31 protein-coding genes and 2 pseudogenes (1 of these 33 cut by a window edge) are annotated in these 44,787 nt (G+C 74.1%); 16 read left to right on the plus strand and 17 right to left on the minus strand.

The genetic code is table 11. From position 1 onward, the window contains the following. Both AB0D32_RS07350 and AB0D32_RS07355 read right to left on the minus strand, forming a co-directional pair. A protein-coding gene (locus tag AB0D32_RS07350) for an acyl-CoA dehydrogenase family protein (protein WP_357086058.1) crosses the window boundary here: on the minus strand, positions 1-674 show its 5' portion. It extends 478 nt beyond the left edge of the window; only the first 674 of its 1,152 coding nucleotides appear in the window; it begins with the start codon at positions 672-674; its stop codon lies off the left edge, out of view. A 5-nt stretch (positions 675-679) separates the two neighbouring features. Continuing rightward, complete coding sequence (locus tag AB0D32_RS07355; RefSeq protein ID WP_357086061.1) at positions 680-1,480, minus strand: crotonase/enoyl-CoA hydratase family protein; 801 nt, start codon at positions 1,478-1,480, stop codon at positions 680-682. 272 nt (positions 1,481-1,752) lie between these two features. On the opposite strand from AB0D32_RS07355, the gene AB0D32_RS07360 reads away from it, so the two are divergent. From AB0D32_RS07360 to AB0D32_RS07375, 4 genes are all read left to right on the plus strand, one after another. Beyond that, positions 1,753-3,009 carry an MFS transporter gene (locus AB0D32_RS07360; RefSeq protein WP_357086063.1) on the plus strand — a complete coding sequence of 419 codons (1,257 nt, stop codon included), beginning with the start codon at positions 1,753-1,755 and terminating at the stop codon, positions 3,007-3,009. Beyond that, positions 3,006-12,623, plus strand: a complete 9,618-nt coding sequence (locus tag AB0D32_RS07365; protein ID WP_357086065.1) for an amino acid adenylation domain-containing protein — start codon at positions 3,006-3,008, stop codon at positions 12,621-12,623. The genes AB0D32_RS07360 and AB0D32_RS07365 overlap by 4 nt, the downstream gene beginning before the upstream one ends. 20 nt (positions 12,624-12,643) lie before the next feature. Further along, complete coding sequence (locus AB0D32_RS07370) at positions 12,644-13,675, plus strand: MBL fold metallo-hydrolase (RefSeq protein WP_357086067.1); 1,032 nt, start codon at positions 12,644-12,646, stop codon at positions 13,673-13,675. A 93-nt stretch (positions 13,676-13,768) separates the two neighbouring features. After that, on the plus strand, positions 13,769-14,401 hold the full coding sequence (locus AB0D32_RS07375; RefSeq protein ID WP_357086069.1) for a hypothetical protein: 633 nt from the start codon (positions 13,769-13,771) through the stop codon (positions 14,399-14,401). Between the two features lie 56 nt (positions 14,402-14,457). Here the strand turns inward: AB0D32_RS07375 and AB0D32_RS07380 are convergent, their stop codons facing one another. The 4 genes from AB0D32_RS07380 to AB0D32_RS07395 form a co-directional block, all read right to left on the minus strand. Beyond that, positions 14,458-14,955 (minus strand): DUF2231 domain-containing protein, encoded by a 498-nt coding sequence (locus AB0D32_RS07380; protein WP_357086071.1) that lies wholly within the window; start codon positions 14,953-14,955, stop codon positions 14,458-14,460. Positions 14,956-15,163: 208 nt separating this feature from the next. Beyond that, the gene (locus tag AB0D32_RS07385; RefSeq protein WP_357086073.1) at positions 15,164-16,333 is read right to left on the minus strand and encodes an endonuclease; all 1,170 of its coding nucleotides are present in this window, start codon (positions 16,331-16,333) and stop codon (positions 15,164-15,166) included. Positions 16,334-16,493: 160 nt separating this feature from the next. Next, a complete protein-coding gene (locus tag AB0D32_RS07390) occupies positions 16,494-17,162 on the minus strand; it encodes a response regulator transcription factor (protein WP_357086075.1) in 669 nt (222 codons plus the stop codon). Next, positions 17,150-18,436, minus strand: a complete 1,287-nt coding sequence (locus AB0D32_RS07395) for a histidine kinase (RefSeq protein WP_357086077.1) — start codon at positions 18,434-18,436, stop codon at positions 17,150-17,152. Before AB0D32_RS07395 ends, AB0D32_RS07390 begins: the two co-directional genes overlap by 13 nt. A gap of 171 nt (positions 18,437-18,607) precedes the next feature. Here AB0D32_RS07395 and AB0D32_RS07400 point away from each other — a divergent pair, with 171 nt between their 5' ends. Beyond that, positions 18,608-19,690 carry a PIN domain-containing protein gene (locus AB0D32_RS07400; protein ID WP_357086079.1) on the plus strand — a complete coding sequence of 361 codons (1,083 nt, stop codon included), beginning with the start codon at positions 18,608-18,610 and terminating at the stop codon, positions 19,688-19,690. A gap of 95 nt (positions 19,691-19,785) precedes the next feature. Here AB0D32_RS07400 and AB0D32_RS07405 read toward each other — a convergent pair whose 3' ends face one another. The 4 genes from AB0D32_RS07405 to AB0D32_RS07420 form a co-directional block, all read right to left on the minus strand. Further along, the gene (locus tag AB0D32_RS07405; protein ID WP_357086081.1) at positions 19,786-20,655 is read right to left on the minus strand and encodes a S1 family peptidase; all 870 of its coding nucleotides are present in this window, start codon (positions 20,653-20,655) and stop codon (positions 19,786-19,788) included. 159 nt (positions 20,656-20,814) lie between these two features. Next, complete coding sequence (locus tag AB0D32_RS07410; protein ID WP_357086083.1) at positions 20,815-23,370, minus strand: hypothetical protein; 2,556 nt, start codon at positions 23,368-23,370, stop codon at positions 20,815-20,817. Between the two features lie 47 nt (positions 23,371-23,417). Continuing rightward, positions 23,418-23,933 carry a 2'-5' RNA ligase family protein gene (locus AB0D32_RS07415; protein ID WP_357086085.1) on the minus strand — a complete coding sequence of 172 codons (516 nt, stop codon included), beginning with the start codon at positions 23,931-23,933 and terminating at the stop codon, positions 23,418-23,420. A gap of 24 nt (positions 23,934-23,957) precedes the next feature. Beyond that, positions 23,958-25,004 (minus strand): NAD(P)-dependent alcohol dehydrogenase, encoded by a 1,047-nt coding sequence (locus AB0D32_RS07420; protein ID WP_357086087.1) that lies wholly within the window; start codon positions 25,002-25,004, stop codon positions 23,958-23,960. A 168-nt stretch (positions 25,005-25,172) separates the two neighbouring features. On the opposite strand from AB0D32_RS07420, the gene AB0D32_RS07425 reads away from it, so the two are divergent. Both AB0D32_RS07425 and AB0D32_RS07430 read left to right on the plus strand, forming a co-directional pair. Continuing rightward, positions 25,173-25,538 (plus strand): SCP2 sterol-binding domain-containing protein, encoded by a 366-nt coding sequence (locus AB0D32_RS07425; protein ID WP_357086089.1) that lies wholly within the window; start codon positions 25,173-25,175, stop codon positions 25,536-25,538. Then, positions 25,535-27,601 carry a glycogen debranching N-terminal domain-containing protein gene (locus AB0D32_RS07430; protein WP_357086091.1) on the plus strand — a complete coding sequence of 689 codons (2,067 nt, stop codon included), beginning with the start codon at positions 25,535-25,537 and terminating at the stop codon, positions 27,599-27,601. Before AB0D32_RS07425 ends, AB0D32_RS07430 begins: the two co-directional genes overlap by 4 nt. Before the next feature lie 54 nt (positions 27,602-27,655). Here AB0D32_RS07430 and AB0D32_RS07435 read toward each other — a convergent pair whose 3' ends face one another. Continuing rightward, positions 27,656-28,477, minus strand: coding sequence for a hypothetical protein (locus tag AB0D32_RS07435; protein WP_357086093.1), 822 nt, complete (start codon positions 28,475-28,477; stop codon positions 27,656-27,658). Between the two features lie 189 nt (positions 28,478-28,666). On the opposite strand from AB0D32_RS07435, the gene AB0D32_RS07440 reads away from it, so the two are divergent. Both AB0D32_RS07440 and AB0D32_RS07445 read left to right on the plus strand, forming a co-directional pair. After that, a complete protein-coding gene (locus tag AB0D32_RS07440) occupies positions 28,667-29,587 on the plus strand; it encodes a DUF72 domain-containing protein (protein WP_357086095.1) in 921 nt (306 codons plus the stop codon). 119 nt (positions 29,588-29,706) lie between these two features. Next, complete coding sequence (locus AB0D32_RS07445; protein ID WP_357086097.1) at positions 29,707-30,231, plus strand: DinB family protein; 525 nt, start codon at positions 29,707-29,709, stop codon at positions 30,229-30,231. Between the two features lie 47 nt (positions 30,232-30,278). Here AB0D32_RS07445 and AB0D32_RS07450 read toward each other — a convergent pair whose 3' ends face one another. Beyond that, positions 30,279-30,644, minus strand: coding sequence for a hypothetical protein (locus tag AB0D32_RS07450; RefSeq protein ID WP_357086100.1), 366 nt, complete (start codon positions 30,642-30,644; stop codon positions 30,279-30,281). Positions 30,645-30,829: 185 nt separating this feature from the next. Then, on the minus strand, positions 30,830-31,465 hold the full coding sequence (locus AB0D32_RS07455; protein WP_357086102.1) for a hypothetical protein: 636 nt from the start codon (positions 31,463-31,465) through the stop codon (positions 30,830-30,832). 217 nt (positions 31,466-31,682) lie between these two features. Here AB0D32_RS07455 and AB0D32_RS07460 point away from each other — a divergent pair, with 217 nt between their 5' ends. Continuing rightward, positions 31,683-31,853 carry a hypothetical protein gene (locus AB0D32_RS07460; protein WP_357086104.1) on the plus strand — a complete coding sequence of 57 codons (171 nt, stop codon included), beginning with the start codon at positions 31,683-31,685 and terminating at the stop codon, positions 31,851-31,853. A 46-nt stretch (positions 31,854-31,899) separates the two neighbouring features. Here AB0D32_RS07460 and AB0D32_RS07465 read toward each other — a convergent pair whose 3' ends face one another. The 3 genes from AB0D32_RS07465 to AB0D32_RS07475 form a co-directional block, all read right to left on the minus strand. Continuing rightward, positions 31,900-32,763 carry an alpha/beta fold hydrolase gene (locus AB0D32_RS07465; RefSeq protein ID WP_357086106.1) on the minus strand — a complete coding sequence of 288 codons (864 nt, stop codon included), beginning with the start codon at positions 32,761-32,763 and terminating at the stop codon, positions 31,900-31,902. 88 nt (positions 32,764-32,851) lie between these two features. Next, positions 32,852-34,069, minus strand: coding sequence for a glycosyltransferase (locus tag AB0D32_RS07470; RefSeq protein ID WP_357086108.1), 1,218 nt, complete (start codon positions 34,067-34,069; stop codon positions 32,852-32,854). Between the two features lie 218 nt (positions 34,070-34,287). Beyond that, positions 34,288-35,556: a globin domain-containing protein gene (locus AB0D32_RS07475; protein ID WP_357086535.1), complete on the minus strand. Its 1,269-nt coding sequence runs from the start codon at positions 35,554-35,556 to the stop codon at positions 34,288-34,290. A gap of 113 nt (positions 35,557-35,669) precedes the next feature. Between AB0D32_RS07475 and AB0D32_RS07480 the strand changes: the two genes are divergently transcribed. Together AB0D32_RS07480 and AB0D32_RS07485 are read left to right on the plus strand one after the other, a co-directional pair. Further along, positions 35,670-36,152, plus strand: coding sequence for an Rrf2 family transcriptional regulator (locus tag AB0D32_RS07480; protein ID WP_357086110.1), 483 nt, complete (start codon positions 35,670-35,672; stop codon positions 36,150-36,152). Between the two features lie 9 nt (positions 36,153-36,161). Continuing rightward, complete coding sequence (locus AB0D32_RS07485) at positions 36,162-36,803, plus strand: class I SAM-dependent methyltransferase (protein ID WP_357086112.1); 642 nt, start codon at positions 36,162-36,164, stop codon at positions 36,801-36,803. Between the two features lie 163 nt (positions 36,804-36,966). Here AB0D32_RS07485 and AB0D32_RS07490 read toward each other — a convergent pair whose 3' ends face one another. Further along, a complete protein-coding gene (locus AB0D32_RS07490; RefSeq protein ID WP_357086114.1) occupies positions 36,967-38,226 on the minus strand; it encodes a hypothetical protein in 1,260 nt (419 codons plus the stop codon). Positions 38,227-38,813: 587 nt separating this feature from the next. Here AB0D32_RS07490 and AB0D32_RS07495 point away from each other — a divergent pair. From AB0D32_RS07495 to AB0D32_RS07510, 4 genes and pseudogenes are all read left to right on the plus strand, one after another. Continuing rightward, positions 38,814-40,871, plus strand: coding sequence for a DNA topoisomerase IV subunit B (locus AB0D32_RS07495; protein WP_357086116.1), 2,058 nt, complete (start codon positions 38,814-38,816; stop codon positions 40,869-40,871). Between the two features lie 38 nt (positions 40,872-40,909). Next, positions 40,910-41,170, plus strand: a pseudogene (locus tag AB0D32_RS07500) (DNA gyrase subunit A); the annotation flags it as partial. Between the two features lie 171 nt (positions 41,171-41,341). Then, positions 41,342-41,944, plus strand: a pseudogene (locus AB0D32_RS07505) (LAGLIDADG family homing endonuclease); the annotation flags it as partial. Between the two features lie 174 nt (positions 41,945-42,118). After that, complete coding sequence (locus tag AB0D32_RS07510) at positions 42,119-44,698, plus strand: DNA topoisomerase (ATP-hydrolyzing) (protein ID WP_357086537.1); 2,580 nt, start codon at positions 42,119-42,121, stop codon at positions 44,696-44,698. Positions 44,699-44,787: the final 89 nt, after the last annotated feature.

Genomic DNA, 44,787 nt, shown 5'->3' on the forward strand with positions numbered 1-44,787 from the left:
TCCAGGAAGACCTCGTTGAAGTGGTGGGCGCCGTTCATCGAGGTGATCGGGCGGATGGTGACCCCGGGGCCGCGCAGGTCGACGATGAACTGGCTCAGCCCGGCGTGCCGGTCGGCGGTGTCCAGCGGCGCGGACCGGGCCAGCGCGAAGAACGCGTGCGCCCGGTGCGCGCCGGAGGTCCACACCTTCGTCCCGGTGAGCCGCCAGCCGCCGTCCACCCGTACCGCCCGGGTGCGGACGCTGGCCAGGTCGGAGCCGGAGTCCGGCTCGCTCATGCCGATCCCGAAGTAGCACTCGCCCCGGGCGATCGCCGGCAGGAACCGCCGCTTCTGCGCCTCGGTGCCGAACCTGAGCAGCGTGGGCGCGATCTGCCGGTCGGCGATCCAGTGCGCGGCGACGGGGGCGCCGACCGCGAGCAGTTCCTCGGTGACGACGAACCGGTGCAGGAAGGTCCGGCCGTGCCCGCCGTATTCGGTGGGGATCGTCATGCCCACCCAGCCCCGGGCCGCGAGAGCGCGGGTGAAGTCCTCGTCCCATCGGGTCAGCCAGGCGTCCACGCCCGGTGTGAAGACGCCCTGCGCGATCTGCTCGCGGAGGAAGTCGCGTACCTGCGTCCGGAGGGCGGCCAGCTCCGGCGGCGGGGTCGTCACCGGCGGCACCAGCCGGCTGCCCATTCCGCTCACTCCCCGGTGAAGTGCGGTTCGCGGCGGTCGAGAAAGGCCCGGACAGCCTCGTCGTGGTCGCGGGTCTGGTGCGCCAGCGCCTGCATCGCCGCGGAGAGTTCCAGGATGCTGTCGAGGCTCTGGTGCTGGGCCTCGCGCAGCAGCTTCTTGGCCATCCGTACGGCGTGCGGCGGGTTCGCCGCCACCCGGTCGGCCAGCCGGCGTGCCTCGGTCAGCAGTTCGTCGTGCGGCACGACCCGGGAGACCAGCCCCCACTCCAGTGCGGTCGCCGCGTCGACCCGGTCGCCGGTGAGCGCCATCTCGGCGGCCCGGGCGGCGCCGACGGCGCGGGGCAGCAGCCAGGCGCCGCCGTCGCCGGGGATGATGCCGAGCTTGACGAAGCTCTCGGCGAAGAACGCCCGCTCCGAGGCGATCCGCAGGTCGCACATGAGCGCCAGGTCGCAGCCGGCGCCGACGGCCGCCCCGTTCACCGCCGCGATCAGCGGTACGTCGCACGCGTACATCGCCCGGGGGATCCGCTGGATGCCGCGCCGGTAGCCGTCGCGCAGCTCGTGCGGGGCGCCGCCGAAGAGGCCGACCCGGTCCGCCATGTCCTTGACGTTGCCGCCCGCGGAGAAGGCGCTGCCGGCGCCGGTGAGGATGACCGCCCGGACCGCCCGGTCGGCGTTGACCGCGTCGACCCGGGCGACCAACGCGTCGATCACGTCGTCGCCGGAGATCGGGTTGCGGGCCTCCGGCAGGTTGATCGTCCACGTCTCCACAGGACCGTCCCGCTCGACGAGAACCGGGTCGTCCACGCGCGTCTCCTTGGTGTGTCGCTGATCTGGCCTGCCCCCGAACCAACCACACGCCCGCCCGGCCGGCCAGGCGGGGTGCGCGGCGGCTGGACGCCGCCGGGGCGTACGGATCATAAGGCCGGATCGTCGCGAGGACGGCGGGTGACCGGTGGAGTGGTGCACCGGGACCGGTCCCCGCCCCGGCGCCCTGTTCGAGATATTGAAATACGTAGACGTGTGGTGGCATGATCGGCGGTCCAACGCACGATCAGGACCGGGGCGGATCTCGACAGGTGCGATCAACGGGGGATTCTTCGGTACGTCCGCTCCGGCTCGTCATCGCCGCGCACGCCGTGTCCACGTACGGCAGCTTCCTGAACATGGTGGCGCTGGGGCTGTTCACGCTGGAGATCACGGGCTCCGCCGCGTACACCGGGATCTTCATGGCGGTCCGCCTGTGCGCCGGCTTCGTGATGGGGCCGGTCGCCGGCATGCTGGTCGCCCGGTACGCGCGGGCCAGGCTCATGGTCGGCAGCGACCTGCTGGCGGCCGGCGTGCTGGTGCTGCTGGTCGCGATGCCCTCCGCCGCGCAGCCGACGGTGCTCCCTGTGCTGGCCGTCGTCCTCGGCGGAGGCCAGGCACTGTGGGGAGTCGCGCTGCGCAGCGGGTTGCCCGAGCTGGTCGGCTCGGACGGCCTGGCCCGGGCCAACGCGAACCTGGTGGCAGCCCGCTCGGTGGCCATGCTGCTGGGTTTCGGCAGCGCGGGCGTTCTCGTGACCCTGCTCGGCTACCACACCGTGTTCCTGCTCGACGCGACCTCGTACGCCCTGTCCGCACTGCTGCTGTCCGCGGTTGGCGCCTGGCGCGGGGTGACCCGTCCCGCCGGCCGTCCCGCCGGGGGCTCCCCCCGCGCAGCCGGGCTCCGTCGCCTCCTGCCCGCGGTCGCCCCGGTGGTCCTGGCCATGATCGCGGTGCGGTCCGTCGACGCGTTCGGGTCCGCCTCGCACAACGTGGGGCTCCCGGTGTACGCGAACCTGGCCTGGCCCGACGCCCCCGCCGCGTTCGCCGCCCTGTTCACCACACCCTGGGCGCTCGGCAGTCTCGCCGCCGGCCGGTGGTACGCCCGGCGGGCTGCCGGGACCTCCCGCCCGGGATCGCCGGCGGCCTTCGGCGTCGCCACCTGCGCGATGTCGCTGCTGTTCGTGCTCGCCTTCACCGGGCCCCCGATCTGGCTGGTGGTCGCCCTGGCGCTGGCCGCCGGCACGGCGGACGGCTACGCCGAGATCAGCTACACCACCCGGTTGCAGGCCGTCGAGTCGTCCCGTCTGCCGCAGCTCATCGGCCTGGCCAGCGCGGCGCAGAGTGCCGGCTTCGGCATCGGCATGATCGTCAGCGCCTTCGCGCTCGAACGCCTGGCGCCCCTCGCGGTGGTCGCGGTGGCGCACGGCCTGGCGCTCGCCGCCGCCGTCGCCTTCCTCGTCTCCCACGCCCGATCGTCGGCGCGCCGCCCGTACCGACAGTCCACGCACGAAGCCGAGGTGACACCGTGAAGCCCGGACCGTCCGTCGAACGCCCCGCCGCCGTCAGCTACGGCGGGGACCTGCCCGGCACCGCCGACCATCCCCGCACCCTGGACGAGGCGCTGGTGCGGGCGGCCCGGAACTTTCCGCGCGGGGGCGTCCGGATCGTGGATCCCGACGGGCGCGAGGAGTTCATCGACCACGTGCAACTGCTCGCCAGGGCGCGCGCGGTGCTGCCCGGTCTGCGGGCGTGCGGCCTACGGCGGGGGTCCCACGTCATCCTACGGATCACCTCCGGCGAGCAGTACTGGCCGACGTTCTGGGGCTGCGTGCTCGGCGGGATCGTGCCGCTCACCGTCGGCGCGCCGACGGGGTACGACGCGGACAACCTGACCGTCACCGCCCTTGTGCACGCCTGGCGGGTGCTGGGGGAACCCGTGGTCCTGGCCGGGCCGGAGGACCTCGACGTGCTGGCCCGGCTGGCGCTGCGGGACCAGGTGGTCGCGGTGCCGGATCTGACCACGACGGGCGGTCCCGACCGTCCCGGTCCCGGCGCCGACCCGGGAGCGGTGGACGTCCCGGCGGTCACCGATCCGGAGGCGGTGGCGCTGCTACAGCTCTCCTCGGGCAGCACCGGGCGGCCGAAGGTGATCCCGTTGACGCACCGGGGGCTCTCGGAGTACGCCGTCGGCGCCCGGACGATGCTCGACGTCGGTCCGGCGGACGTCCTGCTCAACTGGCTGCCGCTGGACCACTCCGCCGGCCTGCTCCTCTACCACCTGGGCGGCGTCTTCCTCGGCGCCACGTCCATCCACGTCGCCACCGAGCGGGTGCTCGACGATCCGCTGCGGTGGTTGGAACTGATGCGGCGGCACCGGGTCACGCACAGCTGGGCACCGAACTTCGGCCTGCGGCTCGTGGTCGACGCGGTCGCCCGCGCCCCCGGGCGACCGTGGGACCTCGGTGGGGTACGGCGCGTGCTCACCGGTGGGGAACAGTGCCTGGCGGAGACCATCGAGGCGTTCGTCGCCGCCACCGGCGTGCCGACGGAGGCGATGACGCCGGCCTGGGGCATGTCGGAGACCTGCACCGCGATCACCTTCGTCTCCTTCGCCGAGCCCGGCGCCCGCCTCCGGGTCCGTACGGCGAGCCTCGGCGGCGACCTGGAGTGCGCCGGGGACGACGACCCCGACGACATCACCGAGTTCGTCTCCGTCGGGCTGCCCGCCCCCGGGACCACCCTGCGGATCCTGGACACCGCCGGCGCGGTGCTTCCCGAGGGCCGCGTCGGCCGGCTCCAGGTCTCGTCGGCGCGGGTCACGCCCGGGTACCTCGCCGACCCGGAGGCGACCCGGCTGGCCTTTCCCGACGGCGACGGCTGGCTGGAGACCGGCGACCTCGCCTTCATGCGGGACGGTCGGATCACCATCACCGGCCGGGCGAAGGAAATGATCATCATCAACGGGAACAACCTCCCCTGTCACGAGGTCGAGCAGGTGGCAGGGGAGGTCGACGGGGTGCGGCGCGGCCTGGTGGCCGCCGTGGGCGTACCGGAGCCCCGCACCGGCACCGAGTCGCTGGCGATCTTCTACGTGCCCGACGACGACGCCGACGTGACCCGGGCGGGGGTGGCCGGGGCGGTGGGCGCGGCGGTGGCCCGACGCTGGCAGGTCGTGCCCGGGCAGGTGCTGCCGGTGGCCGCGGAGCAGTTTCCACGTACCTCCGGGGGGAAGATCCGGCGCGCGGAACTGGTCCGGCGGCTCCTGGACGACCGGACGCGCGTCGGGCGGCGGGCGGCCACCACGCCGGCCGGGCCGCGGGCGGCCATCGCGTCGGCGCCACCGGCCGGACCGGGCAGGGCGGAGGTCCGCGCGCTGCTGACGGGCATCCTCAGCGACCTGGCCGGCGGTCCGGTCGACCCGGCGCGTCCGTTCTACGAACTCGGCATCGGCTCGGTCGAGATCGTCCGTCTCCGGACCCGCCTGGAGCGGGCACTGGACCGTCGGGTCCCGCAACCGGTGATCTTCGCCCACCCGACGATCGACGCGCTCAGCGCACACCTCGCCGCCCCGGCGGCCACACCGGCAGCGGAGCCCACCGGCGGACCGGTACGGGACCGGCGGATCGCGGTCATCGGCATGGCGGTCCGGTTTCCCGGGGCGCGCACGGTCGACGAGTACTGGGCGAACCTGACCGCCGGAGTGGAGAGCGTCCGCACCTTCACGCCGGACGAACTCGTCGCGGCGGGAACCCCGCGGGACACCGTCGACGCCCCCGACTTCGTGGCGGCCAGCGGGGTCCTCGACGGCGACATCGCCGGCTTCGACGCGGGCTTCTTCTCGATCAGCCCCCGAGAGGCGGAGCTGCTCGACCCGCAGCACCGGCTGTTCCTGGAGACCTGTCACCACGCGCTGGAGGACGCCGGGCATCCGGGCGACGACCAGGGCCTGCGGACCGGCCTGTACGCGGGCAGCGGCATGAACCTCTACCCGCAGCACACCTACCTTCGCCAGCTCCAGCACCGGGCCGGATCCGCCGATCCGGCCGACTCCATCGGCGTGGCGCTCGGCAACCAACCGGACTTCCTGGCGACCCGGGTGGCGTACCGGCTGGGGCTGACGGGGCCGGCGATAAACGTGCAGAACGCCTGCTCGACCTCGCTCGTGGCGGTGCACCTGGCGGTGCGGGCGCTGCTCGACGGCGAGGCCGACCAGGCTGTCGCCGGTGCCGTTGCCGTGCACGTGCCGCAGGTGACGGGCTACCGGCACGCCCCGGGCTCGATCCTGTCGGCGAGCGGTCGATGCCGCCCCTTCGACGCAGACGCCGACGGAACGGTCGGCGGCAGCGGCGTCGCCGCCGTGGTGCTGAAGCCGCTCGACCGGGCCCTCGCCGACGGGGACCGCGTCCACGCGGTGATCATCGGCTCGGCCGTCAACAACGACGGCGCCGGCAAGGTGGGCTTCACCGCACCGGGGGTGGCCGGCCAGGTCGACGTCGCCCGGCGGGCGCTGGCCACCGCACGGATCCCGGCGGAGTCGGTCGGGTACGTCGAGGCGCACGGCACGGGCACGGCCCTGGGCGACCCGGTGGAGCACCACGCCCTCGCCGAGGCGTACGCCGGCGGTCGAGCGTTCCTCGGTTCGGTGAAGGCGAACATCGGTCACCTGGACAGCTGCGCGGGCATGGCCGGCCTGATCAAGACGATCCTGACCGTGCGTTCCGGTCGGGTCGCCCCACAGATCAACTTCGTCCGGCCGAATCCGGCGATCGACCTCGCCGACGGTCCCTTCACGGTGGCCACCCGCGGCACGGACTGGCCGGCGGATCTGCGGCCACGCCGGGCGGCGGTCAGCGCGCTGGGGGTGGGCGGCACGAACGCCCACGTCATCGTCGAGGAACCGCCCCAGGCGGCCCGACGTCGACCGGACGAGCTGCCGGCCCACCCCGCGCCGGGACTGCTGCCCCTGTCGGCGGCCGACCCGGCGGCGCTGGTGGAGTTGGCTGCCCGCCATCGCGACCTGCTCCGGAAGGATCCCGGGCTGCCGCTGTCCGACCTGGTCACGAGCGCCGGGCGGCGCAGACGTCACCTCCGGCACCGCCTGGTCGCGCTCGGCACCTCCGCCGCCGCACTGGCCGACGGTCTCGACCGGTACGTGGCGACGGGCGCGGCGGCCGAGGTGCTGTCCGGCCGGGCGGAGCCCGAGGGCGTCACCCCGGTCGCGCTGGCGTTCCCCGGGCAGGGCGAACGTCGTTGCGTCATCCTCGATCTCGCCGATCGGTTCCCGGTCGCGCGGGACGTGCTGGACGAGGGGGCCGACGCGTACCGCCGGGCGACCGGTGGCGACCTCGTCGCCCGGCTGCGGGAGCGTCCCGGCGGCACGGGGCACCCGACCGACGTGGCCCAGCCGGCGCTGGTGGTCACCGCGGTGGCGTTCGCCGAGCTGTGGGCGTCGTGGGGGCTCACCCCGGACATCGTCCTCGGGCACAGCGTGGGGGAGTACGCCGCCCTGGTCGTGGCCGGTGCGCTGTCCCTGACCGACGCGGTCGGGCTGGCTGCCCGCCGGGGCATCCTCATGCGGGACGCACTGCCTCCGGGCGCGATGCTCGCGGTGCTGGCCGACGAGGGGACGGTCGGTGACCTGCTGCGTGGCTCGGCGGTGGAGATCGCCGCCCGCAACGGCGCGGAGAACCACGTGCTCTCCGGCTCTCCCGAGGCCGTGGCGGCGGTCGCCCGGGCAGCCGACCGGCGCGGCGTGGCGACCCGCCCGCTCCCGGTCGACCGGGCGTTCCACTCGACGGGGACGGACGCGATCCTCGACCGGCTCGGCCAGGCGATCGGGGAGGTGGAGTTCGTACCCACCCGCCTGCCCCTGATCAGCACCCTGGACGGCCGGGTACGCCCGCCCGGCTGGCTGCCGGACGCCGATCACCTGCGCCGGCAGGCGCGCGAACCGGTCGCCTGGGCCGCCGCCGTGGCCACCCTCGCCGAGCAGGGCGTTCGATCGGTCGTCGAGGCGGGCGCGGACGGGGCGCTGACCGGCATCGCCCACGCCACGGGATCCGAGCTGCGGTGGGTGTCGTCCCAGCGTCGTGACAGCCACCCCGTCGACGGGCTGTGGCGGGCCGTTGCCGAGCTGCACGTGGCGGGGTTCCCGGTCGACTGGGCCGCGCTCACCGCCGACTGCGGCGGACGGTCGATTCCACTACCGGCCTATCCGTTCCAGCGCCGGCGATTCTGGGTCTCCGCGCCCGACGTGGCCGGCACCGACGACACGCCCGCCGCGTCCGGGGCGGTCGGGTCGCCGGTGGCCGCCGGGCCGCAGCCGCCCCGGTCGCCAGGCCGGACCGACACGGGGGCCGACTCCGTGCTGGCGCGCATCCGGGCCCTCACCGCCGAGCGGCTCGGACTGGACGTGGGCGACGTCGAGCCGGATCGGACCTTCCTCGACCTCGGCGCCGATTCGCTGCTCCTGATCGCCATGGCCCGGGAACTCGACCACGCGTTCGGGGTACGGGTGCCGGTCCGGGACCTGTTCGTCACCGTCGACACCCCCCGCCGGCTCGCCGAGGCGGTGACCCGCGGCGCCCCGGCCGGGACGCTCCCGCCGGCTGCCCCGCCCGCCGACCTCGTCGCGATCGTGCACCGCCAGCTGGACCTGATGCGCGAACAGCTCACCCTCCTCGGCGGTGGCGGCACCGGCACCAGTGGCGGCACCGACACCGAGCCGCGGCGGACCACGCCCCGCCGACCGGCCGCCACCACCGCACCGCCGGCCGTCGAGACCGCGCCGCTGACGCCCGGCCAACGGCGGTTGTGGCTGGTCGAGCAGGCGTACCCGGGCACCCCCGCCTACACGGAGGGGGTGGCCGTGCGGCTGCGCGGTGCGCTCGACCCGAGGGCACTACGCGGGGCGTTGCAGGACGTCGTCGACCGGCACGCGCCGCTGCGGACGACCTACCGCGAAATCGACGGGGAACCGTGCCAGGTCGTCCGGCCCACGACAGTCGTGCAGCTTCCGGTACGGGAACACTCCGGTGCCGACGAGGCCGCCGTGGTGCGGGCGGTGATCTCCCGGGAGAGCACGCGGGTGTACGACCTCGTCGAGGGACCGGTCTTCGCCTTCGAGCTGCTGCGCTTCTCCCCGGCACACCACGTGCTGGTGATGTCGTTCCACCACCTGGCCACCGACGGCGGCTCGTACACCGTCCTGACCCGCGAGGTCGGCGCGTGCTACCGGGCCCGGTCGGCCGGTACGAGGGCCGTGCTGCCCCCGCTGCCGGTCTCCTACCCGGAACTGGCCCGGTCACGCGCCCGGGCGGGCCGGGACGGCGTGGACGACGACCTGCGGTACTGGCTCGACCTGCTCGACCCGCTGCCACCGCCCCTCGCCCTGCCCTCGGACCGCCCACGGCCGGCCACCGTGTCGGCGGCCGGCGAGAGCCTCCTCACGGAGCTCCCGGTGGAACTGACCGAACGGATCCGCCAGCTCAGTCGGGCCGCGCAGGTCACCCCGTTCACCACCCTGCTCAGCGCGATCGGGGTGGCGTTGTTCCGGTTCAGCGGCCAACCGGACCTGGTGGTCGGCACCGGCATGAACGGCCGCGACGAGGATTCCGCGGGCCTGATCGGGTTCTTCGTCGACACCGTGCCGCTGCGTATGGACCTCACCGGTGATCCGACCTTCCGGGAGCTGCTCACCCGGATCCAGCAGCGCTCGGCGGACGGGTACGACCACGCGGGTGTGCCCTTCGACGACCTCGTCCGCGCGCTCGCCCCTGACCGGGAGGCCGGCCGGCACCCGCTCTTCGACGTGGTCGTGGAGTACGAGCGTGGCAGTCCGGCGTTCCTGTTCGACCTGCCGGGAGTCACCGCCGAGCTGATCCCGGTGGGCCTGGACAAGGCGCCCGTCGACATGGTCGTCCACCTGTCGCACCACGACGCCGTGCACTGCCATGTCGAGTACCGGACCGACGTGCTCGACCGGGCGACGGTGCGCCGGTTCCTGGACTACGTCGAACGGCTGCTCGACCGGGCGACCCGGGAACCCGACGAGTCGTTGTCCCGCCTGGCGGCGCACCTGGACGACCCCGCCGGTCGCCTGCGCGGGCCGCGGACGCCCGACGGCGACGACCGGCTGCACGAGCTGTTCCTGCGGCAGGCGGCCCGCACCCCGGACGCCGTCGCCGTGGTGTGCGGGACGACCCGGTGGACGTACCGTGAGCTGCGCGAGCGGGCCGACCTGCTCGCCCGCCGGATCAGCGCGGCGGGCGTCGTGCCCGACGACCTCGTCGCGGTGCTCGTGCCACGCCGGCCGGAGCTGATCGCCGCTCAACTCGCCGTACTGATCGCCGGCGCGGGCTTTCTCCCCCTCGATCCAGGGCTGCCCGCCGCCCGGGTGGCCACCCTGTTCGCCGACAGCGGCGCCCGGCTGCTGGTCACCACGAGGGACGTGGAACCACCGACGGACGCGGTCTGCCTGCGGGTCGAGGATCCCGGTGACCCGGACCTGCCGGCGCCGAGTCGGGTACCAGCAGCGGAGCAGGTGGCCTGGTGCGTCCACACGTCCGGCTCGACCGGCCGGCCGAAGGGCGTCCTGGTGCCGCACCGGGCGGCCGTGGACACCGTCAACTGGCACGTGCGGGCCCTCGCCCTCACCGAAGCCGACACCGTCGGCCACGCGCTCGGACTCGGCTTCGACGCGAACCTCGCCGAGATCCATCCGGCGCTCGCCGCCGGCGCCACCGTGCATCTCGTACCGGAGGAGGTGCGGGCCGACCCCGCGGCCCTCGTCGAGGAGTGGTCCCACGGCGGCGTCACGGTGGCCTTCCTGCCGGCGCCGCTCGCCGAACTGGTCTTCGCCCTCCCGATGCCCGCCCGTGCCCCACGTGCCCTCGTCGTGGGCGGCAGCCAGCTCCGGCGTCGCCCGCCCGTAGGGTTCCCGGCAGAGGTGATCAACGCCTACGGTCCGACCGAGTGCAGCATCGTCACCACGGCGGGCCCGGTGCGGGCGGACGTCGCAGGGCCCATCGACATCGGGACCCCCGTCGACAACCGTCGGCTGCACCTGCTGGACGACACCGGCGTGCCGGTGCCACGGGGGGCGGTCGGGGAGCTGTACGTCGGTGGGGCCGGCGTGGCCCGGGGCTATCTCGACCGGCCTGCGGCGACCGCCGCCGCCTTCCTGCCCGATCCCTGTCTGCCCGGGGCACGGGTCTACCGCACGGGAGACCTGGTCCGGGAACGTGGCGACGGGACCCTCGAGTTCGTCGGTCGCGTGGACGACCAGGTCAAGATCGCCGGACAGCGGACGGAGCCCGGCGAGTCCGCCGCGGAGCTGGCGCTGCTGCCCGGGGTACGCCAGGCCACCGTCGTCGCCCGGCACGACCGGGGCCACGAGCCGTACCTCGTCGCGTACGTCGTGGTGCACGACGACGGCGGACCGGCGGCGAGCCACACCGAGCGGCTGGCCACCACGCTGGCCGAGCGCCTTCCCGCACACCTCGTGCCCCGGGCCTGGGTGCTGCTGGACGCGCTGCCCACCACGGACAACGGCAAGGTGGACCGGACCCGGCTGCCGCTGCCCGAGGCGACCGGCGTCGACGACCGGCCCCGCACCGCGATGGAGCGACTCGTCCACGACGCCTGGTGCGCCGAGATCGGGGTCGCCCGGCTGCCCGTGGACGTCCCCTTCTTCGCCGCGGGCGGTCACTCCCTGGCAGCCGTACGGTTGGCCAACCGCCTGGCGGACCTGCTGGACGTGCCGGTCGGCGTGGACCGGGTGCTGCGCAGCCCGGGCATCCGGGCGATGGCACGGGACCTGGCCGTGGACGGCGGGACCGAGGTCCTGGACCGGGCACCGGCGACCCACCAGCAGGAGATGATGTGGCACCGTCAGCGGCAGGCCCCCAACCCGCCGGCCGTGCACATGGCGGTACGGGTGACCCTCGCCGGTCGCCTCGACGTGGCGGCTCTGGAACGGGCGGTCGACGGTCTGGTCGCGCGGCACGAGTCGTTACGCACCCGCCTGGTGGAACGTGACGGCGAGCTGCTCCAGGAGGTGCTTGCGGCCAGGCCGGGGACGCTGCCCGTGCTCGACCTCGCCGCCGGCGAGGTCGAGCAGTGGTGCGTGCGGACCGGCCGCGAGCCCCTCCCGGACGGCCTCGGACGCTGGTTGCGGGCCCGGCTGGCGCGGCTGGGCGACGACTCGTGGGTGCTGATGCTCGTCGTGCACCACCTGTGCGGTGACGGCTGGTCGATGCTCCAACTGCTCGACGAACTGGGCAGGGGCTACGCCGCCGAAATCGGTCAGGGTACGGCCCCCGCCGCGCCCACGGCACGCTACGTCGACCATGCGCGCCGGCAACGGGCGGCTGTCGTCTCGCCGGCCGTCCTGCGGTACTGGCGGGACCAGCTCGCCGGATCACCCCGCGCGGTGTCGCTCCCGACCGACCGGCCCCGGCCGGCCCAGCTGTCCGGTCGGGGCAGCGAGTTCACCTTCGACGTCCCGGGTGAGCTGACCGGCCGCCTGGCCGGCCTCGCCGAGCGCTGCGGCACGACCCTGTTCCCTGTCCTGGCCAGCGGGTACGCGCTGCTCGTCCGCGAACTCACCGGCACCCGAGACATCGTGCTCGCCTGCCCGTACGCCCACCGCGACAACCGCGAGGGCGAGTCGGTCGTGGGCCTGTTCACCAGCCCGCTGCTGCTGCGGCCCCCGCTGGACCGCGCGGCGTCCTTCCCGGAGCTGGTGGCCGGCATGGACCAGGCGTTCCTCGACGCGATCCGGCACCAGCCGGCACCCCTCGCCGAGGTGTACGCGGCCCTCGACCCGGACTGGCGGCTCGGCCAGCCGCCACCGGTGGCCACGACGCTGTTCGGCTGGAATCCCGGCATGCCGGACGTGCGGCTGCCGGGGATCGTGGCGCACGCCACCGACCAGGGGCTGGCCTGCGCGCGTCGTGACCACACCACGGTCGTCACCCCGCACGACGGTGGCCTGCGGGGTGTCGTGGAGTACTCCACGGACCTGTTCGACCGGGCGACGGTGGCGGCCTGGTGCGACCGCTTCGTCGCCATCCTCGCCGCGGCCGCCGACGAGGGCACGCGGGCGAGCCAGGACGGGCCACCGCCGGCGGAGCGAACCTGAACCGGAACTATGGTCGGGCCATGACCACGGAAAACGGCAACCGCGACGACTGGACCAGGCCTGGAACGTACGAGGTCGCCCCCGGCGTCCATCGCGTGCCGCTGCCGCTGCCCAACGACGGCCTGCGCGCGGTGAACGTGTACGTCCTGCGCGACGACGACGGCCTCGTGCTCGTCGACTCCGGCTGGGCGGTCGCCGAGGCGAGGACCGCGCTCGACGCGGCGCTCAAGGAACTGGACTGCTCGCTGGGGGACGTGCGCCGGTTCCTCGTGACGCACGTCCACCGCGACCACTACACGCAGGCCGTGCACCTGCGCCGCGAGTACGGCATGCGGGTGAGCCTCGGCGCCGGCGAACGCGAGAGCCTGGTGATGTCCATGGCACCGCACCAGAATCCGCTCGCCGAGCAGCTCGGCCACCTGCGTCTGCTGGGCGCCGGCGAGCTGGCCGACACGCTGGCGGGGCTGACCGGTGCGCAACTGAGCACCGAGGACTGGGAACTGCCGGACGACTGGTTCCACGACGGTCAGCAGATCAGGCACGGCGACCGCACCCTGCACGTCGTCGAGACGCCGGGCCACACGCGCGGCCACGTCGTCTTCCACGACACCGCCTCGCACCTGCTGTTCGCCGGCGACCACGTGCTGCCCACCATCACGCCCTCGATCGGGTTCGAGGCCGTGCTCTCCGCGAACCCGCTCGCTGCCTTCCTGGGGTCGCTCGCGGTGGTCCGGCAGCGGCCGGACGCGCTGCTGCTCCCCGCGCACGGGCCGGTGACCCCGAGCGTGCACGCGCGGGTCGACGAACTCGTCGCGCACCACGGCGCGCGGCTCGACGAGACGGAGGCCGCCGTCGCCCGTGGGGCCGGGTCGGCGTACGAGGTCGCCGGACAGTTGCGCTGGACCCGGCGAAAGCACCGGCTGGCCGACCTCGACCTGTTCAACGCGATGCTCGCCGTCACCGAGACCGCAGCGCACCTGGATCTCCTGGTCGCGCAGGGCCGCCTCACCTGGGCCGACGTCGACGGGCTGCGCTGCTACGCCACCGCGTGACCCGGGGGCAGCGACGGCCCACCCGGTTGCCGGGCGCGCGTGCCGTGGCGGTCGGTCGACGCGGCGCACGGCCGTGCCCCTACGATGCGGCGTATGGCACTGCTGCACCGGGCGGAGATGCACCCCACGAAGTTCGCTCTCCTGGCGGCGTGGCTGCCCGGCCGACCGTGGTACGAGGGGCCGGCCGACCCCGACGTCGCGCGCGTGGCGGCGTACCGCTTCGACGACCCGGCCGGCGCCGTCGGCGTCGAGACGCTGCTCCTCAGGGCCGGCGACGGGCCGATCCACCAGGTCCCGCTCACGTACCGTGGCGCACCCCTGGACGGCGGCGACGACTTCCTCGTCGGCACCACCGAACACTCCGTGCTCGGTCTCCGCTGGGTCTACGACGCCTGCGGCGACCCCGTCTACGCCGCCACGCTGGCGGCGGCCGTGCTCGCCGACGCCGGGCAGGCGGAGGAGTTCTTCGAGGTCGACGGCCGGCGGGAGCACCGCGATCCGACGATGGCCATCGCCGGCAGCGGCACCCGGGGCGCCGAGGTCCCGGCGCTCGGGGCCGTACGCCGCGTGGTGGAGGGCGATCTCACCCTCATCGTCACGGATTCCGTGGAGCTGGCCGTCGTCCGCCGCCCCGACGGCGGCACCGCGTCGGACGGCGTGGTGCTGACCGGCACGTGGAGCGGCCAGCCGAGCCCGCTGCCGCTGGCGTACGCCCGCCTGCGCTGAGCGCCGCCGCGCCGGCCGCCCGACCGCCGCGCCGGGGCACGCACCAGGTGGACCGGTCAGGCGCGGGCGCGGCCCGTGGAACGACGGGACAGGGAGCTCGGCGCGTTGACGCCGGCACCGTCGCTGACACCGATGCCCAGCCGCTCGACCAGTTCGCCGCCGAGCCAGGCCGTCATCCCGGACAGGACGATGCCCACGAAGCTGCAGGCCAGGGCCAGGGCGTTCGGCTCCCAGTTCGTCGCGGACGCCCGTACCAGCCAGCTCACCGCGAACAGCAGCACGACGACGACGTTGCCGATGCCGTGGATCGCGCCGACCCGCTTGGCGCGGGTGCCGGGCGGGATGGCCCGCCAGTCGGTGAAGCCGAAGACCGCGGCGAGGAGGCCGCCGATGACGCCGGCGCCGATGGTGTACGCGGCGGAGATCTGGAATCCGGCGCGGTCCGTGATCAGGTACAGGATGTCGAAGATCACCGCCGTGGCGAGCAGCCCCAGCGGGAAAACGATCATCATGGGATGGATTCCGTGGCCCAACGCCTTGGCCCGACTCTCCACCGCGAACCTCCCTGCCCGACGGATTCCGACCGCGCGGGATACCCCCTCGGGGCGCCGGTACACCTACCGCCACCGGATGCCTCCGCCGGGCGGTCCCGGCTCTGGAGCGGCGTGTGCGGCGGGGGCCACGGCAGGTGGCAGTGGACCGCCTGCCCGGCCGGCCGGTCCTCCCGACGGAGGACCGGCCGCGACACACCGGTGTGGCGGGTCAGCCCCAGATAGCGGTCGCCCACTCCGGGTGGTCGACGAACGGGTTCCGGTTGCCCTGCCAGCGCTCGTAGATCCGCTGGTTGCGGCGCTTCTCGAACGTGTCCGGCGGGTCGGCCTGGTTCCACTGCAACAGCACCGACATCTTGCCGTGGTACGGCGCGGAGCCGTTGTTGACCGACTGGTTCAGCTCCAGGTTGGGCCAGCCGTCGGTGCCCTCGTACCGGATCGCCATGTACATGATCATCCGGGCCACGTCGCCCTTGACCGCGTTGCGCGGCTCCCACGAGTCGGCGTCGGTGTAGCAGCCCGGCGCCTCGGCGACGGGGCTGCCGCCGTTGTCGAAGTCCTTGTTGCCACGCGTCGAGTTGACCGAGACGTCGGTCGGCCGCAGGTGGTGCACGTCGGTGCCCGGGCCGGTGGCGGTGCCGAAGTCGCCGTGCGACTTGGCCCAGACGTGCTCGCGGTTCCAGTCGTTGACGCCGCCGCCGTTGCTCGTCTTGCTCTGGGAGCGCCCGGTGTAGAGCAGGATGACGTTGTTGCTGTTGGCCGGGTCCTGGTCGGTGTCCCGCAGCGCCTCCCACACCTGGTCGTAGGAGAGCTTCGTCTGCACCTTGATGATCGCGTGCAGCGAACTGCGCAGCGCCGGGCCGGACTTGCCGATCGCGTTGGCGTAGTAGGTGGAGTCGTACCCGCCGCCGGGCGCGGTGGGGGTCGGCGTCGGTGTCGGTGACTGGCTGGGCGTCGGTGTCGCTGACTGGCTCGGCGACGGCGTGGTGCCGCCGAGGGTCATCGCCGTCGGGTTCTTCAGGCCGCCGTGGCTGAAGTAGGCGGTCAACGTGCCGGTGGTGGTGATCCGCTGGCCCCGCAGGCCCGGGTTGGCGAGCAGCCCGAAGGCGCTCCGGTAGGCGGCGGTGACCTGGACGTAGAGCATCCGGCTCGTGCCGGTCTCGGCCGCCGTGTCGGCGATCGCGATCGCGGTGTCCGAGGTGAAGCCGGACCTGAGCACCGTCGTGTTGCTGGTGGGCTGGCCGATGACGTAGCCGGTCACGGTGGCCGTCCGACCGTCCTGCGCGGCGAGCGCCTGGGCCACGGTCAGGGTGGTGGCGGCAGACGCCGCCGCCGTCACCGCAACGGGCGTCACCAACACGACGGCCAGCGCGAACGCCATCGCCAGCCTTCTGGGCCCCGAGCGGGTACTACTCCTCGTATTCATGGACAGCGATGCTAGCGGTGTGGGCGTGAACGCCGGGAGATCGGGAGCACAACTTTCGGCGAGCCGGCCCTGCCCGCCCGGCCGGCGGGCAGGGGAGGACCCGTGCCGTCGCGGGCTACCGGGGCGGCGGGCCGGCGCGCAGATAGGTGAGGGCCGCCAGCACCCGGCGGTTGGTGTCGTCGCTGGGCGGCAGGCCGAGCTTGGCCAGGACGTTGCCGACGTGCTTGCCGACGGCCGCCTCGGTGACGTGCAGCGCCGCGGCGATCGCGGCGTTGGAGCGGCCCTCGGCGAGCAGCGTCAGCACCTCCCGCTCCCGGGCGGACAGGGCCGCGAGCGGGTCGCGCGGGCGGTGCAGCAGCCGCCGTACGACGTCGGGGTCGACGACCGTGCCGCCGGCGGCGACGGTGCGCAGGTGCCCGGCGAAGTCGGCGACGTCGGCGACGCGGTCCTTGAGCAGGTAGCCGACGCCCCGGCCGTCGCCGCTGTCGAGCAGGGCGGAGGCGTACTCGGCCTGCACGTGCTGGCTCAGCACCATGACGGCCAGCCCTGGGCGTTCGTCGCGCAGGGCGACGGCGGCGCGCAGACCGTCGTCGCGCAGGCCGGGCGGCATCCGGATGTCGGTCACCACGAGGTCGGGCTCGTGCGCCCGGGCCGCCTCCCGCAGTGCCGGCGCCGAGCCGACGGTGGCCACCACCTCGAAGTCGAACCTGGCCAGCAGGCCGACGAGGCCCTCGCGCAGGAGGACCTCGTCCTCGGCGAGCACGACCCGCGTCATCGGTCGCACGGCAGTTCCACGCGTACGAGGGTGGGCCCGCCGGCCGGGCTGGCGAGCAGCAGCCGCCCACCGGTCGCGGCGACCCGGTCGGCGAGGCCGGTCAGGCCGGTGCCGCGCGCCGGGTCGGCGCCGCCGTGACCGTCGTCGGAGACCTCCACGACGAGTGCGCCGCCGGCCACGGCGAGCCGGATCTCGGCCCGGGTCGCCCCGGCGTGCCGGAGGACGTTGCTCAGCGACTCCGACACCACGAAGTAGGCGGTGCTCTCGACGAGTTCGGGCAGTGGTCGCCCGAGGTCGGTGTGGACGGTGACCGGGATGGTGGCCTCGCCGGCCAACTCCCGTACCGCGCCGGCCAGGCCGAGGTCGGTGAGGCTCTGCGGGCGGATGCCCTGCACGATCTGACGCAGCTCGACCATCAGGTTCCTGGCCTGGTCGTGTGCGACAGCGAGCGGAGCGGCGGCGGGCGAGTCCTCGGGCACGTCCAGCCGGGCGAGGCCCAACTGGAGGGTGAGGCTGGTCAGCCGCGTCTGCGCGCCGTCGTGCATGTCGCGTTCGATGCGGCGGCGTTCGGCCTCGTACGCGTCGACCAGCCGGGCCCGGGACCGGGTGACCTCCCGCAGCGCCACCCCGTCGGCCGGCCCGCCGAGCAACCACCGCGCCATCGCGGCCTGGGCCGCGGCGAGTGCCCCCAGTCCGTACCAGAGCACCGGGGCGAGCAGGATCCCGACGACGGCGTACGGGACGGCCTCGCCGGGGCTGTCGACGGTGCTCCAGACCACGATGACCTCGTCGGCGTCGCCGGCCAGCCACGGGCTGGCGACCAGCGTGAGGTCGAGCAGCACGAGCAGGGCGAACAGCCAGTACAGCAGCGGCACCAGGCCGCCCAGCCAGAACGTGTGGGCGACCTCCCGCCACGCGGCGGCGCTGGTGTAACGGGCGGCCAGGCCCCGCCAGCGGTAGTCGGGCAGCGGGCGCCGGTCCACGATGCCCAGACGCTGCCGCTCGACCGCGGTCACGGCGATGCTCACGACCGGGGCCGACGCCAGCGTCATCAGCGCGCCGACGGTCAGGAACAGCACGAGGGAAAGCTCGACCGGGCGGCCCCGCTGTGCGGCGTTGACGGCCGCCAGCATGGGCGCCCCGACGACGAGCAACCCGACCGAGAGCACGCCCGCGACCGGCACGGTGGTGACCACGTAGGCGAGCGCCCGCCACGGCCAGGCGGAGAGCAGGTATCCGGGCCGGCGCAGGGCCACGGCCAGGCGCGCAGGTGCTGTCGTCATGCCGTAGACGCTAATCGCGGCCAGGACGCCGACCCAGCCGTCTGGGCGTAGTCCCGGGGTATGCCCAGCACTACCCCCGCGATCGTCCCGGCGGCCCGCCAGCAGGGGAATCGCCGCCCGCGGCCCGTCGGGTGGCCGGTCGCCGGCCCGGCGGCGGCGTAGGGTGGTCACGTGGATCAAGAGGACCGAATCGCCCTGTTCCTCGACTACGAGAACCTCGCGCTCGGGGCACGCGACCACCTCGACGGCGCGTCCTTCGACCTCCGTCCCATCGCCGACGCGCTCGCCGAACGCGGCCGGGTGGTGGTGCGCCGTGCGTACGCGGACTGGTCGTACTTCGACGAGGACCGGCGGATGCTCACCCGGTCGCACGTCGAACTCATCGAGATACCCCAGCGGATGGGGGCGTCGCGCAAGAACGCCGCCGACATCAAGATGGCTGTCGACGCGGTGGAGTTGGCCTTCGAACGGGGCTACATCTCGACGTTCGTGATCTGCACGGGCGACAGCGACTTCACCCCGCTGGTGCACAAGCTCCGCGAGCTGAACAAGCGCGTCATCGGCGTCGGGGTGGAGAAGTCGACCTCGGCGCTGCTGCCGCCCGCCTGCGACGAGTTCCTCTACTACGACCGGCTGGAGGGCGTCGACATCCCCCCGGCCCGGGCCAGACGGGGCCGCCCGGCCCGGCAGCCCAGCCCGGACGTGCCGCGGATCGAGCCGGAGCAGGAGCCCGAGCCTCTGCCGGCCCCCGACGAGGCCGCCCGGGACGTCGACACCCTCGCCGTGCTCGTGGCCCAGACCGTCGCAGGCCTCCAGGGCAGCTCCAGCGGCGAGGTGACCGCCTCGACGTTGAAGCGCACCCTGCTCCGCAAGGATCCGACGTTCAGCGAGTCCGACTACGGCTTCCGCACCTTCGGTGAGCTTCTGCGGCACCTCGCCCAGCACAACGTCATCGAGCTGGGGGAGGGGCCCGCCAAGGGCGATCCCGAGGTCTCCCTGCCCGAGCACGGCGACCGCGAGGTCGCGTTCGGGCTGCTCGGCTCGGTGGTGGCGGACCTGGCCGGCGACGAGGGGGCGGTGGCCCTCTCCGGTCTCAAGAACCAGCTGCGCCGGGCGCGGCCCGACTTCAGCGAGAAGAAGCTGGGCTACCGCAGCTTCCTCCAGTTCTGCAAGGCGGCCGCCACCAGCGGCGTCGTCGACCTGCGGTGGAGCCCCGACGCCGACGACTACCTCCTCACCCCACGGGCCGCCTGAGCGCCACTGTGGGCCGCCGCTCACGGAGTTCGACCCCGACGACCGGCCCGGCCCGACCTGTTACGCGGGTCGGGCCGGCCTGCGGGCGGTCCGGCTCAGGGGATCGTCACGCCGTACGCGGCCAGGATCTCGGTGATCGGCTGGTAGTAGGTGGTGCCGCCGCTGGTGCAGTTGCCGCTGCCTCCCGAGAGGATGCCGAGGACGACGCCGGTGGCGGCGACGTAGAGCGGCCCGCCACTGTCGCCCGGCTCGGCGCAGATGTTGGTCCGGATCAGGCCGGAGACGCTGCCCTGGGCGTAGTTGACGGTCGCGTTGAGCCCGGTGACCGTTCCGCAGCGCACCCCGGTCGTGGCGCCGCTGCGGCAGACCGCCTGGCCGACGTACGCGTTGCCGGCGCCGGGGACGGTGAGCAGCCCCGGATAGGTGTGGACGGCGCTGGGATGGGAGACCCGGCCGGTGTAGCGGACCAGCCCGTAGTCGTTGCCGGGGAAGCTGCTGCCCGCCCGGGTGCCGAGGACGGTGCTCTGTGCGCCGTCGGCGTACCAGGTGGAGGCGGCGGCGGTGCAGTGGCCGGCGGTGACGAAGTAGTAGGTGGTGCCGCTGCGGACGTTGGCGCCGAGGGAACACCGCCCGCCCCCGGCGTAGATAGCCTGCCCGCCGGCGATGAGGATGCGCAGCTCACCCGGTTCCCGGCGGAGTACCGCACCGGCCCGGCTGGCGGTCGCCCGCAGCGCGGCCATGTCCCGGGCGGAGACGGTGTCGTCGACGGTCAGGGTCATCCGTCCGGTGGCGGGGTCGAGCCCCCAGGCGGTGCCGGCGGTGCGGACCTCCGCGAGCGTGGCCGCGGCGCGGGCGGCGTGTTGGTCGGGGGCGGCCCCGCCGTGGTCGGGGGCGGCGTGGGCGGGCGCCGGTGGACCGAGCAGCAGCCCGGCGAGCAGGAGCAGGGCGAGCGGGAGACGACGCATCGAACCTCCATAGATTCGTATCTGTCGATTCCTTCCAGGATCCACCCCCGGGCGTGACGCGGACAAGCGGCGGGTCCGGGTCCGCGTGCGAGCCCGGCGACTGGGTGCGTGCCCGGGGCCACCGCCGTCGACGAGCGGACGGCCGGCGGGCCTGTCGCCCTACCGCTCGAGGATCGTGGCCAGCCGGCGTGCCTCGGTGGCCAGACGGGGCGAACCGCCCCGGGCGGCGACGTCCGCCAGGCCCGGCACCCCGATCCGTACGTCGGTCGCGTCGGCCGTCTCGGCGGCCAGGGTGAGCAGATCCGGGGTGCCGCGCGGCGGGGGCGACGCGGCGAGCACGGCGGGCAGGGCCGCGGCGAGGAGACGCCAGACGGTCAGCGGGGCACCGGCCGCCGCCGCGTCCCGCAGCGGCCGGAGCGCCCGGGAGGAAGGGAACACGCCGTCGGCGGCCAGGGTGCCGAGGTGCGTACCGACCGCCGCCGCATCGAGGTCACCGCTGGCGGCCAGCAGGAGCAGCGCGTCCAGCGCGGCGACCTGGTCGGCCTGGTGCCGGGAGCCGAGCCCGTAGGCCAGCGCCAGGTCGAGGGCCGGGCCGCCGGTCCCGGTGCCCTCGGCGAGCAACGGCAGGACGGCGGCGGTGCCCGAGACGCCGTCGCCGGCGCCGCTCGCGACGGTCGGCAGCACGTGGGCGGCGACCAGGCCCCGGTAGCCCGGCAGCGCCGCCGGCCAGAACGCCACCCAGTCGCCGTGCCACGTGCTGGTCGGCGGCCCCACGGTGAGCAGGCCGAGCGGATCGGCGAAGGCGTCCGGCGCAGCGAGTTCCACGTGCGTCCGCTGGGGCGGCAGCCCGCGGGCCTTCCAGTCGGGCGGCAACCGACGTCGCACGGTGACGACCCGGTGCGTCGGAGGCGGCAGCCCGCCGCCACGCAACCAGGCGGCGAGCCGGTCGCCCGCCGGGGTACGCAGCGCCGCGGCCCGGGCGGCGAGCGGCTCGTCGACGACGGCGGGCAGCCGCAGCAGCGCCTGGGTCAGGTCCGTCGACCACGGATCCCGGTCGCCGAGGCGCGCCAGCCGTTCGTGGAGGGTGGCCGGGTCGAGTGCGCCGTTCGCGAGGGTGGGCGCGGCGAGCAGGCCCGCGTGCGGTGCGCCGACCAGGCTGCCGATCTCGGCGAGCCGGGCGCGCAGGAGGCGCTGCGGCGCCGGCAGCCGGGAATTGACGGGCGGGGTCGGGAGGGCGACCTCGCCCGCCGCGCCGGGAACGGCGCCCGGCCAGGCCGCCAGCGGGGTGGCCCACCGGGCCCGCCGGGCGTCCGCCGCGAGCGGGTCGGCGGCCGCGTGCAGCACGTCGCCGACGAGGCCGCACAGGCAGCACGGGTCCCACTGGTGTTCCCCGCCCCCGAAGCGGCCCGGCTCCCGGCGCAGCACCGGGGCGAGGGCCGCGCCCAGCCGCTGCCGGTCGTTCCCGGCGAGGCGTACGACGGCGTCGAGGATCCGCTCCAGCACCAGCGCCGAACGGATGGGGCCTGCGACGACCTCCTCCGCCAGTTCGTCGGGGTCGGTGATCGGTGCCGGTGCCGGCGCGACGGGGGACGGCGGCGGGAGACTCTCGCCCACCGGGGTGGTCACGACGGGCGGGGCGGCCCGGTGCCCGTGCCGGGCGGCCAGCGCGCCGGACCGGTCGCGGATGTCACCCGCCGGGTGCTCGACGCCCGTCGCGAGCACGGCGGCGACCTCGGCGGCCCGGTCGCGGTGCCGGCGGGCGAGCTGGTCCAGCCAACTGAGCTGTGCGCGGACCAGTGTCTTGTCCGGCCGGGCCAGCACGGCCCGGGACGCGTCGAGGAGCGCGTCGAACTCCACGTCGTCCAGGCTCCGCAACGCCTTCTGCGCCAGCGTCGCCACCGGCGTGGGCGCGTCGGCGAGCAGGCGTAGGTAGGTGGCACGCCGCTCGCCGATCTCGGCGGCGGTGGGCGCGAGCAGGGCGTGCAGCGCGACGAACGGTCGCAGCGCGGCCAGCCGGTCGCCGCGTAGGAACCGGCTGACGCACCCGTCGAGCAGCTCCGCGCGGGCCAACCGACCCTCGCCGGCCAGTATCGCCAGCGCACCCGGCAGGCCCGTCTCCTCGATGCCCCGGAAATCGGTGGACGGCAGCCGGGTGCCGATGCCGTCCACCTCGAACAGCCGGGGCACCAGGGCGACCAGGAACGGATCCGCGCGCAGCCGCTCCAGCAGCGGGAGCGACTGCGACGGCTCCGGCGGCCACGCCATCGTCGCGACCCAGCCCTCCACGAAGAGGTCGTCGGTGGGCGGCGGGACGTTCTCGGCGGTGAGCAGGTCCGCGACGAAGCTCCAGCCCTCCGCCGGATCCGTCCGGTCGAGCCGGGCGGCGAGCCGGCGGGCCAGCTCCGGCAGCCAGGTGACGCCCCGCCGCCGGGCCACCCCGATCACGGGAACCGGATCCGCGCAGCGCAGGAACACGGAGCGCCGGCCCAACAGCTCGGCGACCTTCGCCGCGGTGGGCAGGCAGCCGACGGCCGCAACGGCCAGGGCCGTCGCCTGGGTGCCCTGCCACCAGTTGTCGCGCCGCCGGCGCACGTGCGCCACCAGTTCGGTGCCCAACTGCCGGCGGCGCTGCTCGTCGAGGGCGTCGACCGTGGCCACGGCGATGGCGACGTTACCGAGGACCAGGAAGCCGAACGGATCGCTCGTCACACTCACGACCGCAGACCGTACGGGGCGGCACCGACATCGTCGGCGTCGGTCGGCTAGGGCAGCGGGTGGCAGATGCCCCGGGCATGGTCGGTGAGGGCCGCCCCGACCACTGTCGCCTCCAGCGGCAGCACCTCCAGGCAGCGGCGCACCGCTGCGGCCATCAGGGCGTTCGGCACCCGCATCGACAGCGTGCAGTGCGGCACCCAGCGCCCCGGCTGGTAGTGCTCGACCAGCCCGATCCCCGCCTCGGCCAGCCGGCCGTGCACCAGCGAGTGGTGCGCGAGCAGTTCGGCGGTGGGGGTCGGGCCCAGCCACAGCACCCGGCCGACGAACTGCCCGGCGTGCTGGAAGCTCAGCCGCAGCGGCGCCGCCACCACCGTCCCGTGCAGCGCCGCCGCGACCCGCTCCGGATCGAAGCGGGGCGCGACGGCGAGCGAGACGTGCGGCCGGTGACGCCGCTCCAGCAGCGAACGCATGCTCTGCACGCCCTCGGATTCCAGCGCGTCCCAGAGCACCCGGATCCGTCGGGTGGCGTCGGTGTCCAGGTAGAGCTCCAGCGCCGCGACCACATGATCAGCCTAGGGGCGCGGTGGTCACGGCACGACGACGGCCCGGCCCTCCAGCGTGCCGTCGCGCATCTTGCGGTACGCCACGACCGCCTCCTCCAGTGAGAAGGTGCTGGTCTTCGGCTTGACCAGGCCCCGGGCGCCCAGTTCGAGCACCTCGATGAGCTCCGGCCGGCTGCCCCAGTACGTCGTCTGGATGCTCACCTCGTACGGCACCGAGAAGAAGCTCACCGGCAGCGTACCGCCACCGATGCCCACGATGGTGAGGTCGCCGACGGTGCGGGCGGCGGCGGCGCCGAGCGCGAGGGTGGGGTCGGCGCCGACGAAGTCCAGGATCACGTCGGCGCCCCGGCCGCCGGTGGCCTGGCGGATCTCCTGGGCGGTGTCCTCGCCGGAGAGCATGGTGAGGTCCGCGCCGCACTCCGTGCCGAGCTTCAGCGCCTCCTCGCGGGTGTCCACCGCGATCACCTGCGCCGCGGTGGTGGCCTTGAGGATCTGCACGCCGACGTGCCCCAGCCCGCCCACGCCGATCACCACGGCGGTGCTGGTCGGGCCGAGCTTCGCCCAGGAACGGCGGATCGCGTGGTACGGGGTGAGCCCCGCGTCGGTCAACGGCGCCGCCAGCACCGGGTCGAGCCCGTCGGGCAGTGGCACGACCTGCCGGGCCTGCGGCACCAGCATGTACTCGGCCATGCCACCGTCCAGGCCGAGGCCGCCGCCCCCGCCGGGCACCGGCGCCGCGGCGAGGTTCTCGCAGTAGGTGTCGACGCCCACCCGGCAGCGGGCGCAGGTGCCGCAGCCCCACGGCCCGTACACGGCCACCGGCTGGCCCACCGTCAGCCCGGTCACCCCGTCGCCGAGCGCGTGCACCCAGCCGGCGTTCTCGTGGCCGAGGGTGAACGGCGGGTTCCACGGCACCGAGCCGGTCTCGAAGTCGTGCATCAGGTGCAGGTCGGAGTGGCAGGCGCCGGCGCCGCCGATCTTCACCACCACCTGACCCGGGCCCGGGGTCGGCTCGTCGACCTCGACCAGCTCGGGTTCCGACTTCCAGTTCGGCAACCGCAGTGCGCGCATGGGGACGTCTCCTGTTCTCCGGCTTCCGGTTCCATCCGTCGGCTGCCCGCTCAGCGGCAGGTCAAACGCCTGTCGGCGGGCCTCCGGTTCACCCGGTCCGGGTGAACCGGTCTCACCCGGGTCGCTGAGAACGTGCCAGGGGTGTGGGGAGGGACGACGACGGCGTCGGTGACGGAGTACCTGCGGGGGTTGGGCTCCGGCCGCCGCCCGGATCTGCCCGGGACGACGAACGGCACCCTGCGGCTCGACGTGCGGGAGGTCGGCAGCACCGAGCACTGGTATCTGACGGTCGTCGACCAGCACGTCGAGGTGACCCGCTCGGACGACGACGCCGACCTGGTCGTCCGCGCCGACCGCCGGGTCCTCGACCGGATCGCCGCCGGGCGGATCCACCCCGCCACGGCGCTGATGCGCAACGAACTGACCGTGCGGGGCGACTTCCGGCTGTTCATGCTCCTGCGGCGCATCTTCCCCGGGCCGCCCGACGCGCGGCACCCGCGGGAGGCCGCCCGAGGAGAGGACGCCCACCGGTGAAGCAGGAGTGGGTGTACGTGCTGGCGGGCAACGCCTTCGCGATCAGTGACGCGCAGGGGGACATGGAGCCCGACCCGCAGGTGCCGGTGGGGCTCTTCTCGTTCGACACCCGGTTCCTGTCCCGCTGGGTGTTGACCGTGGACGGCGAGCGCTTGAAGGCGCTCTCCCGGGACGACATGTCACACTTCGACACCCGTTTCTTCCTGGTCCCCGGGACGGCCAGCCACTACGTCGACGCCGACGTCTCGGTGATCCGGCACCGCTCCCTGGACGACAGCTTCACCGAGCGGCTCACCGTGCTCAACCACTCGGCGCAGCCGGCGGAGCTCGTCGTCCGCATGGAGATCGGCAACGACTTCGCCGACATCTCCGAGATCAGTCAGCCCCGGCGCCGCGACATCGCGATCGACGTCGACAGGGCGCGGCGGGAGCTGAGGCTGTGCTACCGGCGGGAGCGGTTCGGGCGCGACGTCGTCGTCTCCAGCACCGCCCCGGCCGAGATCGACCGCAACGGCATGACGTTCCGGATCAGGGTGGAGCCGAACGGGCAGTGGGAGACCCGCCTGTACGTGACCATGGTCGGCCTGGGCGAGCACGGGCACGACATGCGGGCCGACCTGACGACCTACCAGCAGCACGTCCGCGTGCGGATGCGCGACGAACTGCGGGACTGGCTGGACCGGGCGCCACGACTGGTCGCCGAGGACGACTTCCTGACCACGCTGTACCGCGACAGCCTCGGCGACCTCGCCGCGCTGCGCTACGAGCCGCTGTCGTCGACCGTCCCGGTCCCGGTGGGCGGCCTGCCGTGGGCCATGACGTTGGTCGGCCGGGACGCGATGATCAGTTGTCTGCAGACCCTGCCGTTCACCCCGGAGCTGGCACCCCCGACGCTGCGCCTGCTGGCCCTCCTCCAGGGCGGCCGGCTCGACGACGAGCACGACGAGGAGCCGGGAAAGATCCTGGCCGCGCTGCGCTACGGCGAGGCCGCCGCGTTCGGCGAGCAGCCGGGCGCGCTCTACTACGGCGCGGCCGACACCACGCCCCTGTTCGTGATCCTGCTCGACGAGTACGAACGCTGGTCGGGCGACGCCGAGCTGGTGCGGCAGCTGCGTCACCCGGCCCGGATGGCGCTGGACTGGATCGACGAGTACGGCGACCTGACCGGTGACGGATACCTGCGCTACCTGTGCCGCGACCCCCGAAACGGCACGGTCAACCAGTGCTGGAAGGACTCCCCGGGGGCGATCGTCCATCGCGACGGCCGCGAGGCCGGCCTGCCCCGCGCCACGTGCGAACTCCAGGGCTACGCCTACGACGCGAAGCGGCGCGGCGCCCGGCTGGCCCGTGAGTTCTGGGACGACCCGGCGTACGCGGACCAACTGGAACACCAGGCCGCGCAGCTGAGGCAGCGGTTCAACCGGGACTTCTGGCTGCCGCAGCGGGGGCACTACGCGTTGGCGCTGGAGCCCGACGGCACGCCGGTCGAGACGCTCACGTCCAACATCGGGCACCTGCTCTGGAGCGGAATCGTCGACGACGACCGGGCCGCCGCCGTCGCCGACCACCTCGTCGGCCCGGAGCTCTTCTCCGGGTGGGGCGTGCGGACGCTCGCGGCCGGCCAGCGCCCGTACAACCCGCTCGGTTCGCACGTGGGGGCGGTGTGGCCGTCGGACAACTCCCTGATCGTCGCGGGGCTGCGCCGCTACGGCCGCGAGGAGCAGGCGGCCCGGATCGCGGCCGGCGTGCTCGACGTGGCGCGGACGATCGGCGGTTCGGTGCCGGAGGTGATCGCCGGCTACCCGCGGCAGCTGACCACGTTTCCGGTCCAGCTTCCGGCCGCCGGTCGCCCCCAGGCATGGTCCTCCGCTGCGCTGCTGATGATGTTGGCCACCCTGCTCGGCCTCGAACCGTGCGGCGAAAACCTGCTGGTCGATCCGGCCCTGCCGCCGGGGAGCGGCCGGATGGAGCTGCTGGACATCCCGGGCCGGTGGGGGCTCGCCGACGCGTACGGCCGGGACCGGGGTCCAAGGGAGCGCAGTTCCCGACGCCGGCTGCACTGACTGTGCGGATGGCGGGGCGGGCCGGGATCGCCGAGCGGGTACGGCGGCCGGGTGTCAGCCCGCGTCGCCGCCGGCCGGAACGGCGGTGGGACGCCCGTGTGCTGGCGCGACGTGGGAGGGGCCGGGAGGGGACGGTCGAGCGGTCGTGGCCGACGGCGACACCGTGGGCTGCCCGGAACGCCGGACGGTCGGCTCGGCCGCCGGTCGGCCGGTCGGACGGGTGCCCGGTCGGCGGGACGGCTCGTCGTGCGGGCGTGGGCTCCTCGGCTCGTCGGCCAGCACCCGCTCGCAGTAACCGGGCACCTCCTTCCGGCCGCCGGCGGCGTGGACCAGGCCGCCGTAGGCGGCGTCGTGCGGGAAACGGCCCGGTCTGTCGCCGACGTCCGCCCGGTACGCCCGGCACCACTGCCGTACGGCCGCTTCCGGCGTGGCCCGACCGTCCGGCCCGCCCGAGGTGGACGGGGGGTCGGGCGTCACCGTGGGGGAGGTGCCCACGGTGGGGGCGGGCACGGTGGGGGCGGGCGCGGGAGCGGCGGTGGCGTCCGCCGGACGGCGTAGCGGGTGGGGCAGCGTGCCCCCGGTGGCGGCGAGGGCCGCTCCGCCGGTGAGGGTGAGGGCGGCACCGACCAGCGCGGCGCGGACGCCGAACCTCGCGAGGGCGGGGCGGCGGCACCCCGGCAGCACGGCAGTGCTCCCGGCCCTGGCCAGCCGGTAGGCCCGTACGGCCGCCTCCTCCCCGGCCAGCTCGCCGGAGCGGGGCGCGGCGCGGAGCGCCGTCAACAGCGACGCGATGGGCCGCGGACCGCCGTGCGGGCCGACGACAGGCTCGCCGAGCATCCGCTCGACGGTCTCCTGGTCCATCCGGTGTGCTTTCATCTCGTGTTCCTCAGCGCCACGGGCCGCCGGGTCGTCACACGGGCCCGGGTGACGACCGACCGGCACAAAGCCGGGCAGGGCCCTTCGGACGCGAGCCGGAACAGGGCCGGCCACCGACAGGAACGGAACCCGCGTGCCCGCTCTCCGCCAGCGGTTGCCGTTCCGTCCGGTTCGCGGTGCACTGGACACATGGGTGTGATCAAGGTGGGCACCTCGTCCTGGGCGGACCGGATGCTGCTGCGTTCGGGCTGGTATCCGCGCGCGGCGAACACCCCGGCCGGCCGCCTCGACTTCTATGCCGGGCGGTTCCCCCTGGTCGAGGTGGACACCTCCTACTACGCGGTGCCCGTGCCCGAGACGACACAGGGCTGGGTCGAGGCCACCCCCGAGGGCTTCACCTTCGACGTCAAGGCGTTCAGCCTCTTCACCGGCCACCCGACACCGGTGGCGGCGCTGCCCCGCGACCTGCGACCGGCCGGCGGCCCGGCCCGGATCCGCCGGCGGGACCTTCCGGCGGCCACGTACGACGAGCTGTGGGACCGGTTCCGGGCGGCGCTGGCCCCGATCGCGGCGGCCGACCGGCTCGGCGCGGTGCTGCTCCAGCTTCCACCGTGGCTGGCCCGTGGGGCCGCCGCCCAGCGACGCATCGCCGAGCTGGCCGAGCGGTGCCGACCGTGGCGGGTCGCCGTCGAGCTACGCCACGGGTCCTGGTTCGACGGCCCGGCGGCGGTGGAGACGCTCGCGTTCCTGCGGGAGCGCGAGCTGTCGTTCGTCTGCGTCGACATGCCGCAGGGGCATCCGTCGTCGGTGCCGCCCATCCTCTTCGCCACGGCGGAGCTGGCGATCGTCCGGTTCCACGGGCACAGCGCCGCCTGGGAGACCGGGGACAAGCAGGAGAAGTTCCGCTACGCGTACGGCGACGAGGAACTCCGCCGCTGGTCGGAGCTGCTCGTCGAGCTGGCCGGGCAGGCGGGGGAACTGCACGTGCTGTTCAACAACTGCTGCGACGACCAGGCCCAGCGCGACGCCGCCCGGCTCGCGGAGCTGCTGGACGTACGACCGGCGGGACGGAACCGGGCGGTACGGGCGGGAGCCGCCTCGCCCTCCTGACCCCCGGTGCCCCACCCGCACGGATCCTCGGGGCCGCTGCCCGGTTCGGGGCGTCCCCGTGGACCGTCCGGGGGCAAATTCCGTCGACCGGGGCCGTCGGGCTGCGGCATCATCGCCGGATGCCGATAGCCACCCGTGCGCTCCTGCGCCGGCAGTTCGACCTGACGTGGTCGCTGTTCGAATACCACCTCGAACGCATCGAGGCGGCGGACTTCCTCTGGGAACCGTCCGCGCTCTGCTGGACGGTGCGTCGCGGCCCCGACGGCGGTTGGACACCCGACTGGGCCGACACCGAACCCGACCCGATTCCGGTCCCGACGATCGGTTGGTTGTCGTGGCACATCGGCTGGTGGTGGACGGTGGCCTCGGACCATCTCGAGGGACGGCCCCCACGGCAGCGCACCGACATCGGCTGGCCGGGCGCGGGCGAGCCGACAGTCGCCTGGCTGCGGGGCCTGCGCGCCGAGTGGCTCGGCCAGCTCGACCGCCTCACCGACGCCGACCTCGACGGCACCGCGTCGTTCCCGTCGCAGGACGACGGGTACACGGTGGCGGACATGCTCGGCTGGGTCAACGCCGAGTTGATGAAGAACGTGGCCGAGATCGGTCAACTCCGACTGCTGCGCGCCGCAGGGGGCGCCTGACCGCCCGGGGCGGGATTCGTCCCGGCCGCGCCGTCCGGCGTGCCCGGTCAGGAGCGTCGCCCCCTGGTGCGCAGCGCGTCCTCCGTCCGGTCCTCGACGTCGGCGGCGTCGGGGAAGGACCGCCGGGCCGGCGCCGGGTCCGGCGGCGCGCCGGGGCCCGCAGGCCGTGTGGGGGTCGTCTCGACCGAGCCCAGGCCGTGCCGCCCGGTCGGGCCGGACGCCTCCGCCGGCTCGCCGGCTCGCCGCTCCCCGCGCCGCCCCTGCGGCACGGCGGTCTCCTCGCTGCCCTCGTCCATGGGGTCGTCCTCGCCGGTGCCCCACGGCGGCTCCGCGTCCAGCCCGTCCCTGGTCACCCATGGGGCGACCGACTCCGGTGTGCGTCGGTCCCCGCCGCGTCCGTCTCCTGCCGTCATGGCCACCTCGCTGGTCGGTCCGCCGGTACCGGCCCCGAATGCCCGCGCCCGGGCCGGTCATGCCTCGCCGGTACCCCGGCGATCCGGTGCGGGAAGAGGCGGCGACGGCCCCGGCGGTCGGGGCACGCGCAGTGGCGCCCCGCCGCCGAGGAGCCGGCGGGACGCCCGTTCGCTGGTACGCCCGGTCAGCAGCTGCCGGACTTCGCCATCCGCTTCTGCGTGGCCGCGCCCATCGCCATGAGCGCGCCCATCCCCTTCGGCGCGTGCCGCACCCCGCGTACGCGCTCCAGCATCCCCCGGAACACCTCGCCGGGCTTCTGCTGCTCGCCCATGTACGCCGTCACCACGATGAGCGCCCCGGTCAGCGCCGGCACCGCCCACTGGAGCATCCGCATCTGCCGCTGGCACGACGCCACGTTCGACGGCGTGTGCGAGTTCGGCTCGGTGACGCCCTCGACCGGCGGCCCGCCGGCCTTCTCCAGCTTCATGCCGAGCAGCCGGCTGTAGCCCGTCACGGCCAGCGCGCTGACCGTCAACGCCGTCTTCAGCGTGCTGGCCCGGGCCACCCCCGACTGGGCGGCCACCCGTGGGCTCTCCGTCACCAGTTCCCCGACGGCCCCCGCCAGGTGGGTACCGATCGCCGCGGCGTTCACCGGGGTCCACCGGGCCCAGCCGGCCGAGGCCATCGGCAACCGCTGGGTGGAGTCGTTCATCTGTGCCGCCGCGCCGTTGACGCCGAAGGCGCCCATGAGGGAGCCCCCGAACCAGGCTGCCAGTCCCAGATCGTGCATCGAGCGCAGTGCGGTGTGCCGTTCGGACATCTGATCCCCTTCCACCGTGTCGGGCGGTGCGGCTTACCCGCCGCCCGGTCGGCTAATCCCGCCCGTCACCTGCTGAAACGGCGCGGAGACGCGGATTCCGGTGGCGGGAGCCGTCCGTGGGGGCCGGTGGGCCGGTGATCGGGACGGGGCGGGGGGAGTCGGTGGGCCGGTGGCGGGTAGATCGCCGGACGGACGATCCGAGCGAGAGGGGAAGCGGATGTCGCAGCCCGAGGAGAGCCGGGAGAAGACCGCCTCGACCGATCAGGTGCTGAAACACCCGGACAACGACCTGAGCAGGACCACCGCCGAGGTGCCGCCGCCGGCCGAGCACGGCGAGATCCGGGTGGAACTCGAGGGCGAGATGGTGCCCCTCGACGCCGACGAGTGAGCGCGCCTCCCCGGGCGGCGGGCCGTCGCCCGGGGAGGGGGGCGGGTCAGCGGGCCGGCAGGTCGGCGGCGAAGCGGGCCACCCGGGCCGCCAGCGGCGTGCTCGCGCGTACCCAGGTGAAGTGGTCCATCCGGGCGCCGGCCTGCGCCGCGGTGTAGCGCTCGCGGGCGACGGGCGCCGCGGCCAGCTTCGCGCACAGGTGGTCGAGCGTCTCGTGCGGGGTGTACTGGTCGTCGTCGACGCTGACCGCGAGCACGGGGGTGCGCAGCGCCCGCACGGCCGCCTCGGCGTCCACCCCGTCCAGGTGCGGGAAGCGCCCGGTCCGCGCCGTGTGGGCCCAGTCCCGGATGACCCCGCGCGCCTGTCGGCCACCGAAGCCCCAGCCCGGCCAGACGCCGAGCAGCCGGGCCGTCGCCGCGATCCCCTGGGTGTACGGCAGGACGCCGTACCCGCGCAGGCCCGGGTAGCTGCGCCACCACGGCACGCCGACGGCGACCAGCGCCAGCCCGTCGACGTCGTGCGCGCCGTGCACGGCGAGGTGCAGCAGCGCGGCCTGCCCGCCGAGGGAGTGCCCGAGCAGCACGGTCTTCCGCCCGTCCCGCCGGGCCTTGAGCGCCGCCAGCGTGGCGCCCACGTCGGCGGCCAGTTCCGGGTAGCCGTACCGGCAGGCGCGGCTCGGCTTCGGGGTGCTCTCCCCGGTGCCGCGCAGGTCGGCCACCGCCACGGCCAGGCCGGCGGCACGCAGCTCGGCGGCGAACGGGCGGTAGTAGCGCGCCCGGACGCCCATCGCGGGCGTGACCAGCACCAGCGGTGCGTCGTCGACGCCGTCCGGCTCGGGACACACCTGTAGGCCGATGCGGGCCCCGTCGACCTCGACGAACTCCTGCCGGTATTCCCCCGTCGCGTTCATCGCCCCAGGCTACGACCCGAGGCTACCGGCGGGTAACCGTGGGGTGGTGCGCGTCACCCGCCGCCGCCGGCCATCGGCCCGGGCCGTGTCACGCCACCGCCGGAGCGGGACGGCCGACGGTGCTGACCGTGGCATAGACCGTGCTCAGCTGCTCGGCACAGCGCTTCCACGAGTACCGGTTGCGGATCCGGTCCAGCGCCGCCGTCGCGTACGCGAAGCGACGCACCTTGTCGGCGAGCAGCCGGCGGACGGCGGTGCCGAGGGCACGGGGGTCGCGGGGTGGCACGAGGTCGCCGGTCAGGCCGTTGACCACGGTGTCCGCGATCCCGCCGACGTTCGTGCCGACCACCGGCACCCCGCACGCCATCCCCTCCAGCGGGGTGAGCCCGAACGGTTCGTACCAGGGGGCGGCCACCAGCAGGTCCGCCGAGCGGTACCAGCGGCCCAGCTCCGCCCGGGGCAGCCCGCCGAGCAGCTTCACCCGGTCGGCGATCCCGCAGGACTCGGCGAGCGCCCGCAGCCGGCGGGCGAAGCCGTCGGCGGGCAGCAGTTCCGCCGGCGGGCCGCCGACGACCACGCACTCGGCGTCCGGCACGGCCGGCAGGGCCCGGATGACGTCCTGGATGCCCTTGCGCTCCACCAGCCGGCCGACGGTGATGATTCGGGGGCGGGCCGGGTCGCGAGGGGCGACGGGCCCGTCGGGACGGAACAGCTCCTGGTCGACCCCGGCGGGGACCAGCGCCATCCGGGACCGGGGCACGCCGAGGCGGACCAGTTCGCCGATCTCGTCCTGGGTCTGCACGATGACCCGGTCGGCGGCCCGGCCCAGGGCCCGCTCGTAGCCGGCCCGGCCCGGTGGACTGGTCTCCCGGGCGCCCTGCGGCCGCCGCTTCACGGAGCCGAGGCTGTGGTACGTCAGCACCACCGGCACCCCGGTACGCCGACCGGCGTGCAGGGTGGCCAGCCCGCTCGTCCAGAAGTGGGCGTGCGCCACATCCGGCGCCCAGTCGCCGTCGCGCCACTGGCCGGCGAGCCAGCGTCCGAACTCGCCCATGTGCGGCAGCAACTCGTCCCTCGGCACCCGCAGGGCCGGACCGGCCGGCACGTGGCACACCTGGTAGCCGTCCGGGCTGCCCACGGATTCGGGCTGGGCGGTGGAGTCCCGGCGGGTGTAGACGCGCACGTCGTGCCCCTCGCCGACCAGGGCGGCGGCGAGCTCCGCCACGTGCGTGTGCTGACCGCCGGAACCGTCGGCCGCTCCGGCGGCGAGCGGACTGGCGTGTTCCGAGATCATCGCGATACGCATGTGCTTCCTCCATCGGCCGGCCCGGTCGGCGGGAACCGGACGATCCCGGGCGTCTCCTCGCCGCCTCCGGACCCCGCCGAAGGAGTCCCTACCCCCGACCTTTCCTCCTAACCGCCGCCCGCGCGGTTGTCCGGACGGGGCGATAGGTCCGCTGTGGAGACACCGGCGGGCGGCGGGGCGAACCGTCCCACCGCCCGTCACCAATCCGCGACAGCCGGTCAGGCGCGGTCGTCGCGCAGCATGCCCGGCCCGAAGACCTCGTAGGCGATCCGCTCCACCGGCACCCCCCGGCGCAGCAGGCCGCCCCGGACCGCGTTCATGAACGGCAGCGGCCCGCAGAGGTGCACGTGGGCGTCGGGGGTGAGCGGGATCAGCGCCGGGTCGACCCGGCCGGCGGCCACCTCGGCGGTCACCCCGGCCAGTTCGCCGTCGGTGAGGTCCTCGTACCAGAGGGCGGTGCGCAGGTTGGGCAGCGCGGCGTGCAGGCGCGGCAGTTCGCCGCGGAACGCGTGCGCCGCGCCGGCCCGGTCGGCGTGCACCAGCACCACCGGACGCTGCGGCTCGGTGGCGGCCAGGTGCTCCAGCGCGGCCATCGCCGGGGTCAGGCCGATGCCCGCGCTGACCAGCAGCAGCGGGCCCTCCCCGGGGACCGCGCTGACCTCGCCGAAGGGCGGGCTGAGCCGGAGGGTGTCGCCGACCCCCACGTGCTCGTGCAGGAACGTGGAGACCACGCCGTCGGGGGCGTCGCCGATGCCGCGTACCCGCTTGACGGTGATGCGCCAGTGGTCGGCTCCCGGGCGGCCGGAGAGGCTGTACTGGCGGATCTGTTGCCCACGCCCGCCGTCCAGATCGACGGCGATCGAGGTGTACTGGCCCGGGACGAAGGTGGGTGCCGGGCCACCGTCGGCCGGGACCAGGGTGAACGACACGACGTCCAGCGCCTCGGTGGCCCGGCCGGTGACCCGCCAACCCCGCCAGACGGGCTCGCCCTCGGCCAGCCCGGCCACGGTGTAGAGGCGGGCCTCCCGGGCGATCAGCTCGCAGGCCAGCAGCCAGTAGACCTCGTCCCAGGCCGCCGCGACCTCGCCGGTGACGGCGTCGCCGAGCACCTCGCCGACGGCGGCGAGCAGGTGCCGGCCGACGATCGTGTACTGGGTGGCGGTGATGCCCAGCGAGGCGTGCTTGTGCGCGATGCGGTCGAGGATCGGGCCCCACGGCGCGCTGCTGCCGCCGGTCAGGTGCTCCGCGTACGCGACCACGGCCGCCGCGAGGGCGGCCTTCTGGGTGCCGGTGGCCTGGTTGCTGCGGTTGAAGATGTCGAGCAGTTCGGGGTGCGCGTCGAACATCCGCTGGTAGAACCGGCCGGTGATGGCCTCACCGTGGGCCTGCACGGCGGGCAGGGTTGCCGTCACCACTGCTGCTGAGGATTCCGAGAGCACGACTGTCTCCTTCTGGGCTGAACCGCTCGGGCCCCGCCAGCAAAACAGGTATTGGAAATACCTCTTTAGGGCCGAAGGTCCCGGGTCGAGGGTTGCCCGGATCACACTCCGGGCCCGGTCGGCCGTGGTGCGGGGTCGACCGGGCTGGCTAGGGTCGAAACGTGAAGCTCAACCGGTCCACCGACATGGCGCTGCGCATCGCCATGCTCGCCGCCGCGAGCCCGCGGCGGATGACCGTGGACGAGCTGTCCGACCAGCTCGACCTGCCCCGCAACCACGTCGCGAAGGTGGTGCAGCGGTTGCAGCGACTCGGGGTGTTGGTCACCATCCGGGGTCGCGCCGGCGGGGTGGCCTTCGCCGAGGGCGGCGGGGACGTCACGGTCGGGCGGGTGGTGCGGGCCTTCGAGGGCGACGACGAGGTGGTGTCCTGCGACGAGCCGGCCTGCACGCTGCGCGCGGCCTGCCGGCTGCGGGGCGAACTGCGCCGGGCCCGGGACGCCTTCCTCGCCGTACTGGACGGGGTGACCCTCGGCGGGCTCGTCGACGGGCCCGCCGGCCCGGCGCTGCTCGCCCTCGGCCTGCCCCGCCCCCGGCCGGCGCCCGCCGCGCCGCCGCCCCGGGGAGCCGTACCCGATCCGGTCTGAGGAGTGACGATGTCCCGTGGCGCGGTCTCCCACCCGGTGTTCGCCCGGGTGTTCCAGCGGGCGAGCGTGGCGATGGACCGCGCCGGCGCGGCCACTTACCGGCGGCGGCTCGTCGCCGGCCTCGCGGGCCGGGTCGTCGAGGTCGGTGCCGGCAACGGTCGCACCTTCGCGCACTACCCGGGCACGGTCGAGCGGGTGCTCGCGGTCGAGCCGGAACCCCGGCTCCGGGCGGCGGCCCGGGAGGCGGCGGCCGGGGCGCCCGTCCCGGTGGAGGTGGTCGACGGACTCGCCGAGGCGCTGCCGGCGCCCGACGGCGAGGCCGACGCGGTGGTGCTGTCCCTGGTCCTCTGCTCGGTGGCCGACCAGGCCGCCGCGCTGCGCGAGGCCCGCCGGGTGCTGCGGCCCGGCGGGCAGTTGCGCTTCTTCGAGCACGTACGCGCGCAGACGCCGGGCCTGCGCCGCGCGCAGCGGCTGGTCGACGCGACCCTCTGGCCGCTGCTCTGCGGCGGCTGCCACACGGGCCGCGACACGGTGGCCGCGATCCGGGCCGCGGGCTTCACCGTCACCGAGCTGGGGCGGTTCCGCTTTCCCGAGACCTCGCTGCCCAGTCCCGCGGCCCCGCACGTGCTCGGCGTGGCCGCCCGCGACTGACCCGCCGCACCCGTCCGACTGGCCCCGGCCCGCCCGCGACTGGCCCGGCCGGCCCGCTCACGACCGGCTGCCCCTTGGCGGCGGGCGTCGGGCGGGGTTCACCCGCCTCCGGACGCGAGGAACCCCGCGCCGGGTGGCGCGGGGTTCCGGGACGCGGTCGTGGTCAGGAGACCGTGATCGAGCCGTCCCCGGCGCGGACGCAGGCCACGGACCGCGCACCGGTGCTGGCCGCGCCCGTCAGGCACTGCCCGAGCACCTGGTGGCCGGCGGCGTTCGGGTGCCACGACTCCTGGCAGGTCTGGAAGTAGCTCACGCAGGTGTTCGCGATCCGCTGGATGGCGATCTTGTCCTTGCCGGCGAGGCTGGTGACGAAGACGCCGTTCGGCGGGTTGTCCTGGAGCCGGATCGGGGTGGCCAGGGCTCCGGTCGGGCTGGTCGCCGACTCGCAGAGCCGGGCGCCGTCGAAGGCCCGCTGCACGTTGAGGTAGACCAGGTCCGCGCCCGGGAACTCGGCGGCCAGGGTGTCCCGGGTGGACTTCACCAGCGTGCCCAGCCCCTGCGAGAAGCGGTGCCCCGGCAACAGGCTGGCCCGGTGGATCGGGCAGCCGGCCGCGTACCGCTCGGCGCCCAGCGCGCGGAACTTGTCCCTGGTGTCGTCCCGGCTGTCCTCCTCGTGGAACCCGGGGGCGAGGTCGAGCGGCAGCGGGTTGGTGTAGTCCTGGAAGACGATCCGGTGCTGACCGTCGGCGTCGATCTCGCGCAGCGTGGTGAGGAGCTGGCGTACGGCCGAGGTGGTCTCCGCGGTCGCGGCGTTCCACTGGGCGGCGGTGGCCAGGTCGGCGTCGGTGCAGGGCTTCTGCTCCACCGGGCCGCCCAGGTAGGCCCAGAACTCCCACCAGCCGGTCCAGGCGTCGGCGATGAACCGGTTGGCGCACTTCACCGCGACGTCCCCGAAGGTGAACGAGCTGTTGTTCGAGCCGAGCCCGAGCAGCACCAGGTCGATGTCGTGGGTCCGGCCGACCGCGCGGAGCTGGTCGAGCTGGGCGGCCACCTGACGACCGCTGGCGCGGGCCGAGGAGGCGGTGGCGATGTCGTGCGGCTGGCCGCCGGAGCAGGCGAGGTTGAACCGGTCCTGGATGCCCGGCAGGCTGGCCCGGTGCAGTGACGCGTTCGCCGAGCGGTGGCAGAAGAACGCGTTGTTGTTCGGGGCGGTCCAGCCCGGGAAGCCCTGGGCGGCCCCGTTGGCGTCGACCACCGGCGTGTACGCCCCGGCGCCCTCACCGCTGATGAAGCTGTCGCCGAGCGCCACGGCGGCGGTGGGCGGGGCGGCCGAGGCCGGGGCCGGCAGCCCGACGGCGGTCGACAGGGCGGCCGCGGCGACGGCGAGCGCCGCAGCGAGAGTGGTACGACGGAACCTGGACATGACGTCCCCCATCTGTCCATCGAAATATGAAAGATCCTCTGAGGGCGAGATCACATCATTTCAATGCGACGGACGTCAATGATCCGTAACAAGATCTTTCGATGGAGGACACTTCCGTCCCGGTGCGCCGACCGGCCTTCACCCGGCTGCCGGGGCCGACGCCGGCCGCGCCCCACCCGGTACGCGGCCGACCGTCCGTGAATCTCGGGTTCGGACGGCGACGACGGTCGGCGGTCGACGACGCGGGCCATCCGGCGCGCGGGGAGAACTCCCGTGCCGTGGCGCGTGGGGAAAGCCCGTGCCGTGGCGCGTGCGCCGCGCCGGGAAGGCCGGCCACGGTGCCGTTGTTGTCCAGGTGGACCCGCCGGCAGCCGACCCGTTCGCAAACCGGGCACGGCGCGCCGAGGCGCCGGAACCGGACGGAACGCGCGACCATGCCACCCCGGCCCGAGCCGCGACGAGGGGCGCGCCCCGCTGCGGGGCGCCGTCGTCCTGTCGCATCTCCCGGTTAGGCTCGCTGCGGCGCGCGGGCCGACCGATGACGTCGGACGCGGCACCACACCGCCGAGACCTGGGAGTACGACCAGTTGACCGCAGAGCCTGAGACCCTGTACGGGGCCGACGACCTCACGCACCTCGAGGGGCTGGACGCCGTCCGCAAGCGGCCCGGCATGTACATCGGCTCCACCGACAGCCGTGGCGTGGGTCACCTCGTCAACGAGATCCTCGACAACTCGACCGACGAGGGCGTCGCCGGCCACGCGACGAAGGTCGAGGCGACGCTGCACGCCGACGGCTCGGTCCAGGTCGACGACGACGGGCGGGGCATTCCCACCGACGTGCACGCCAAGTCCGGCATCTCCGGCGTCGAGCTGGTGCTCACCCGACTGCACGCGGGTGGCAAGTTCGGCGGCTCCGGCTACAAGACCTCCGGCGGTCTGCACGGCGTGGGCGCCTCGGCGGTCAACGCGCTATCCCGCCGGTTCGACGTCACCGTCCGGCGGGGCGGCAAGGTCCACGCGATGTCGTTCCGGCACGGTGTGCCGGGGATCTTCGACGGCGACGGCCCCGACGCCGCGTTCACGCCCGGCCCCGGGCTCCAGGTCGTCGGCGCGATGAAGCGCGGCCAGCGCACCGGCACCTCGATCCGCTGGTGGCGCGACGACCGCTACTTCGAGACCGGCGCCACGCTGGACGTCGACGCCGTGCGGATGAAGCTGCGCAACACGGCGTTCCTGGTGCCGGGCGTGAGCTACACGTTGCGCGACCACACCGGCGAGGAGCCGACCGAGGAGCGCTTCCACTACCCCGACGGTCTGACCGACATGGTGGAGTTCCTCGCCCCGGCCGGCGACCGGCCGGTCTCCGGCATGCTGATGGTCACCGGCGAGGGCGCCTACCGGGAGAACGCCGCCGACGCCAACGGGGTCATGCAGTCCAACGTGCAGCGTCGGGCCGAGATCGAGGTGGCCTTCCGCTGGGGCACCGGCTACGAGCGCACCGTCGAGTGCTTCACCAACACCATCCGCAACGCCCACGGCGGCACCCATCGCAAGGGCTTCGAGCGGGGCCTGGCACGTACCCTCGCCGACGCCGTCCGCAACACCCGTGGCCTGCTCAAGGCCAAGGAGGACCCGCCCACCCTGGACGACGTCCTGGAGGGCATGACCGCGGTCGTGCACGTCCGGATCCCGGAGCCGCAGTTCACCTCGCAGACCAAGGACGAGCTCTCGACCGCCGGCATCACCAAGGTGGTCCAGGTGCTGGTCGAGCAGCACCTGAAGGCATGGCTGGAGGACCGGAGGACCAAGGCCGAGGCGCGTACGGTCCTCCAAAAGATCGTCGACGCGGCCCGGGTGCGGCTGACCCAGAAGCAGCAGAAGGACGCCGCCCGGCGCAAGACCGCCCTGGAGGGCGCGTCGATGCCGCCCAAGCTGGTCGACTGCCGCGCGGCTGGCATCGATCGCAGCGAACTGTTCATCGTGGAGGGGGACAGCGCCCTCGGGACAGGTCGACTTGCCCGATCCGCCGAATACCAGGCGCTCCTACCGATCCGGGGCAAGATCCTCAACGTGCAGAAGGCCAGCCTCCAGCAGGTGCTCGACAACGCCGAGTGTGCCGCGATCGTGCAGGTGCTCGGCTCCGGCTCCGGCCGCACGTTCGACCTGTCGGCGATGCGCTACGGCCGGGTGCTGATCATGGCGGACGCCGACGTGGACGGCGCGCACATCCGCACCCTGCTGATCACGCTCTTCGCCCGCTACATGCGACCGCTGATCGAGGCCGGCCGGCTCTACGCGGCGATGCCACCCCTGCACAAGATCACCACCAGGGGGCGCAACCCGCAGACCATCTACACCTACACGCAGGCGGAGATGGAGGCGACGGTCCGCAAGCTGGAGAAGGCCGGCAAGCAGATCGTCACCCCGATCCCGCGGTTCAAGGGCCTCGGCGAGATGGACGCCGACGAGCTGTGGGAGACCACGATGAACCCGGCCACCCGGGCGGTCCGCCGGATCACCCTCGACGACGTCGACGCCGCCGAGCGGATCCTCGAACTGTTGATGGGGGAGAAGGTCGAGCCGCGCCGCAACTGGCTGATCGACTCCGCCGACCGGGTCGACCGCGAGGCGATCGACGCATGACCGCACCCGCCACCACTCGCCGGGAAGTGAGCTGAACGATGGCACGCCGCAAGGACGACCGCGCCAAGGTGGACCTGTCCGCCTTCGACCAGGCCGGCGCGCGGGTCTTCGACAACCCGCTGGTCACCGAGGTCTCCGACTCCTACCTGGAGTACGCCTTCTCGGTGATCCACTCCCGGGCCCTGCCCGACGCCCGCGACGGCCTCAAACCGGTGCACCGGCGCATCCTCTGGTCGATGCACGAGCAGGGGCACCGCCCCGACCGGGGGCACGTCAAGTCCGCCCGCATCGTCGGCGACTGCTTCGTCGCCGGGACCCTGGTCTCGACGCCCGAGGGCCTGCGACCGATCGAGGGTGTCGACATCGGTGACCTCGTGCGGGACGGCGACGGGGTTGCCGTCCCGGTGACCGCTGTCTATCGGAACCCGGAGTCGAACCTGGTCCGGGTCACGTGGAGCAACGGCCACACCATGGTCGTGACGCCCGGACAGCGGTTTCGCGTGGTGGATGAGGACCTGGCTGTCCGGTGGGTGGAAGCTCAGGACCTGACCGGCCATCTCACTGTCGCGTACGGGGCGCGCCGCTGGGCGGCACCCGCATCGGGCGGTGACCTGTACGACTATGTCCGTGGGCTCGTGGTGGCTGAAGGCTTCGCCGTCGATCGGTCTCGTGACGCGGATGGTCGCGTACGGCTGCACATGTGCGACGTCGAACCGCTCGACGTCGCCCACGGATGGGCCATAGCGAACGGATTGAACGCCTCCCGAGGTAAGCGCGAAGCAAGCAATCCCCACCATCGCGACCAGCACATCCTCACATTCGCAAGGCACGAGGGTCTGCTCGAGGCCGGCATGCCACTCAGTCACGCGAAGCGCGTGCCCGACGACGTGCTCGAAGACCGCTCCGCGTGGGCGCCGTTCCTCGCTGGCTTCTTCGATGGTGACGGCTACATCCGCAAGCGTTACCGGGAAATGGTCTTCGTGAGCACCAGCGACGTACTGGTGCGCCAGATCTACTCCATGCTTGCCGACCTGGGGGTGCACGCTCACTACTGGAACAGCGGACGCGACGGCCACCGCCGGCTTCTCGGCCTGTCCGTCACCGGTCGGGATGCCGCTGTGGTCGCCGAGCTGCTCCTGCCCTGGGTGCGGATCGGTTACAAGGGCGACGGCCTTCGGCGGATGGTCGAGCTGGGCTATCGATACGGAGGCAAGCAGGGCAACGACCGCCTGCCGTGTCGGCCGGTGATGCAGGAGTTCACCAACGCCCATCAGGGCGGCGGATGGTTCCGCGACGAGGACGGAAACGCCTTCCGGGCGTCTCTGGCAGGTCCCGGAAGCAAGGTGCGGTACGGCAAGGATCGCAACGGCGTGCCTTTGTCGGAGCGGTCGTTTCCACTCTGGCGCGCGGAGCGGGACGGTTGGGTCCGGAAGCTCCGGCGCATCGGCTCGCCCCTCGCTGGCCGGCTTGAGGCGTTGACCGGGCGGTCGTTCCTGCGAGTCGTCTCCGTCGAGGCCGTAGCTTCCGCCACCACCTACGACATCCAGGTCGGGTCCGACGAGCACGCCTTCGTGGCTGAGGGCTATGTGGTCCACAACTGCATGGGCAAGTATCACCCGCACGGCGACACCGCGATCTACGACGCGATGGTCCGCCTGGCCCAGGGCTTCTCCCTGAACGTGCCACTCATCGACGGGCATGGAAATTTTGGAAGCCCGGACGATGGACCGGCAGCGGCGAGATACACCGAGGCCCGGATGTCGCGGGAGGCGATGCTGCTCGTCGGCGAGCTGGGTGAGGACACGGTCGACGTCGAGCCCAACTACGACGGCTCGCTGACCCAGCCCACCGTGCTGCCCGCCGCGTTCCCCAACCTGCTGGTCAACGGCGCGTCCGGGATCGCGGTCGGCATGGCGACCAACATGATCCCGCACAACCTCGGTGAGGTCGTCTCCGCCGCCCGTTGGCTGATCAACCACCCGGACGCCACGCTGGACCGGCTCATGGAGTTCGTTCCCGGGCCGGACCTGCCCACCGGTGGCCTGCTGCTCGGGCTCGACGAGGTGCGTCGGGCCTACGAGACCGGGCGCGGCGTGGTCCGGATGCGGGGCAAGGTCGAGATCGGCCCGCTGGAGGGGAGCCGGGGCCGGCAGGCGATCACCGTCGTGGAGCTGCCGTACGGCGTCGGCGCGGAGAAGGTCATCGCCGCGATCACCAACGAGGTCAACAAGACCAAGCGGCTCACCGGCATCGCCGATGTCAAGGACCTCACCGACCGGGAGAACGGCACCCGCCTGGTGATCGAGTGCAAGGTCGGGGTCAACCCGCAGGCGCTGCTCGCCGACCTCTACCGGCTCACCCCGCTGGAGCAGTCGTTCGGCGTCAACAACCTGGTGCTGGTCGACGGGCAGCCGCAGACCCTCGGGCTGAAGGCGCTGCTGGAGGTCTTCCTGGCCCACCGCTACGAGGTGGTGACCCGGCGCAGCTCCTACCGCCGCCGCAAGCGGGAGGAGCGGCTGCACCTGGTCGACGGCCTGTTGATCGCCCTGCTCGACATCGACAAGGTGGTCAAGCTGATCCGGGGCAGCGACGACGCGCAGGCCGCCAAGGACGGCCTGATGCGCCAGTTCGGCCTCTCGGACATCCAGGCCACCTACATCCTGGACACTCCGCTGCGCCGGCTGACCAAGTACGACCGGATCGAGCTGGAGGCCGAGCAGGAGAAGCTCCGCAAGGAGATCGCCGAGCTCTCCACGATCCTCGACGACCCCAAGGTGCTGAGGAAGGTCGTCTCCGACGAGTTGGCGGCGGTGGTGAAGCAGTTCGGCGCGGCGCGCCGCACCACCCTCGTCGACGGGGACCTCAAGGAGGTGCTTGCCGCGTCCGCGCCGGCCGGTCCGCTGGAGGTCGCCGACGATCCGTGCCAGGTGATCCTGTCCGCGACCGGACTGGTCGCCCGGACGGCGGCCGAGTCGGAGGAGGCGTCCGAGGGGCGCCGGCGGCACGGCCGGGTCAAGCACGATGCCGTACGCGCCGTGGTGCACTCCACCGCCCGGGGCCGGGTGCTGTTGGTGACCAGCGCCGGCCGGGCCTTCAAGGTCGACGTGCTGCCGCTGCCGGTCCTGCCCGAGCAGGCGGGAACGGTGTCGCTGCGCGGCGGGATGGCCGCCGCCGAGCTGGTGCCGCTGGAGTCGGGGGAGACCGTGGTCGGGTTGGCGCCGCTCGGGCCGACGGCCGAGGGCTCCCCGGGGCTGGCGCTGGGCACCCGGCAGGGCGTGGTCAAGATCTGCGCGCCGGAGTGGCCCGTCCGCTCCGACGAGTTCGAGGTGATCGCGCTGCGGGAGGGCGACGAGGTGGTCGGGGCGACCTGGCTCACCGACGGCGCGGAGACGCTCACCTTCGTCACCTCGGAGGCGTCACTGCTGCGCTTCTCCGCCGGAGTGGTCCGGCCGCAGGGAGTCAAGGGCGGCGGCATGTCGGGCATCAACCTGTCCGCCGACGCCCGGGTGGTGTTCTTCGGCGCGGTCCGCACCGACGATCCGGGCCACGGCGAGCCGATGGTGGTCACCTCCACGGGTGCCACGGTGAAGGTCACGCCGTTCCAGGCGTACCCGGCGAAGGGGCGGGCGACCGGCGGGGTGCGCGCCCACCGCTTCCTCAAGGGTGAGACCGACGTGGCTGTCGCCTGGGTCGGGCCGCGCCCGGTGGCCGCCACCGCCACCGGCGAGCCGGTGGAGCTGCCGGCGGCGGATCCGCGCCGTGACGGCTCCGGCTTCGCCGTGATGCTGGGCCCCACCGTCATCGGCCACCAGATCGAACGCGACTGACCATCCACCACGGGGAGGGGGGGGGCGTCGGCACCCACCGCCCGGGCGCCCCGGTGGACGAGTACAACACCACCAGCCACGACCCCCCG

Origin of the sequence: Micromonospora sp. NPDC048170 (assembly GCF_040652795.1) — a bacterium.
GTDB lineage: Bacteria > Actinomycetota > Actinomycetes > Mycobacteriales > Micromonosporaceae > Micromonospora.

Bases quoted from the DNA above. Each gene is read 5' to 3' on its own strand.
- AB0D32_RS07385 (WP_357086073.1), bottom strand. From the start codon at position 16,333: ATGGCGTTCGCGCTGGCCGTCGTGTTGGTGACGCCCGTTGCGGTGACG.
- AB0D32_RS07470 (WP_357086108.1), bottom strand. From the start codon at position 34,069: ATGCGTATCGCGATGATCTCGGAACACGCCAGTCCGCTCGCCGCCGGA.
- AB0D32_RS07490 (WP_357086114.1), bottom strand. From the start codon at position 38,226: ATGTCCAGGTTCCGTCGTACCACTCTCGCTGCGGCGCTCGCCGTCGCC.
- AB0D32_RS07370 (WP_357086067.1), top strand. From the start codon at position 12,644: ATGACCACGGAAAACGGCAACCGCGACGACTGGACCAGGCCTGGAACG.
- AB0D32_RS07405 (WP_357086081.1), bottom strand. From the start codon at position 20,655: ATGCGTCGTCTCCCGCTCGCCCTGCTCCTGCTCGCCGGGCTGCTGCTC.
- AB0D32_RS07445 (WP_357086097.1), top strand. From the start codon at position 29,707: ATGCCGATAGCCACCCGTGCGCTCCTGCGCCGGCAGTTCGACCTGACG.
- AB0D32_RS07510 (WP_357086537.1), top strand. From the start codon at position 42,119: ATGCAGGAGTTCACCAACGCCCATCAGGGCGGCGGATGGTTCCGCGAC.
- AB0D32_RS07435 (WP_357086093.1), bottom strand. From the start codon at position 28,477: ATGAAAGCACACCGGATGGACCAGGAGACCGTCGAGCGGATGCTCGGC.
- AB0D32_RS07395 (WP_357086077.1), bottom strand. From the start codon at position 18,436: ATGACGACAGCACCTGCGCGCCTGGCCGTGGCCCTGCGCCGGCCCGGA.
- AB0D32_RS07450 (WP_357086100.1), bottom strand. From the start codon at position 30,644: ATGACGGCAGGAGACGGACGCGGCGGGGACCGACGCACACCGGAGTCG.
- AB0D32_RS07455 (WP_357086102.1), bottom strand. From the start codon at position 31,465: ATGTCCGAACGGCACACCGCACTGCGCTCGATGCACGATCTGGGACTG.
- AB0D32_RS07460 (WP_357086104.1), top strand. From the start codon at position 31,683: ATGTCGCAGCCCGAGGAGAGCCGGGAGAAGACCGCCTCGACCGATCAG.
- AB0D32_RS07485 (WP_357086112.1), top strand. From the start codon at position 36,162: ATGTCCCGTGGCGCGGTCTCCCACCCGGTGTTCGCCCGGGTGTTCCAG.
- AB0D32_RS07440 (WP_357086095.1), top strand. From the start codon at position 28,667: ATGGGTGTGATCAAGGTGGGCACCTCGTCCTGGGCGGACCGGATGCTG.
- AB0D32_RS07375 (WP_357086069.1), top strand. From the start codon at position 13,769: ATGGCACTGCTGCACCGGGCGGAGATGCACCCCACGAAGTTCGCTCTC.
- AB0D32_RS07420 (WP_357086087.1), bottom strand. From the start codon at position 25,004: ATGCGCGCACTGCGGTTGCCGAACTGGAAGTCGGAACCCGAGCTGGTC.
- AB0D32_RS07465 (WP_357086106.1), bottom strand. From the start codon at position 32,763: ATGAACGCGACGGGGGAATACCGGCAGGAGTTCGTCGAGGTCGACGGG.